This window comes from Nocardiopsis sp. NPDC055824 (assembly GCF_053616335.1).
On the sequence record NZ_JBSHDN010000005.1, the window covers coordinates 1 to 57,671 of the forward strand.

Annotated in this window: 49 protein-coding genes and 4 riboswitches (1 of these 53 running past the window's edge); of the genes, 21 read left to right on the forward strand and 28 right to left on the reverse strand. The window is 73.2% G+C overall.

The window, feature by feature from the left end; all coding sequences use genetic code 11:
- Positions 1 to 161: 161 nt before the first annotated feature.
- Positions 162 to 365: riboswitch (cobalamin riboswitch) on the forward strand.
- A 54-nt stretch (positions 366 to 419) separates the two neighbouring features.
- Genes ACWGL3_RS02510 through ACWGL3_RS02525 form a run of 4 tightly spaced genes read left to right on the forward strand, consistent with a single transcriptional unit; the run spans position 420 to position 4,289 of the window.
- Entirely contained in the window at positions 420 to 1,349 is a 930-nt protein-coding gene (locus ACWGL3_RS02510; RefSeq protein WP_452460699.1) for a nitrite reductase, read from the forward strand.
- On the forward strand, positions 1,346 to 2,011 hold the full coding sequence (locus ACWGL3_RS02515; protein WP_452460700.1) for a precorrin-8X methylmutase: 666 nt from the start codon (positions 1,346 to 1,348) through the stop codon (positions 2,009 to 2,011). The genes ACWGL3_RS02510 and ACWGL3_RS02515 overlap by 4 nt, the downstream gene beginning before the upstream one ends.
- The gene (locus tag ACWGL3_RS02520) at positions 2,008 to 3,522 is read left to right on the forward strand and encodes a precorrin-2 C(20)-methyltransferase (protein ID WP_267946760.1); all 1,515 of its coding nucleotides are present in this window, start codon (positions 2,008 to 2,010) and stop codon (positions 3,520 to 3,522) included. The genes ACWGL3_RS02515 and ACWGL3_RS02520 overlap by 4 nt, the downstream gene beginning before the upstream one ends.
- On the forward strand, positions 3,507 to 4,289 hold the full coding sequence (locus tag ACWGL3_RS02525) for a cobalt-precorrin-4/precorrin-4 C(11)-methyltransferase (RefSeq protein WP_267946761.1): 783 nt from the start codon (positions 3,507 to 3,509) through the stop codon (positions 4,287 to 4,289). Before ACWGL3_RS02520 ends, ACWGL3_RS02525 begins: the two co-directional genes overlap by 16 nt.
- Here the strand turns inward: ACWGL3_RS02525 and cbiE are convergent.
- The gene (cbiE, locus tag ACWGL3_RS02530) at positions 4,272 to 5,510 is read right to left on the reverse strand and encodes a precorrin-6y C5,15-methyltransferase (decarboxylating) subunit CbiE (protein ID WP_267946762.1); all 1,239 of its coding nucleotides are present in this window, start codon (positions 5,508 to 5,510) and stop codon (positions 4,272 to 4,274) included. The genes ACWGL3_RS02525 and cbiE overlap by 18 nt on opposite strands.
- 56 nt (positions 5,511 to 5,566) lie before the next feature.
- Positions 5,567 to 5,703, forward strand: a riboswitch (cobalamin riboswitch).
- A 33-nt stretch (positions 5,704 to 5,736) separates the two neighbouring features.
- Between cbiE and ACWGL3_RS02535 the strand changes: the two genes are divergently transcribed.
- The 6 genes from ACWGL3_RS02535 to ACWGL3_RS02560 all read left to right on the forward strand — a co-directional run bounded on the left by ACWGL3_RS02535 (position 5,737) and on the right by ACWGL3_RS02560 (position 13,577).
- On the forward strand, positions 5,737 to 7,845 hold the full coding sequence (locus ACWGL3_RS02535) for a VWA domain-containing protein (RefSeq protein WP_452460725.1): 2,109 nt from the start codon (positions 5,737 to 5,739) through the stop codon (positions 7,843 to 7,845).
- Entirely contained in the window at positions 7,845 to 8,459 is a 615-nt protein-coding gene (gene cobO / locus ACWGL3_RS02540) for a cob(I)yrinic acid a,c-diamide adenosyltransferase (protein ID WP_267946763.1), read from the forward strand. Before ACWGL3_RS02535 ends, cobO begins: the two co-directional genes overlap by 1 nt.
- A gap of 77 nt (positions 8,460 to 8,536) precedes the next feature.
- Positions 8,537 to 10,927 carry a cobyrinate a,c-diamide synthase gene (locus tag ACWGL3_RS02545; RefSeq protein ID WP_452460701.1) on the forward strand — a complete coding sequence of 797 codons (2,391 nt, stop codon included), beginning with the start codon at positions 8,537 to 8,539 and terminating at the stop codon, positions 10,925 to 10,927.
- 77 nt (positions 10,928 to 11,004) lie between these two features.
- On the forward strand, positions 11,005 to 12,144 hold the full coding sequence (locus ACWGL3_RS02550; RefSeq protein WP_267946767.1) for a sensor histidine kinase: 1,140 nt from the start codon (positions 11,005 to 11,007) through the stop codon (positions 12,142 to 12,144).
- A complete protein-coding gene (locus tag ACWGL3_RS02555; protein WP_267946768.1) occupies positions 12,141 to 12,809 on the forward strand; it encodes a response regulator transcription factor in 669 nt (222 codons plus the stop codon). The genes ACWGL3_RS02550 and ACWGL3_RS02555 overlap by 4 nt, the downstream gene beginning before the upstream one ends.
- Before the next feature lie 87 nt (positions 12,810 to 12,896).
- On the forward strand, positions 12,897 to 13,577 hold the full coding sequence (locus ACWGL3_RS02560; protein WP_267946769.1) for a DUF2306 domain-containing protein: 681 nt from the start codon (positions 12,897 to 12,899) through the stop codon (positions 13,575 to 13,577).
- A gap of 110 nt (positions 13,578 to 13,687) precedes the next feature.
- Here the strand turns inward: ACWGL3_RS02560 and ACWGL3_RS02565 are convergent, their stop codons facing one another.
- The 9 genes from ACWGL3_RS02565 to msrA all read right to left on the reverse strand — a co-directional run bounded on the left by ACWGL3_RS02565 (position 13,688) and on the right by msrA (position 25,697).
- Entirely contained in the window at positions 13,688 to 14,440 is a 753-nt protein-coding gene (locus tag ACWGL3_RS02565) for a cobalt-precorrin-6A reductase (RefSeq protein WP_452460702.1), read from the reverse strand.
- Entirely contained in the window at positions 14,437 to 15,918 is a 1,482-nt protein-coding gene (locus tag ACWGL3_RS02570) for a cobyric acid synthase (protein ID WP_452460703.1), read from the reverse strand. The genes ACWGL3_RS02565 and ACWGL3_RS02570 overlap by 4 nt, the downstream gene beginning before the upstream one ends.
- Positions 15,915 to 16,640 carry a precorrin-6A synthase (deacetylating) gene (cobF, locus tag ACWGL3_RS02575; RefSeq protein WP_267946772.1) on the reverse strand — a complete coding sequence of 242 codons (726 nt, stop codon included), beginning with the start codon at positions 16,638 to 16,640 and terminating at the stop codon, positions 15,915 to 15,917. The genes ACWGL3_RS02570 and cobF overlap by 4 nt, the downstream gene beginning before the upstream one ends.
- Entirely contained in the window at positions 16,637 to 20,227 is a 3,591-nt protein-coding gene (gene cobN / locus ACWGL3_RS02580) for a cobaltochelatase subunit CobN (protein ID WP_452460704.1), read from the reverse strand. Before cobN ends, cobF begins: the two co-directional genes overlap by 4 nt.
- A gap of 34 nt (positions 20,228 to 20,261) precedes the next feature.
- Positions 20,262 to 20,399: riboswitch (cobalamin riboswitch) on the reverse strand.
- A 14-nt stretch (positions 20,400 to 20,413) separates the two neighbouring features.
- Positions 20,414 to 21,232 (reverse strand): ABC transporter ATP-binding protein, encoded by an 819-nt coding sequence (locus ACWGL3_RS02585; RefSeq protein ID WP_267946774.1) that lies wholly within the window; start codon positions 21,230 to 21,232, stop codon positions 20,414 to 20,416.
- Entirely contained in the window at positions 21,229 to 22,245 is a 1,017-nt protein-coding gene (locus tag ACWGL3_RS02590) for a FecCD family ABC transporter permease (RefSeq protein WP_267946775.1), read from the reverse strand. The genes ACWGL3_RS02585 and ACWGL3_RS02590 overlap by 4 nt, the downstream gene beginning before the upstream one ends.
- Complete coding sequence (locus ACWGL3_RS02595; RefSeq protein ID WP_452460705.1) at positions 22,242 to 23,300, reverse strand: ABC transporter substrate-binding protein; 1,059 nt, start codon at positions 23,298 to 23,300, stop codon at positions 22,242 to 22,244. Before ACWGL3_RS02595 ends, ACWGL3_RS02590 begins: the two co-directional genes overlap by 4 nt.
- A 60-nt stretch (positions 23,301 to 23,360) precedes the next feature.
- A riboswitch (cobalamin riboswitch) is annotated at positions 23,361 to 23,570 on the reverse strand.
- A gap of 97 nt (positions 23,571 to 23,667) precedes the next feature.
- Positions 23,668 to 24,750: an alpha/beta fold hydrolase gene (locus ACWGL3_RS02600; RefSeq protein ID WP_452460706.1), complete on the reverse strand. Its 1,083-nt coding sequence runs from the start codon at positions 24,748 to 24,750 to the stop codon at positions 23,668 to 23,670.
- Between the two features lie 290 nt (positions 24,751 to 25,040).
- Positions 25,041 to 25,697: a peptide-methionine (S)-S-oxide reductase MsrA gene (gene msrA / locus ACWGL3_RS02605; RefSeq protein ID WP_344177210.1), complete on the reverse strand. Its 657-nt coding sequence runs from the start codon at positions 25,695 to 25,697 to the stop codon at positions 25,041 to 25,043.
- A gap of 336 nt (positions 25,698 to 26,033) precedes the next feature.
- Here msrA and rarD point away from each other — a divergent pair, with 336 nt between their 5' ends.
- The 3 genes from rarD (at position 26,034) to ACWGL3_RS02620 (ending at position 29,396) form a co-directional block, all read left to right on the forward strand.
- On the forward strand, positions 26,034 to 27,011 hold the full coding sequence (gene rarD / locus ACWGL3_RS02610) for an EamA family transporter RarD (RefSeq protein WP_267946779.1): 978 nt from the start codon (positions 26,034 to 26,036) through the stop codon (positions 27,009 to 27,011).
- Positions 27,012 to 27,133: 122 nt separating this feature from the next.
- Entirely contained in the window at positions 27,134 to 28,075 is a 942-nt protein-coding gene (locus ACWGL3_RS02615) for a flagellar associated protein (RefSeq protein ID WP_452460707.1), read from the forward strand.
- Positions 28,076 to 28,283: 208 nt separating this feature from the next.
- Positions 28,284 to 29,396 (forward strand): hypothetical protein, encoded by a 1,113-nt coding sequence (locus tag ACWGL3_RS02620; protein WP_452460708.1) that lies wholly within the window; start codon positions 28,284 to 28,286, stop codon positions 29,394 to 29,396.
- A 265-nt stretch (positions 29,397 to 29,661) separates the two neighbouring features.
- On the opposite strand, the gene ACWGL3_RS02625 is transcribed toward ACWGL3_RS02620, so the two are convergent.
- The 18 genes from ACWGL3_RS02625 to ACWGL3_RS02710 form a co-directional block, all read right to left on the reverse strand.
- Positions 29,662 to 30,666, reverse strand: a complete 1,005-nt coding sequence (locus ACWGL3_RS02625) for a polyprenyl synthetase family protein (protein WP_267946782.1) — start codon at positions 30,664 to 30,666, stop codon at positions 29,662 to 29,664.
- Between the two features lie 217 nt (positions 30,667 to 30,883).
- Complete coding sequence (nuoN, locus tag ACWGL3_RS02630; RefSeq protein ID WP_378553482.1) at positions 30,884 to 32,536, reverse strand: NADH-quinone oxidoreductase subunit NuoN; 1,653 nt, start codon at positions 32,534 to 32,536, stop codon at positions 30,884 to 30,886.
- On the reverse strand, positions 32,533 to 34,191 hold the full coding sequence (locus ACWGL3_RS02635; RefSeq protein ID WP_267946783.1) for an NADH-quinone oxidoreductase subunit M: 1,659 nt from the start codon (positions 34,189 to 34,191) through the stop codon (positions 32,533 to 32,535). Before ACWGL3_RS02635 ends, nuoN begins: the two co-directional genes overlap by 4 nt.
- A 3-nt stretch (positions 34,192 to 34,194) precedes the next feature.
- Complete coding sequence (nuoL, locus tag ACWGL3_RS02640; RefSeq protein ID WP_267950533.1) at positions 34,195 to 36,138, reverse strand: NADH-quinone oxidoreductase subunit L; 1,944 nt, start codon at positions 36,136 to 36,138, stop codon at positions 34,195 to 34,197.
- 14 nt (positions 36,139 to 36,152) lie between these two features.
- Entirely contained in the window at positions 36,153 to 36,452 is a 300-nt protein-coding gene (gene nuoK / locus ACWGL3_RS02645) for an NADH-quinone oxidoreductase subunit NuoK (protein WP_013156051.1), read from the reverse strand.
- Entirely contained in the window at positions 36,440 to 37,429 is a 990-nt protein-coding gene (locus ACWGL3_RS02650) for an NADH-quinone oxidoreductase subunit J (protein ID WP_431061458.1), read from the reverse strand. Before ACWGL3_RS02650 ends, nuoK begins: the two co-directional genes overlap by 13 nt.
- Positions 37,426 to 37,977 (reverse strand): NADH-quinone oxidoreductase subunit NuoI, encoded by a 552-nt coding sequence (gene nuoI / locus ACWGL3_RS02655; protein WP_267946784.1) that lies wholly within the window; start codon positions 37,975 to 37,977, stop codon positions 37,426 to 37,428. The genes ACWGL3_RS02650 and nuoI overlap by 4 nt, the downstream gene beginning before the upstream one ends.
- Positions 37,970 to 39,337 carry an NADH-quinone oxidoreductase subunit NuoH gene (gene nuoH / locus ACWGL3_RS02660; RefSeq protein ID WP_267946785.1) on the reverse strand — a complete coding sequence of 456 codons (1,368 nt, stop codon included), beginning with the start codon at positions 39,335 to 39,337 and terminating at the stop codon, positions 37,970 to 37,972. Before nuoH ends, nuoI begins: the two co-directional genes overlap by 8 nt.
- Positions 39,334 to 41,814, reverse strand: coding sequence for an NADH-quinone oxidoreductase subunit G (locus ACWGL3_RS02665; RefSeq protein WP_267946786.1), 2,481 nt, complete (start codon positions 41,812 to 41,814; stop codon positions 39,334 to 39,336). Before ACWGL3_RS02665 ends, nuoH begins: the two co-directional genes overlap by 4 nt.
- Positions 41,811 to 43,130, reverse strand: coding sequence for an NADH-quinone oxidoreductase subunit NuoF (gene nuoF, locus ACWGL3_RS02670; RefSeq protein WP_452460709.1), 1,320 nt, complete (start codon positions 43,128 to 43,130; stop codon positions 41,811 to 41,813). Before nuoF ends, ACWGL3_RS02665 begins: the two co-directional genes overlap by 4 nt.
- On the reverse strand, positions 43,127 to 43,879 hold the full coding sequence (nuoE, locus tag ACWGL3_RS02675) for an NADH-quinone oxidoreductase subunit NuoE (protein ID WP_267946788.1): 753 nt from the start codon (positions 43,877 to 43,879) through the stop codon (positions 43,127 to 43,129). Before nuoE ends, nuoF begins: the two co-directional genes overlap by 4 nt.
- Positions 43,876 to 45,171: an NADH-quinone oxidoreductase subunit D gene (locus tag ACWGL3_RS02680; RefSeq protein ID WP_267946789.1), complete on the reverse strand. Its 1,296-nt coding sequence runs from the start codon at positions 45,169 to 45,171 to the stop codon at positions 43,876 to 43,878. Before ACWGL3_RS02680 ends, nuoE begins: the two co-directional genes overlap by 4 nt.
- A gap of 43 nt (positions 45,172 to 45,214) precedes the next feature.
- Positions 45,215 to 45,946, reverse strand: coding sequence for an NADH-quinone oxidoreductase subunit C (locus ACWGL3_RS02685; protein WP_452460710.1), 732 nt, complete (start codon positions 45,944 to 45,946; stop codon positions 45,215 to 45,217).
- Between the two features lies 1 nt (position 45,947).
- Complete coding sequence (locus tag ACWGL3_RS02690) at positions 45,948 to 46,493, reverse strand: NuoB/complex I 20 kDa subunit family protein (protein ID WP_344177191.1); 546 nt, start codon at positions 46,491 to 46,493, stop codon at positions 45,948 to 45,950.
- A gap of 67 nt (positions 46,494 to 46,560) precedes the next feature.
- Complete coding sequence (locus tag ACWGL3_RS02695) at positions 46,561 to 46,920, reverse strand: NADH-quinone oxidoreductase subunit A (protein WP_267946792.1); 360 nt, start codon at positions 46,918 to 46,920, stop codon at positions 46,561 to 46,563.
- A gap of 201 nt (positions 46,921 to 47,121) precedes the next feature.
- Positions 47,122 to 48,426 carry a geranylgeranyl reductase family protein gene (locus ACWGL3_RS02700; RefSeq protein ID WP_267946793.1) on the reverse strand — a complete coding sequence of 435 codons (1,305 nt, stop codon included), beginning with the start codon at positions 48,424 to 48,426 and terminating at the stop codon, positions 47,122 to 47,124.
- A gap of 429 nt (positions 48,427 to 48,855) precedes the next feature.
- Entirely contained in the window at positions 48,856 to 49,566 is a 711-nt protein-coding gene (locus ACWGL3_RS02705) for a demethylmenaquinone methyltransferase (RefSeq protein WP_267946794.1), read from the reverse strand.
- A 127-nt stretch (positions 49,567 to 49,693) separates the two neighbouring features.
- On the reverse strand, positions 49,694 to 50,077 hold the full coding sequence (locus ACWGL3_RS02710) for a hypothetical protein (protein WP_452460711.1): 384 nt from the start codon (positions 50,075 to 50,077) through the stop codon (positions 49,694 to 49,696).
- 374 nt (positions 50,078 to 50,451) lie between these two features.
- Between ACWGL3_RS02710 and ACWGL3_RS02715 the strand changes: the two genes are divergently transcribed.
- The 8 genes from ACWGL3_RS02715 to ACWGL3_RS02750 all read left to right on the forward strand — a co-directional run.
- A complete protein-coding gene (locus ACWGL3_RS02715) occupies positions 50,452 to 50,751 on the forward strand; it encodes a hypothetical protein (RefSeq protein ID WP_267946796.1) in 300 nt (99 codons plus the stop codon).
- A 25-nt stretch (positions 50,752 to 50,776) separates the two neighbouring features.
- Entirely contained in the window at positions 50,777 to 51,148 is a 372-nt protein-coding gene (locus ACWGL3_RS02720; RefSeq protein ID WP_267946797.1) for a DUF6507 family protein, read from the forward strand.
- A 118-nt stretch (positions 51,149 to 51,266) separates the two neighbouring features.
- A complete protein-coding gene (locus ACWGL3_RS02725; RefSeq protein WP_452460726.1) occupies positions 51,267 to 54,503 on the forward strand; it encodes a hypothetical protein in 3,237 nt (1,078 codons plus the stop codon).
- On the forward strand, positions 54,500 to 55,384 hold the full coding sequence (locus ACWGL3_RS02730) for an immunity 49 family protein (protein WP_267946798.1): 885 nt from the start codon (positions 54,500 to 54,502) through the stop codon (positions 55,382 to 55,384). Before ACWGL3_RS02725 ends, ACWGL3_RS02730 begins: the two co-directional genes overlap by 4 nt.
- Positions 55,385 to 55,402: 18 nt before the next feature.
- A complete protein-coding gene (locus ACWGL3_RS02735) occupies positions 55,403 to 55,798 on the forward strand; it encodes a DNA/RNA non-specific endonuclease (protein ID WP_267946799.1) in 396 nt (131 codons plus the stop codon).
- 102 nt (positions 55,799 to 55,900) lie between these two features.
- Positions 55,901 to 56,350, forward strand: coding sequence for a hypothetical protein (locus ACWGL3_RS02740; RefSeq protein ID WP_267946800.1), 450 nt, complete (start codon positions 55,901 to 55,903; stop codon positions 56,348 to 56,350).
- 217 nt (positions 56,351 to 56,567) lie between these two features.
- Complete coding sequence (locus tag ACWGL3_RS02745; protein ID WP_267946801.1) at positions 56,568 to 57,269, forward strand: hypothetical protein; 702 nt, start codon at positions 56,568 to 56,570, stop codon at positions 57,267 to 57,269.
- A 213-nt stretch (positions 57,270 to 57,482) separates the two neighbouring features.
- Positions 57,483 to 57,671, forward strand: the 5' portion of a protein-coding gene (locus ACWGL3_RS02750) for a hypothetical protein (protein WP_267946802.1). The gene runs 6 nt beyond the window's last position; only the first 189 of its 195 coding nucleotides appear in the window; the start codon lies at positions 57,483 to 57,485; the stop codon falls past the right edge of the window.

Here is a 57,671-nt window from a genome sequence, read left to right on the forward strand (position 1 = left end):
CTCCTCGGAGGGCGGGGCCCCTTCATGTCGTCCGGTCATCCGGTCTGCGGGCCCGGGGACGGGGCCGGTCGCCCGGTCCGCCCCGGCCGGACCGCCCGGGGCCGCCGCCGGAGGCCGGCACGGCAAGGCGACGTCCCCCGGAGCAGGCAGGAGGGGGTCGGGGTACCCTCGTCGGGCCAGTCGAACTCCACTTGGTGGGGTCAGGGAACCCGGTGGGAATCCGGGACTGACGCGCAGCGGTGAGGATGACGGGCGGGCACGTCCGGGGAGCACTCCCCGGGACAGCCACTGGAGCACGGCTCCGGGAAGGCGCTCCGCACCGGTCGAATCCGAGTCCGAAGACCTGCTGGCACCGGCGGCCACGGTCCGCCGAGTCATCCGCGGGCTCCGCGAACGAGCCCCTGACCCGAAGGACGCGCATGTCCCCGCCCGGTTCTCCCCCCTCCACGCGCCGTACGCGCCGCGACCGCTGCCCCGGCGTGCTGAGACCCTGGCCCGCCGAGGACGGCCTGCTGGTCAGGCTCCGGCTCATCGGCGGCGGTGTCGGCGCCTCCTCGCTGCGCGCCCTCGCCGCGGTGGCCGACCGGTACGGCTCCGGCCGTGTCCACGTCACCGGCCGCGCGAACCTGCAACTGCGCGCGCTGCCGGGAAACGCGGGGCGGTTGGGGCCCGAGGTGGTCCGGGCCCTGGCGGAGACCGGCCTGCTGCCCTCCGTCAGCCACGAACTCGTCCGCAACGTGATGGTCTCCCCGGGCACGGGCGCGGCGGGCCCCGCCGGGACCGGACCGGGCGGAGGCCGGGCCGACCTGCGACCCGTCGCCTCGGACCTGGACACGATGCTGTGCTCCGTCCCGCGCCGCGCCGACCTGCCCGGCCGTTTCCTGTTCGTCCTGGACGACGGGCGCGGCGACCTGATCGGCCACCCGTGCGACCTGGGGCTCGTCGCCCTGGACGAGGGCGTCGCCCAGCTGAGGATCGGCGAGAGCTGGGGCCCGCTGGTGCCGGTCGACGAGGCGCCCGCCGCGCTCCTGCGCCTGGCGGACGCGTTCCTGGACCGTCGCGGGGAGGGGCCCACGGCGCCGTGGCACGTCGCCGAGCTCCCGGCGCCGCTGGCCGGGCCGGTGGAACCGGACCGGCGGCTCCCGCTTCCCGCCCCGCCGCTGCCGTACGGCCCGCTGCCCGGGGGCGCACGGCATGTGCGTGTGCCCGACGAGGGCCTGGACCGTCCGGCCGCCGAGGCCCTCGCCGAGGAGGCGCTCGCCGCCGGGTCCGGCGAACTCGTCGTCACACCCTGGCGCGGCGTCCTGGTGCCGGGAGAGTCCGTTTCCAGCCCCGGGGAGGCACGGTGACCGTCCCACGCCGGCCGGGCCGGCACTACGACTACATCGACGACGGGCCCGCGATCTACACGGACTCCTTCGCCGTCATCAGGAAGGAGGCCGAGCTCGGGCACCTGCCCGCCGACGCGGAGCGGCTCGCCGTGCGGATGATCCACGGCACCGGCCAGGTCGACCTCGCCGGGGACCTGGTGGTCCACCCCGGCCTGGTGTCCGCGGCGCGCTCCGCCCTGCGTGCCGGGGCGCCGATCCTGTGCGACGCGCGCATGGTGGCCAGCGGTGTGACCGCGAGCCGCCTTCCGTGTGACAACGAGGTGCTCTGCTTCCTGGGCGACGAACGCGTCCCCGGCCTCGCCGCCGAGTGGGGGACCACGCGCAGCGCCGCCGCGGTCTCCCTGTGGGAACCGTTCCTGGAGGGCGCCGTGGTCGCCGTGGGCAACGCGCCCACCGCCCTCTTCCACCTGTTGGAGATGCTGGCCGACGGGGCGCCGCGCCCGGCCGCGATCGTCGGCTGCCCCGTCGGTTTCGTGGGGGCCGCCGAGTCCAAGCAGGCGCTGACGGAGTTCGGCGACCGGTTCGGCGCCGACATCCCCTACGTGACCGCCCGCGGCCGCCGCGGAGGCTCCGCGATGACCTGTTCCGCTCTCAACGCACTCGCCAAGGAGGAGGAGTGACCGGACGTTTCCACGGGGTGGGCGTCGGCCCCGGCGACCCCGAGCTGATCACCCTCAAGGCCGCACGGCTCATCGCCGCGGCCGACGTCGTCGCCTACCACGCCGGGGTCGGCAAGGCGTCCAACGCCCGCCGCATCGCCGCGTCGCTGATCCCCGGGTCGGCGGTCGAGGAACAGCTCACCTACCCGGTCACCACCGGCGCGACCGACCACCCGGGCGGGTACACGGGGGTGCTGGCCGACTTCTACGAGGAGTCCGCCGCCCGGCTGGCCGCGCACCTGGACGCCGGCCGCGACGTCGTGCTCCTCTCCGAGGGCGACCCGCTGTTCTACGGCTCGTACATGTACATGCACGACCGGCTGGCCGAGCGGTACGAGACGGAGATCGTGCCCGGGGTCCCGGCGTTCGCCGCGGCCACGGCGGTGGCGGCGGCCCCCCTGGCCCGGCAGACCGACGTGCTCACCGTGCTGCCCGGAACCCTCCCCGAGCCGGAGCTGGCCCGCCGGCTGGCCGACACCGACGCCGCGGTGGTCATGAAGCTGGGCCGGACCTTCCCCGCCGTGCGCCGGGCGCTGGAGTCCGCGGGGCGGCTGGAGCACGCCGTGTACGTGGAGCGCGCCTCCATGGACGGGGAGCGGCGGCTGCCCGTGGCCGAGGTCGATCCGGCGACGGTGCCCTACTTCTCCCTGGTCCTGGTCACCGGGGACAGCCGCAACGGCAGGAGGTCGCGCGACCGGCCCCTGCCGGAACCCTCGGCCGTGGAGCCCGCCGGCCCTGCCGCCGAGCTGCTGGTCGTCGGCCTGGGGCCCGGTCCCGGCCGCTGGCTCACCCCCGAGGCCTCCGCGGCGCTGGCCGGGGTGGACCACGTGGTGGGTTACGGCCCCTACGTCGACCGCGTCCCGCAGCGGGCCGGCCTGACCCGGCACGCCTCCGGCAACACCGTCGAGATCGACCGCGCCCGCCTCGCCCTCGGGCTCGCCCGCGACGGTGAGAGCGTGGCGGTGGTCTCGGGCGGGGACGCCGGTGTGTTCGGCATGGCCACCGCCGTGTTCGAGGCGGCCGAGGACCCCGCCTACCGGGACGTCCCGGTCCGGGTGCTGCCGGGCGTCAGCGCCGTGCAGGCGGTCGCCGCCCGGGCGGGCGCCCCCGTCGGCGGTGACTTCGCGGTGATGAGCCTGTCGGACCGGCTCAAGCCCTGGGAGGTGATCGAACGGCGCCTGCGCGCCGTCGCCGAGGCCGACCTGGCGCTGGCGATCTACAACCCGGCCTCGCGCTCGCGGACCGGGCAGGTCGCCGCCGCCCGCGAGGTCCTGCTGGAGCACCGCAAGCCCGACACCGTGGTCGTCGTCGGACGGAGCGTCGGCAGGGAGGGCGAGTCCCTGGCGGTGACCACGCTCGGGGAGCTCGACCCCGCCGGAGTCGACATGCGCTGCCTGCTCATCGTCGGCGCCTCCGGCACCCGCGTCTCCGGGGCGGGCCGGGTCTGGACGCCGAGGTGGGTGCAGCCGTGACCGTGCACTTCGTGGGGGCGGGGCCCGGAGCCGCCGACCTGCTCACCGTCCGCGCCACGCGCATGCTCAACGCGGCCGACGTCGTCCTCTACCCCGGCACGTACCTGGACCCCGGGGTCCTCTCCCACTGCGCCCCCGGCGCGGAACTGGTCGACACCCAGGGTCTGGACCTGGACCGCATCACCGAACGCCTGGTCGCCGCGCACGCCGCGGACCGGGACGTCGTACGGCTGACCTCCGGGGACCCCTCGCTGTACTCGGCGCTGGCCGAGCAGACCCGGAGGCTCGACGCGCACGGGGTCCCGTGGGACGTCACGCCGGGGGTGCCCGCCTACGCGGCCGCCTCGGCGCTGGTGGGCCGAGAGCTGACCGTGCCGCTGGTGGCCCAGTCGGTGGTGCTGACCCGGACCGGCGCCCGGTCGACGGCGATGCCGGAGACCGAGGCGCTGGGCGCGTTCGCGGCGACGCGGGCCACGCTGGTGCTGCACCTGGCGATCCGGCGGGTGCGGGAGCTCATGGCCGAGATCGTCCCCGCCTACGGCGCGGACTGTCCCGCGGTGGTCGTGTACCGGGCCAGCCAGCCGGAGGAGGCGGTGCTGCGCGGGACGGTCTCCACCGTCGCCGGCCTGGTGGAGGAGGCGGGGCTCCGGCAGGCGGCGGTGATCCTGGTCGGGTGGGCGCTCGACCCCGAGGGGGGCGGTGAGTCCTACCTGTACGACCCCGCGCGGCCCAGGGGCGCCGCCCCCTCGTCAGGCGCTTCCGGGTGACGTGGCCAGGCTCCACTGGGTGACGGTGCGGGCGGGGGACCATCCGGTGAACGCGCCGATGGGCGCGGCGGTCTCCACGGCGGTGCGGGTCAGCTCCCCGCCGTGGCGCCGGTAGGCGTCCGCGAGCAGCCGCTCGGTCTCCAGTGTCACCCCGTGCACCACGAGTCGGCCGCCCGGTATCAGCGCCTCCAGGCAGGCGTCGAGCACGCCGGGCCGGGTCGCGCCGCCGCCGACGAACACCGCGTCGGGCGGGGCCAGCCCCTCCAGCGCGTCCGGCGCACGGCCGGCGACCACGCGCAGGCCCGGGACGCCGAGCCTGTCGGCGTTGCGGCCGATCCGCTCGGCGCGCCCGGCGTCGGCCTCCACCGCCGTGGCCGTGCACGAGGGGTGGGCGCGCATCCACTCGATGCCGACCGAGCCCGCGCCCGCGCCCACGTCCCACAGGTGCTGCCCCGGGGAGGGCGCCAGCCGGGCCAGCGCCGAGGCGCGCAGGTCCCGCTTGGTGAGCTGGCCGTCGTGCTCGAACGCGTCGTCGGGCAGCCCGGCGACCAGTCCGAGGCCCGTCGGCCCGGAGAGCTCCAGCGCCAGTACGTGCAGCCGGGGCACCTCCTCCGGAGGGGAGCCGAGCCAGTCGCGGGCCTTGCTCGCCGACCGCGACTCCCCGGCCGCCCCCAGGTCGCCGAGGACGGTCATCCGGCTGCCGCCGTAGCCCGCTCCGACCAGCAGGGCGGCGACCGTCCCGGGGGTGGCGGCGTCCGAGGAGAGCACCAGGACGCGGCGTCCCGGGGCCAGGTCGCGCATCAGCAGGTGCGGGTCTCGCCCCACCAGGGACAGCACCGTGCTCCCCTCCGCCGGCCACCCCATCCGGGCGCGGGCCAGGGCGACCGAGGAGACGGCCGGTTCCACGCGCACCGCGTCCGCTCCGAGCAGGTCGATCAGCGTGCTGCCGATGCCCGAGACCAGGGGGTCGCCGGAGGCCAGTGCGACGACGGCGCGGCCCTCCAGGGAGGCGAGCAGGTCCGGCAGGCCCTCGCGCAGCGGGGAGGGCCAGGCCCGGCGCCGCTGGCCCGGCGCCCGCGGCAGCATGGCGAGGTGCCTGGGCCCGCCCAGCACCGTGTCGGCCGCCAGGACCAGCCCGCGCAGCCTCTCGGGCACGCCCGGCCAGCCGTCGGCGCCGATGCCGACGACGGTGATTCGGGGAGGGGACATCTCGACCTTCATGGGCAGGACGCTATCGTGGCGGCCGAAGGTGCGAGGTGCCCCGGCTGCCCAGCCATCGGAAACGGTGGGGACGGCGTCCGGGGAGAATCTGGGAAGCCCGGTGAGAATCCGGCACAGGCCCGCTGCGGTGAGCCGAGCCTCCGTACAGGAGGACTCGGTGAGTCCGAAGACCGGCCCCGCACCCGCCCATGACCGATGGCGAAACGAGCGGGAGCCTCACATGCCATTGCGGACGTCCCACTATCCCTTCTCGGCGATCGTCGGCTGCGACGCCGAACCGCTCGACGACCTGGGCCTGGCCCTCGTCCTGGCCAGCGTCTCCCCCGAGATCGGCGGCGTCCTGGTCCGCGGCCAGAAGGGCACCGCCAAGTCCACCGCGGTGCGGGCCCTGGCCCCCCTCCTGCCCCCGGTCGAGGTCTACCGGGGCGACCGCTTCTCCGTCGACCCCGCCGACCCCGCGCAGGAGTCGCCGGATGGTCCCTTCCCTCCCGGCACGGCCGTGGAGCGCCGCCCGGTGCGCCTGGTCGAACTGCCGGTGGGCGCCACCGAGGACCGCGTCCTGGGCTCGCTGCACCTGGAACAGGCGCTCACGCACGGCCGGGTCGCCTACGAACCCGGGCTGCTGGCGCGCGGCCACCGCGGCCTCCTCTACGTGGACGAGGTCAACCTGCTCCACGACCACCTGGTCGACCTCCTCCTGGACGCCGCCGCGACCGGCCGGGTGACCGTGGAGCGCGACGGGTTCTCCGTGGAGCACGCCGCGCGCTTCCTGCTCATCGGGACGATGAACCCCGAGGAGGGCGAGCTGCGCCCGCAGCTCCTGGACCGGTTCGGGCTGACCGTCGAGGTCGCCGCACCCTCCGACCCCGCCGCACGCGTGGAGGTGGTCCGCAGGCGCATGGCCTACGACGCCGACGCCGCCGCCTTCTCCGAACGCTACGACCGGGCCGAGAAGGCCCTCGCCGAGCGCATCGCGGCGGCCCGGGAGACGGCCCGGCGCGCCCGGCTGTCCGACGCCGCGCTGCTGAAGATCGCGCAGGTGTGCGCGGCGTTCGAGGTCGACGGCCTGCGCGCCGACATCGTGACCGCGCGCACGGCCCTGGCGCACGCCGCCTGGGAGGGCCGGACCTCTGTCTCCCTGGCCGACATCCGCCGCGCGGCCCTGCTGGCCCTGCCGCACCGGCGCCGGCGCAACCCCTTCGACGCGCCGGGCCTCGACGAGGAGCTCCTCGACCGCGTCCTGGGGGACGAGGAGCCGCCGCCGGACGGCCCCGAGCCGCCGGGCGGCTCCGAAGGCCCCACCGGCTCCGACGACCCCGCTTCCCCCGCCGATGACGGCGGGGACGGCGGGGACGACGCCCCCGAGGACGCGGACGGGGCCCCCTCCCGGCCCCCGGAGGCCGGCGCCTGCGAACCGGACCGGTCCTCCGTCCCGCCCCGTGGGCCGGAGAACGCCCGGGAGGCGGAAGCCCCCCGGGACCGCGGGGACGCCGAGCGGGACGGGGCCGGGCCCGAGCCCACGGCCGGCACCACGGTCGGGGCGGGCGCCCCCTACCGCCCCCGGACGTTCACCGCGCGGGGCACGGGGACCGGCGCCGACGGCCGGCGCAGCCGCGCCCTCGGCTCCCGGGGCCGCCGGATCGGGGCCGCACCGCCCGGCGGGGGTTCCGGCGGCCCGCTCCACCTGGTCGAGACCGTCAGGGCGGCGGCCTCCCGCCCGCACGGCGGCGGCCGGATCGGCCTGCTCCCCGGCGACCTGCGCGTCGCGGTGCGCGAGGGCCAGGAGAGCAACCTGGTGCTGTTCTGCGTCGACGCCTCCGGCTCCATGGCGGCGCGCAAGCGCATGGGCGAGGTCAAGACCGCAATCCTGTCCCTGCTGTTGGACGCCTACCGGCGCCGCGACAAGGTCGGGCTCGTGACCTTCCGGGGGACGGCGGCCGACCTGGTGCTGCCCCCGACCCGTTCGGTGGACACCGCCGCCGCCCGCCTGGACGCACTGCCCGCCGGGGGGCGCACCCCGCTCGCCGAGGGCCTGCTGGAGGCCGCCCGGGTCCTGCGGCGCGAGCGCCTGCGCGACCCGAGGCAGCGCCCCCTGCTCGTCCTGGTGACCGACGGCCGGGCCACCGGCGGACGGGGTGCGGTCGGCCGGTCGCTGCAGGCCGCCGACCACGTCGCCGGCCTGGGCGTGGCCACCGTCGTCGTGGACGGCGAGTCCGGCCCGCTGCGCCTGGGCCTGGCCGCCGCCCTCGCCGCCCGCATGGGCGCCGAACACCTGCCCGTCGACGAGGTCAGCGCCGACACCTTGGGAAACGCCGTGAGAGAGAGGGCCGCCTGATGCCCCAGGGCAGACCGTCCGTCGTCCCCGACGACGGGCTCACCACCCGGCAGCGCCGCAACCAGCCCGTGCTCGCCGTCCACACCGGGGACGGCAAGGGCAAGTCGACCGCCGCGTTCGGGCTCGCGCTGCGCGGCTGGAACCAGGGCTGGCGGATCGGGGTGTTCCAGTTCGTGAAGTCGGCGAAGTGGCGCATCGGCGAGCAGACCGTGCTCGAACGCCTGGGGAGGCTGCACGAGGAGACCGGCGAGGGCGGCCCCGTGGAGTGGCACAAGATGGGCTCGGGCTGGTCCTGGAGCCGCCGCCGGGGCAGCGACGAGGACCACGCGGCGGACGCGGCCGAGGGATGGGCGGAGATCAAGCGCAGGCTCGCCGAGCAGACGCACGACCTGCTCATCCTCGACGAGTTCACCTACCCGATCCACTGGGGCTGGGTCGACGTCGAGGACGTCGTGACCGCCCTGCGCGACCGTCCGGGCCGCCAGCACGTGATCGTCACGGGCCGCCGCGCCGCCCCCGAGCTCCTGGAGGCGGCGGACCTGGTCACCGAGATGACCAAGGTCAAGCACCCGATGGACGCGGGCCGCAAGGGCCAGCGGGGGATCGAGTGGTGAGAACCCCGTCGGCCCCGGGGCCGACGGGGCCGTCCCGTTCGGCGCCCCCGGCACGGCCGGCGGCCCTGCCGAGGCTGATGGTCGCCGCTCCCATGACCGGGCAGGGCAAGACCACGGTCGCCGCCGGGCTGATGGCCGCGCTCCGCGACGCCGGGCTCGCCGTCAGCGGCCACAAGGTCGGCCCGGACTACATCGACCCCGGGTACCACGCCCTGGCCACCGGCCGCCCCGGCCGCAACCTCGACCCCCACCTGGTCGGGGAGGAGCGGGTGGCGCCGCTGCTCCTGCACGGGGCCCGGGGCGCGGACGCGGCCGTCGTCGAAGGGGTGATGGGGCTGCACGACGGGCGGATCGGCACCGACGGCTTCGCCTCCTCCGCGCACGTCGCGGCCCTGACCCGCACGCCCGTTGTCCTGGTCGTGGACGTGTCCCGCATGTCCCGGTCGGTGGGTGCTCTGGTGGCGGGCATGGCCGCCTACGACCCGGCGGTCGAGGTCGTCGGCGTGCTCCTCAACAAGGCCGGTTCTGCGCGCAACGTCGCCGAGATCACCCGCTCGGTCGGCCTGCCGGTCCTCGGCGTGGTCCCCCGCGACGAGCGGATCGCCAGTCCGTCCCGCCACCTCGGGCTCGTCCCGGCTTCGGAGCGGGAGGACTCGGCGCGGGTGGTCGAGCGGCTCGGCGAGCACATCGCGGGCCATGTCGACCTGGACGCGCTGCTGGATGCGGCCCGCTCCGCGCCCGCGCTGGACGCCCGCCCGTGGGACCCGGCCGCGGAGGTGGCGGCCCCGGGCGCGGGCCCGCGTCCGGTGGTCGCCGTGGCCGGGGGCCGGACCTTCACCTTCCGCTACACCGAGACCGAGGAGCTGCTCACCGCCGCCGGGTGCGAGGTCGTCGCGTTCGACCCCCTGGAGGACGCCGGCCTGCCGGCCGGTACCCGGGGCCTCTACCTGGGCGGCGGCTTCCCGGAGGTGTACGCGGGCGGGCTCGCCGCGAACCGGGGCCTGCTGGCCGAGCTGCGCGAGGCGGTCCGCGGCGGGGTCCCGACGGTCGCCGAGTGCGCCGGCCTGCTCTACCTCGCCGGCGCGCTCGACGGCCACGCCATGGCGGGTGCCGTCCCGGCCGTCGCCCGCATGACGGAGCGGCTCACCCTGCGCTACCCCGAGGCGGTCTCGCCGGGGGACACGCTGCTGACCCGGGCCGGGGAGCGGGTCACCGGCCACGAGTTCCACCGCACGGCGCTCACACCCGGGCACGGGGACCACCCGGCCTGGGTGGTCGACGGCGCGCCGGAGGGCTTCGCCTCCCCGACCCTGCACGCCTCCTACCTGCACGTGCACTGGGCCGGGCACCCGCAGCTCGCCGCGAGGTTCGCCGAGGCCGTGCACAGAGCACCGGCTCCGGTTCCGGCACCCGCCGTGCCCTCCCCCGCCGCCCGGACGGCGGCCGTCCCCGGCGCCGGACCGGTGGCCGACCCGCTGCGCCACCACGGCGACGTGGAGGCGCGCGGCGGCATGCTCGACTTCGCGGTCAACGTCTATCCGGGGGAACGGCCCGCCTGGCTCGACCGGGCCCTGCGCGAGAGCCTGGACCACGCGGACGTCTACCCCGACCCCGCGCCCGCGCGCGAGGCCGTCGCGCGCCGGCACGCGCGGCGGCCCGCCGAGGTCCTGCCGACGGCGGGCGCGGCAGAGGCGTTCACCCTGGTCGCCCGCTTGCGGCCGTGGCGTCGGCCCGTCGTCGTGCACCCCCAGTTCACCGAGCCGCACGCCGCCCTGGAGCAGGCCGGGCACACCGTCACCGCCGTGCTGTGCCCGGAGAGCCGGGGTTTCACCCTCGATCCCGCCGCCGTCCCCGAGGACGCGGACCTGGTGGTGATCGGCAACCCCACCAACCCCACCGGTGTCCTGCACCCGGCCGAGGCACTGCGCGGGCTGTGCCGGCCCGGCCGGCTGGTCGTGGTGGACGAGGCGTTCATGGACGCCCTTCCCGGGGAACCGGAGTCCTTGGCCGGTGAGCGGATCGGGGGCCTGGTGGTGCTGCGCAGTCTCACCAAGCACTGGTCGGTCCCGGGTATCCGCGCCGGGTACGCGGTCGGCGACGAGGCCGTCGTGCGCGGTCTGGCCCGGGTGCAGACGCCCTGGTCGGTGTCCGCGCCCGCCGTCGCCGCCACCGTCGCCTGCACGAGCGAGGAGGCGGGCGCGGAGGCGGAGCGCCGCGCGGAGGAGTTCGGTGACTGGCGCGCCGTCCTGGAGGCGGGGCTGCGCGGAGCAGGGATCGGGTTCGTGCCCTCCCGGGCGCCTTTCGTACTGGTGAAGGCGGGCGAGGGGGTCCACGCGCGGCTGCGCGAACAGGGCATCGCCGTACGCCGGGCCGACACCTTCCCGGGTCTGGACGCCGACTGGGTGCGCGTGGCCGTGCGCCCGCCCGAGACCACACGGAAGCTGCTCGCCGCCCTGGCGCGGGTGTAGCGGAACGTCCACCCGGGCGACCTCTCCTCCGACTTTCGGCCGATCCGCCGGAGGAGCGGTCCGGCTAGCCTGTAGCTGTGCACGGCTTACTCCGTTCCCTGTGGAACGAACCCCGCCCTCCCGGCGCTCGGGGGCCCACGTGGTGGGACGGGGCCCTCGTCGTGGTGTGCGCACTGGCGGCGCTGACCGAAGGCGCCCTGCGGCCGGACCTGCCCTGGCCGGTCCCGACCGTCGCGGTGGTCGCCGGCCTGGCCCCCGCCCTGCTGTGGCGGCGGACCCGCCCGCTGCTCGTGGTCGCGGCGGTCTTCGGCAGCGCGATCGTGCTCACCCTGGCGACCGGTGGAGGGGCCGGGCAGATGTACGCGACGGTGTACTTCCTGGCGCTGCCCTACGCTCTGGTGCGGTGGGGGTCCGGCAGGGAGGTCGCGGCGGGGGCCGCGATCGTCCTCCTGTCCTCCTCCGTCGACCTGTTCCTCGACGCGGCGCAGGCGGCGGACCTCCTGGGCGGTGCCGCCGTCCTGTTCGCCACCGGCGCCCTCGGCGCGGCGCTGCGGTACCGGGGCAGGGCCAGGGCGCGCGAGATCGACCGCGCCCGACTGCTCGAACGCGAAGACATCGCCCGTGAACTGCACGACACCATCGCCCACCACGTCTCGGCCATGGCGATCCGCGCCCAGGCCGGGCAGGCGGTCGCCCGGACCAGGCCGGAGGCCGCCGTCGAGGCCCTCGCGGTGATCGAGTCCGAGGCCTCGCGCGCCCTGGGCGAGATGCGCACCATGGTCCGCGCCCTGCGCCGGGGCGAACCCGCCGAACGGGCGCCCAGCCCTCACCTCGGTGACCTGGAGGAACTCGCCTGCCGGGCCGGACCCGGCCCGGCCGTGGAGGTGGAGATCAGCGGCGCTCTCCACGACCTCGCACCGGCGGTCACGGCCGCTCTCCACCGCCTGGCCCGGGAGTCGGTCACCAACGCCCGGCGCCACGCCCGCGACGCCGGCCTCGTCAGGGTCCGCGTCGACGCCGACGACGCCTCGGTGCGCCTGAGTGTGAGCGACGACGGTGACACCGGCCGCCTGCGACCGGCCGCTCCGCCGGGGTACGGGATCATCGGCATGGCGGAGCGCGCCGAACTGCTCGGAGGCACCTGCGAAGCGGCCCCGAACCCTGACGGGGGCTGGACCGTGACCGCCGTGCTGCCCCGTTCGGGGGCGCCCGCGTGAGTATCCGGGTGGTCGTGGCCGACGACCAGGAGATCGTGCGTACCGGCCTGTCCATGATCCTGGACGCCCAACCCGGCATCGAGGTGGTCGGCCGGGCCGCCGACGGGCGCGAGGCCGTGGAACTGGGGCGACGGCTGCGCCCGGACGTGTGCCTGTTCGACATCCGGATGCCCGTCCTCGACGGTGTGGAGGCGACCCGCGCCCTCGCCGGACCGGAGGTCGAGGATCCCCTCGCCGTGGTCGTCATCACCGTCTTCGATCTCGACGAGTACGTCTACGCCGCCCTCAGGGCGGGTGCCCGGGGGTTCCTGCTCAAGGACGCCGGTACCGACCTGCTCACCCGGGCCGTGCACGCCGCCGCGGCGGGTGAGGCGCTCATCGCCCCGAGCGTGACCGCCCGGCTGCTCGACGCGTTCGCCGGTTCCGGGCCGACCGGGCCCCCGGCCCAGCCCCTGCAGCCCCTGACCGGCCGGGAGGAGCAGGTCCTCGCCGCCGTGGCGCACGGTCGTACCAACACCGAGATCGGCGAGGAGTTCCACATCGCGCTGAGCACGGTGAAGACCCACATCACGAGCCTGATGGCCAAGCTCGGGGCCCGTAACCGCGTCGAGATCGCCATGTGGGCCTACGAGACCGGCCGCGTGCGGGGGCGCCGGGGCCGGTAGTACGGTGCGGCACCCGTACTTTCGGCCGAGCGGAACCGGGCCCCTCCTCCGATGTGCGGGCCCCCTCCCGACGGCCACGATCGGGGCATGACCACCACCGTGAAACCCCCGGCCCGGGCCGAGTGGACCGTGATCGCCCTCCTGATCGTGCTGAGCGTCGTCCCCCTCATCGCCGGGGCCTTCCGCCTCGGCGAGCTGGCCACCGGCGCGCCGGTCACCGCCGACAACGCCCGTTTCGCCGCCTCGCCCCTGCCCGTCGTGCTGCACATCCTCACCGCGAGCCCCTACTGCCTGTTGGGCGCCTTCCAGTTCTCCTCGACACTGCGCCGCCGACGTCCCCGCTGGCACAGGGCCTCCGGCCGGATACTCGTCCCCCTGGGGCTGATCGCCGCGCTGTCGGGAGTGTGGATGACGCTGTTCTACGCGGTTCCGGCGATCGACACGGGCTTCCTCACTGTGCAGCGGCTGGTGCTCGGGACGGCCATGGCCGCAGCCCTGGTCCTGGGCTTCGTGGCGGCGCGGCGCCGGGAGTTCGCCCGGCACGGCGCCTGGATGATCCGCGCCTACGCGATCGGACAGGGGGCCGGGACGCAGGTGCTGACCCACGTGCCCTGGACACTCCTGGTCGGTGAGTACGACGAGCTCAGCAGGGGTCTGCTCATGGGAGCGGGGTGGGCGATCAACATGGTGGTGGCCGAGTGGGTCATCCACAGGACCCTTCGTCGCCCCCGCGGCGTCCGGCGCGTTCCGGAGCGCTCACCGGGATGAAGGCGGTGGCCGGGTCGTCGGCGGGCACTCCCGGCGGTCCCGACGGGTGCCGGGAGCGCCGGGCCGGGGGAGAGGGGGTTGTCCGGCCGACGCCCGGGCACGCATCGCCCTCAGGGGTTTTCCCGGGGGGCTTCCCGCGGGGACCCGCCCAGGCCGGTCACCCAGTCGAAGGCGTCCGCCACGTCGTGGACGGTGGGCACGCCCCGGGGGCCGGGCGGGCGCCGCACCACCACGACCGGGGCGCCGAGCCGGGCGGCGGCTTCCATCTTCGGCCAGGTGTAGGTTCCCCCGGAGTCCTTCGTGACGAGCACGTCCGCCCGGTGCCCGGCCATCAGCTCCAGCTCACCGTCGAGGCGGTACGGCCCCCGGCTGGTCACCAGCCGCCAGGCGGAGGGGAGTTCGAGTCCGGGCACGTCCACCACCCGGGCCAGGACCGCGCGCCCGCTCAGGGCGGGCACGAGGCGGGCCAGCTCCTGGCGGCCGACCGTCACGAACGGCCGCTCGCCGAGCCCGGCCGCCAGCTCAGCCGCCTCCTCGTGGGTGTCGGCGTGGTGCCAGGCCGGGTCGGGCTCCCACCCCGGCCGCTCCAACCGCAGCAGCGGCAGGTCCGTGCAGGCGGCGGCCGCGTTGGCGGTCATGCCGAGTGCGAAGGGGTGGGTGGCGTCCACGACCGCGTCGTAGTCGGCCAGGGCGGCGCGCAGTCCGGGCACTCCGCCGAACCCGCCGATCCGCACCTTCCCCACCGGCAGGCGCGGCCGGGCCACCCGTCCGGCCAGCGACGTGGTCACGTCCACGCCCGCCCCGACCAGTAGCGCGGCCAGCTCACGGGCCTCGGAGGTGCCGCCCAGCAACAGGAGTCTCATCGCACGCCTTCCCGACCGAGCAGGGCGAGCCCGGCGGGCGCACCCTCGCGGGCCAGCTCCAGCAGCGCGTCGACGTCCAGGTACCGCTCCGCGAGGTCCGCGAGCAGGTCCATGCGCCGCTCGCGCGCGGCGGGGAAGTCCGTCCCGGACGGCCCGTACCCCAGTGTCCGGGCGAGGAAGGCCGCCCGGAAGGCGTCGCCCTCCAGGCTGCCGTGCCACATGGTCCCGAAGACGTTGCCCGAACGCGCCCCGCCCAGGAACTCCTCCGCGCCCCCGCCCACCGTGATCCGGCCGTGGTGGATCTCGTAACCGCTCGCGGGCGCGCCCAGGGCCTCCCCCTCCGGCAGGCGGAGGACCTTGTCGGCGGTGAACTCGGTGCGCACGTCGAGGAGGCCGAGCCCCTCGGCGGATGCCCCGGGGGCGGCCTCGACCCCTTCGGGGTCGGTGACGGTGTGCCCGAGCATCTGGAAGCCGCCGCAGACGCCGAGCAGCGGGCGTCCGCGGCGGACGTGTCCGGTGATCGCCGTGTCCAGTCCGCGCGAGCGCAGCCAGGCCAGGTCGGCGAGGGTGGAACGGGTGCCCGGCAGCACCACGAGGTCGGCGTCGGCGATGTCGCGCGGACCGGAGGCGAAGACCACGTCGAGCCCGGGTTCCAGGCCGAGCGCGTCCACGTCGGTGAAGTTGCTGATCCGGGGCAGGCGCACCACCGCCACCCGCAGCGCCGCCTCCCCGTCGGCCCGCCGTCCCTCCAGGTCGAGGGCGTCCTCGGAGTCCAGCCACAGCCCCGGGTCCCACGGCAGGGTCCCGAACACCCGGCGGCCGGTGATCCGTTCGAGGTCGTCCAGCCCCGGCCGGAGCAGGGCGTGGTCGCCACGGAACTTGTTGACCGCGAAACCGGCGATCAGGGCCTGGTCCTCGGGCTCCAGCAGCGCCACCGTCCCGTACATCGCGGCGAACACCCCGCCCCGGTCGATGTCGCCGACCACGACCACGGGCATCCCCGCGTGGCGGGCCAGGCCCATGTTCACGTAGTCGCCCGCGCGCAGGTTGATCTCGGCGGGGCTGCCCGCGCCCTCGGCGACGACGACGTCGTAGCGTGCGGACAGGTCGTCGAAGGCGGCGTGCGCGGCCTCGGCCAGGTGGCGCCGCCCCGCCTCCCAGTCGGAGGAGGACACCTCCCCGGCGGGGTGGCCGAGCAGGACGGCGTGGCTGCGCCGGTCGCTGCCCGGTTTGAGCAGCACCGGGTTCATCGCGGGTTCGGGGAGGGCGCGGGCGGCCAGCGCCTGCACCCACTGGGCGCGGCCGATCTCCGCCGGGCGCCCGTCCGGGCCGTGGCAGACCATCGAGTTGTTGGACATGTTCTGCGCCTTGTACGGCGCCACCCGCACGCCCCGGCGGGCGAAGGCCCGGCACAGGGCGGTGGTGACCACGCTCTTGCCCGCGTCGGAGGTGGTTCCGGCGACCAGGAGTCCTGTCACTCCGGCCTCCTCAGCAGCGCGGTGTCCATCACCCAGCCCGCCTTCTCCCTGGCCCGCCGCCGCGCCGCCCCGATCTCGGGCAGTACCTCGCCCACGCGTCCGGCGACCAGTTCCTCGGAGTCGGCGCCCAGGTTGGCCCCCCACCAGAGGGACCAGTCCTCCAGGCCCTCGAACCCGTGCCGACCGCCGAGCATGACGACGATGTTGTCCTGCCCCGCCTCGACGGCCTCGCCCAGCCGCCGCGCCGGGGTCACGTGCACCGGACGGCCGACCTCGTGCAGCACGATCCGGTGCCGGGCGGCCAGGACCTGGGGCGCGCTGATCCCGGGCAGCACGTCGTAGTCCACGCCGACGTTCCCGCGCTCGGCGATCCGCGCGACGATGCGCAGGGTGGAGTCGTACAGGGAGGGGTCCCCCCAGACCAGGAAGGCCGCGGTGCCGCCGAGCTCGCCGAGCACCCGCTCGAAGGCGGCCACGCGGGCCTCGTGCCAGTCGGCGACCGCCGCCGGGTAGTCGGCGGGGTCGTCGCGGTCGCGCTCGGGGTCGGGCACCGCCACCAGCGGCAGCCCGAAGGCGTCGCAGACCTCCTGCCGCAGGGCGAACAGGCCGTCGTCGTCCCCCTTGCGGACGGCGACGGCGTAGTCGCAGCCCCGCAGGGCCTCGGCGACCTCGCCGGTGACGTGGTGGGGGCCCATGCCGATCCCCAGGATCCGCACCCTCACTCGGACCGCTCCTCCAGATCCCCCTCGACCTCCAGGTAGACCTCGGTGAGGGCCTCCAGGGTGGCCGGGTCCGGCTCCGCCCACAGCCCGCGCCGTGCGGCCTCGTGCAGGCGCTCGACGATGCCGTGCAGCGCCCAGGGGTTGGAGCGGCGCAGGAACTCCTGGGTCTCGGCGTCCAGGACGTACTCGGCGGCGAGCTTCTCGTACATCCAGTCGTGCACGACCCCGGCCGTGGCGTCGAAGCCGAACAGGTAGTCGACGGTCGCGGCCAGCTCGAAGGCGCCCTTGTAGCCGTGCCGCCGCATGGCCGCGATCCAGCGGGGGTTGACCACCCGGGCCCGGAACACGCGGGCGGTCTCGTCCGCCAGGGGGCGTGTGCGCACCGCGTCGGGCGAGGTGGAGTCGCCGACGTAGGCCTTGGGGTCGGCCCCGCTGAGGGCGCGCACGGTGGCGATCATGCCGCCGTGGTACTGGAAGTAGTCGTCGGAGTCGGCGATGTCGTGCTCGGCGCTGTCGATGTTCTTCGCGGCGACCTTGATCCGGCGGTAGTTGGTCCGCATGTCGTCGGCCGCGGGCACGCCGGCGAGGTCGCGGCCGTACGCGAAACCGCCCCAGGCCGTGTAGACCTCGGCGAGGTCGCGGTCGTCGCGCCAGTTGCCGGACTCCACGACCTGGAGGATGCCCGCGCCGTAGGAGCCGGGGGCGGAGCCGAAGATCCGGGTGGTGGCGCGGCGCCGGTCGCCGTGCTCGGCCAGGTCGGCGTTGGTGTGGGCGCGCACGTAGTTCTGTTCGTCCGGCTCGTCGAGCCCGGCGACGAGGCCGACCGCGTCGTCCAGCATGGCGACCACGTGCGGGAAGGCGTCGCGGAAGAAGCCGGAGATGCGCACCGTGACGTCGATGCGCGGACGCCCCAGCTCCTCCAGCGGCACCACGTGGAGCCGGCCGACCCGCCGGGAGGCCTCGTCCCACTCGGGCCGGACCCCGAGCAGGGCCAGGACCTCGGCGATGTCGTCGCCGGAGGTGCGCATCGCGGAGGTGCCCCACACCGACAGGCCGACCGACTCCGGGTAGGCCCCGGTCTCGTCCAGGTGGCGGCGCAGCAGGGACTCCGCCATGGCCTGGCCGGTCTGCCAGGCGAGCCGGGAGGGGACCGCGCGCGGGTCGACCGTGTAGAAGTTGCGGCCGGTCGGCAGCACGTTGACCAGTCCGCGCAGCGGGGAGCCGGACGGGCCCGCCGGGACGAAACCGCCGTTCAGGGCGTGCAGGACGTGGTCGACCTCGTCGGTGGTGCGGGCCAGCCGGGGCACCACCTGCTCGGCGGCGAACTCCAGCACGCGGCGCACCCCGGGGTCGTCGTGCGCGCTCGCGGCGGCGGCCGGGTCCCACCCGGCGGCCTCCATGCGCTCGACCAGGCCCCGGGCCAGCGCCTCCACCGCGTCGACCTCCTGGGTGGGCGCGTCCTCCTTGAGGCCGAGGGCGGCCCGCAGGCCGGGCACCGCGCCGCCCACGCCTCCCCAGACCTGGGCGGCGCGGAGCACGGACAGGACCAGGTTCACCCGGGCCGTGCCCTCCGGCGCCGCCCCCAGCACGTGCAGGCCGTCGCGGATCTGGGTGTCCTTGATCTCGCACAGCCAGCCGTCGACGTGCAGCAGGAAGTCGTCGAACTCCTCGTCGCCGGGCCGCTCGTCCAGACCGAGGTCGCGGTGCATCTCGGCGGCGCGCATCAGGGCCCAGATCTCGCCGCGGACCGCGGGCAGCTTGGCCGGGTCCATCGCCGCGATGTTGGCGTGCTCGTCGAGGAGCTGTTCCAGGCGCGCGATGTCGCCGTAGCTCTCCGCCCGGGCCATCGGGGGGATGAGGTGGTCGACGACCGTGGCGTGGGCCCGGCGCTTGGCCTGGGCCCCCTCCCCCGGGTCGTTGACCAGGAACGGGTAGACCAGCGGGAGGTCGCCCAGGGCCGCGTCGGTGGCGCAGCCGGCGGAGAGCGCGGCGTTCTTCCCGGGCAGCCACTCCAGGGAGCCGTGCTTGCCCAGGTGCACGACGGCGTGCGCGCCGAACCCGTGCTCCAGCCAGCGGTAGGCCGCCAGGTAGTGGTGGCTGGGGGCCAGGTCGGGGTCGTGGTAGATCGCGATCGGGTTCTCGCCGAAACCGCGCGGGGGCTGGACCAGCACGACGACGTTGCCCGCCCGGAGGGCGGCCAGCACGAGTTCGCCCTGTTCGTTCACGTACAGCTTGCCGGGTGCGGCGCCCCACGCCTCGGTCATCGCCTCCTTCAGCGCCGGGTCCAGGTCCCGGGTCCAGGCGGCGTACTGCTCGGGGGTGATGCGCACGTGGGCCTCGGTGAGCTGGACGGAGGTCAGCCAGTCCTCGTCCTGGCCGCCCGCCGCGATCAGGGCGTGGATCAGGGCGTCGCCCGCCTCGGTCTCGTCGGGCAGGTCCAGGCCGGGAAGGGCGTCGGGCGCGCCCAGGTCGTAGCCCTCCCGGCGCAGGCGGCGCAGCAGGCGCACCAGGGAGCGGGGGGTGTCGAGCCCGACGGCGTTGCCGATGCGCGCGTGCTTGGTGGGATAGGCGGACAGGACCACGGCGATCCGCTTCTCGGCGGGCGGCACGTGCCGGAGCCGGGCGTGGGCGACGGCGGTCCCGGCCAGCCGCGTGCAGCGCTCGGGGTCGGCGACGTAGCGGGGCAGCCCGTCGCTGTCGATCTCCTTGAAGGAGAACGGCACCGTGATGATGCGGCCGTCGAACTCGGGGATGGCGATCTGGGTGGCCGAGTCGAGCGGGGTGACCCCGTCGTCGGAACCCTCCCAGTCCGCGCGTGAGCTGGTCAGGCACAGGCCCTGGAGGACGGGGACGTCCAGGGCGGCCATGCGCTCCACGTCCCAGGCCTCGTCGTCGCCGCCCGCGCTCGCGGACGCGGGCACGCTGCCGCCCGCCGCGAGGACCGTGACCACCAGGGCGTCGAAGCCGCCGAGCGCCTCGTAGAGGTCGTCGGGGGCCGAGCGCAGCGACCCGGCGAAGACGGGGACGCCCACGGCCCGGCCGGTCGCGTCGACGGCGTCGGCCAGGGCGTGCGCGAACGCCGTGTTGCCGCCCGCCTCGTGGGCCCGGTAGTAGAGGATGCCCACCTCGGGGAGTCCCTGGCCGTCCGGCCGCTCGCGCTCGGCGAAGCCCCACGGCGGGAGCGCCGACGGGGGCTCGAACCCCTCCCCGGTCAGCAGCACGGTGTCCGACAGGAAGGCGTGCAGGCGGCCGAGGTTGGCCGGACCGCCCTCGGCCAGGTAGCGGTGGGCCTCGGTCGCCACCCCGATGGGCACGGTGGAGTGCTCCATGAGCTCGGCGCTGGGCTGCTGCTCGCCGCTGAGGACCACCAGGGGCGTGCCCCGCTCGCGGACGGCGGCCAGACCGGGCCACAGGTCGTGCGAGGAGCCCAGCAGGCGCACCACCACGAGGTCGGCGCGCCCGACAGCGGCGGTGAGTTCGGCGTCGGAGGCGCGGGACGGGTTGGCCCACAGGTAGGCGGCGCCGCTGGCCCGCGCGGACAGCAGGTCGGTGTCGGACGTGGACAGCAGAGCGATCCGGACCGTCATGGCCGGGCTCCTCCCTCGGGGTTCTCGCCCCGTCGGCGGTCGGACTGCCCGGGCCAGTGTCTGGCTGCACCCCTCGTCGGGGTGTCACAGTGGCGGAACCGCCCCGGAATCTCACCGGGTTCCTGTACCGCGGGCAAAGGATTCACACTGTAGCCGGGAGCCCCTCCTCCGGTCCCGGCGGGGACGTCAGGAGCGGTCGGCCCGCCCCGGGGGGACGGCGCCCCGGCGCAGGAAGCGGACCACCGGGCCGTCGGCCCCCGGGGTGACCTCGGCCGGGACCCCGTACACCTCTCCGATGAGTTCGGAGGTCAGGACCTCGGAGGGCGTGCCCCCGGCGACCGCCCGGCCCTCCCGGAGCACGACCAGGCGGTCGCAGTACATCGCCGCCAGGTTGAGGTCGTGCAGGGCGATCACGGTGGTCACCGGCAGGCCCGTGACCAGCTCCATCAGGTCGAGCTGGTACTGGATGTCGAGGTGGTTGGTGGGTTCGTCGAGCAGGAGCTCACCGGGTTCCTGGGCCAGGGCCCGGGCGATCTGGGCGCGCTGGCGTTCGCCGCCGGACAGGGTGTGCCAGGACTGGTCGGCCCGGTCCGCCAGTCCGGTGCGCTCCAGCGCCCGCGCCACGGCCTCCAGGTCGGCCGGGGTCATGGGCGTCCAGGACCGGCGGTGCGGGATGCGTCCCAGGGCCACCACCTCGCGGACCGTCAGCTCGGTCTGGGTGTGCGCCTGCTGCTGGACGGTGGCCACCCGCCGTGCCACGGCCCGGCGGCCGACCCGGTCCAGCGGCCGGCCGTCCAGGGTGACCGCCCCGGCGGAGGGGGCGAGCACCCCGGCGAGCAGCCGCAGCAGGGTGGACTTGCCCGACCCGTTGGGTCCCAGCAGGCCGACGGTCTCACCGGGGCGGGTGGCGAGGGTGACGCCGTCGAGCACGAGACGGCCGCCGATCCCGAGGCTGACCCGGTCGGCGCGCAGCCCCTCCCCCGGGGCCCGGACCGGGTGGTTCACGTCTTCCTCCTCACTCGGTACAGCACGGCGACGAAGGCGGGCACCCCGATGAGGGAGGTGACCACCCCCACCGGGATCTCCTGCGGGTCCAGCGCGGTCCGGGCGACCGTGTCCACCCACACCAGGAAGACCGCCCCCGCCAGCGCGGTGACCGGCAGCAGTCGGGCGTGGGAGGAGCCGGTGAGGGCCCGTGCGGCGTGCGGCAGGACCAGGCCCACGAACCCGATCGCGCCCGTGGAGCTGACCAGCACCGCCGTGAGCAGCGCGGTGGCGCTCAGCAGCAGCACGCGGGCCCGCCCCACCCGGACGCCCAGGTTCGCCGCGGCCTCCTCGCCGAAGGCGAAGGCGTCCAGGGTGGTGGTGTGGGCGAGGCAGACGGCGAGCACGAGGCACAGCACCGCGGCGCACAGGAGCACGTCGGTCCATCCGGCGCCGCCGAGGGAGCCCAGCAGCCAGAACAGCACCGCGCGCGTGGTGTCGGCGTCCGCCGAGGTCAGCACGATGAACGAGGTCAGCGCGGAGAACAGCTGCATGGCCGCGACCCCGGACAGCACGACGCGGTCCATGCTCCCGCCGAGGCTGTGGCTGAGCAGCATCACCATGCCGAAGGAGAGCAGGGCGCCCGCGAAGGCCCCCGCCGGGAGCGAGACCGCTCCGGCGCCCCAGCCGAGCACGGTCACGAGGACCGCCCCGGTGGAGGCGCCGGAGGAGACCCCGAGCACGAAGGGGTCCGCCAGCGGGTTGCGGAGCAGGGACTGCATGACCGCGCCGCACACGGCCAGGCCGGCCCCGCAGACCGCGGCGAGCAGGGTGCGGGGCATGCGCAGGTTCCACACGATGCCCTCGCGCAACCGCGTCAGGGGGCTTTCGCCCCACCCGAACCGGGCGGCGGCCGACCTCCAGACCTCGGCGGGGGTGAGGTCGGCGGGCCCGATGGTGACGGCGACCGAGACCGACAGGCCGAGGAGCAGCAGGCCGGAGGTGACGAGCAGCGCCGGGCGCGCACCGCTCAACGGGCGTACCCGAGCTCGCGCAGGCCGTCGGCGACCAGTTCGATGCCCTCGACCGTGCGGATCGAGGGGTTCATCGCCTGGCCGCTGAGCAGGACGTACCGCTCCTCCCGCACGGCGGTGAGGTTGCGGGTGGCCGGGTTGTCCTCCAGGAACTCGATCTTGGCCGCCGCGCTCTCCGCGGTCTGGGAGTCGCGGGTCAGGTCGCCGAGCACGATGACGTCGGGGTCGCGGTCCGCGACGGTCTCCCAGTTGATCTGGGGCCATTCGCTGTGGGTGTCGTCGAAGGCGTTCTTCGCGCCGACGGCCCCGGTGATGGCGCCGGGGGCGCCGCAGCAGCCCGCGAGGTAGGGCGACTGCGCGTTGGCGAACCAGTACATGAGGGAGACGTCCTCGACCTCCAGGTCCTCGGTCGCGGCGTCCACCCGGTCCCGGAGCTCCCCGACGAGCTCCTCCCCGCGTTCCTCCACGCCGAAGATCTCGGCCAGGTCGTGGATCTCGCCGTAGACGGCGTCCAGGGTGAGCGGCTCGCTCCGGGAGCCGTCCCCGCCGCCCTCGTTGTCCTTGCCCGCGGCGCAGTCGGTCGGGGAGACGTACGAGGGCACGCCCAGCTCCTCGAACTGTTCGCGGGTGGCGACCCCGCCGGCGCCGAGTGTGGAGACGAAGGACGCGGTCACGAGGTCGGGCTCGGCCTCCAGGACCCGCTCGAAGGAGGGGTTGTTCTCGGCCAGCCGCGGGATGTCCCCGTTGGCCTCCTCCAATCCCTCCATGATCGGGTCGGTCCAGGTGGCGGTGCCGACCACCTGGTCCTCCAGGCCCAGGGAGAGGAGGATCTCGGTGGTGCCCTGGTTGAGGGAGACCGCCCGCTGCGGGGGCGCGTCGAGGGTGACCTCGTGGCCGCAGTTGTCGACGGTGCGGGGGTAGCCGGACCCGGCGGCCGCTTCGGTGCCGTCGCCGCCCCGGTCGTCCTGCGGGCCGCAGGCGGTGAGGGCGAGGACGGGGGCGAGCAGGAGGGCGAGGGAGGGGAGGGCGGAGGACAGGAGGGCGTGGCGCGACATGGGTATGCCTCAGGTGTCGGGACTCGAACGCGGAGCCTGGCATGGATGCGCCTCCGCGCACTCGACGCGGAGGGGCCAGCAGGTCTTCGGACTCGGGTTCCTCCGGACGGGGTGCCTTCCCAGGGCGGTGCGCGCGGGCGCTTCCGTCCGCGCGCGTGCCCCAGTGGCTCGTGTACCCCGCCCGTCCCCCACACCGCTGCGCGTCAGCTCCGGATTCGCACCGGATTCCCTGACCACCTAGGTGGTACGACTGGCCCCGGAAGGGTACCAAGGGCCCCGCGCGCCCTCCGGGGCGGGCGGGGCCCCGGGCGGCCGCACCGGGGCGGCCGCCCGGGCGACGTGCCGGAACGCCGCCCCCGGGGCCGGGTCACCCGTCGAGGAAGCGAAGCAGCTCCGCGGTGACGAACTCGGGGTTCTCCTCGACGAGCCAGTGCCCCGCGCCCGGCACCTCCACCGCGCGCACGATGTCGGTCATGCGCGTGTCCACGGTGGCCCGGACCGGGTCGAGCTGCCCCTGGGCGGTCATGACCAGGACCGGGACGTCGACCGGTTCCGCTTCCACGGTGTCGCGGACGTCCTCGTCGAGGGTGCGGTAGAGGTCGAAACCGCCGGTGAGGGCCTCGGGCCTGGCGTAGGTCCGCGCGTACTCGTCGATCTCGGCCTCGGTGAACGGGGACCGGTCCGAGGTGCCCCCGAACGCCGTCCCGTTGAAGGAGACCTGGGGGTAGAACAGCGCCAGGTAGTCGCGGACGTCGTCGCCGACCACCGTCTCGGGGATCTCGGGCTGGGAGTGGAAGGCGATGTGCCAGCTCATCGAGCGGTAGGCGGACGCGTCGATCCCGGGCCCGGGGAGCGGCAGGTCGAGGTAGCCGAGGCGTTCGGTGTCCTCGGGGAACCGGGCGGCGTACTGGAAGGCCACCGCGGCTCCGAGGTCGTGCCCGACGACGCCGGCGTCGACCACCCCGAGCTCGTCGGCGATCAGGGTGTGTACGTACCCGGCCAGAGTGGCTTTGTCGTAACCGGTCGGCGAACCGGCGCTGTCGCCCAGTCCGGGGAGGTCGACGGCGTAGACGGTGTGGTGCTCGGCGAGTTCCGGCATGATCGACCACCAGCCGTACCAGGTCTGCGGCCAGCCGTGGATCAGCACCAACGGCGTGCCGCTGCCGCCGGTCACGTAGTGCATGCGGACCCCGTCGACGTCGGCGAACTCGTGCCGGAACGTTCCCTCGAACTCGGGGTCGCCCCGGGTGGCGGCCGCGTAGGGGGGAACCTCCTCCTCGGGGGCCGGCGTGGCGCAGGCCGCGGCGCCGACCATGAGCAGGAGGGCGGCCAGGAGGGCCACCGTCGCCCGCGCGGATCGGAGGAGGCTGCGCGGGAACGGCCGCGGGGTGGTTGTCGGTCCGGGGGCGCGGACGCCGTCCCCGGACGTGGTCGCTTGGTCGGTGCTCACGGGGGCTCTTTCTGTCGAGGTGCGCCCAGTCTCGACAGGATCTCCACTTATGGCACTGAAAATTGCTGTTCCGGCAAGTTGCCCCGGGGCGTGGGCAGGGGCGTACTCCACACCGCGGAGAGGCGGACACAGGGGTCCGGCGGCTGTCGGACGGCGCTCCGGCACACCGGGACCCTGCCCGGTCGCGGGCCGAGGCGGGCACAGGGGCCCGGCCGTCGTCACACGACGGCCGGGCCCCGATCCCTCCGGCGCGGTCGGCCGCGCTCCTGCGGCCGGGCCCGTCCGGGCGGCTAGCCCACGACGCCGATGGGGCAGCTGGTGCCCGTACCGCCGATGCCGCAGTACCCGTTGGGGTTCTTGGCGTCGGACAGGTACTGCTGGTGGTACTCCTCGGCGAAGTAGAAGGCCTTGAGCGGCGCGATCTCGGTGGTGATCGGGCCGTACCCGGCGGCGGTCAGCACCGGCTGGAAGGCGTCGCGCGTGGCCTCGGCGACGGCCTTCTGGGCCTCGTCGTGGTAGTAGATCGCCGAGCGGTACTGGCTGCCGACGTCGTTGCCCTGGCGCAGCCCCTGGGTCGGGTCGTGGCCCTCCCAGAAGGCCTTGAGGACCTCCGGGTAGGTGATCCGACTGGGGTCGAACACCACCCGCACGACCTCGGTGTGCCCGGTCAGGCCGGAGCAGACCTCCTCGTAGGTGGGGTTGGGCGTGTAGCCGCCCGCGTAGCCGACCGCGGTGGTGACGATGCCGCGCTCGGCGCCGAGGCGCCAGAAGATCCGCTCGGCCCCCCAGAAGCAGCCCATCGCCACGTCGGCGATCTCGCTCCCCTCGGGGTAGGGCGGGGTGAGTGGCGTGCCGAGCACGGTGTGCACCGCGTGCACCGGCATCGGGGTGTCCCGGCCGGGCAGGGCACGCGCTGGGTCGACCATGGTCGCTTTTCTCCCGAACATGACCCCAGGCTATCCGCGGCGCGGGCGCGGCGCACGGCCCCGTTCCCGCCTGTGGACGACCCCGCCGCGACCGGGGCGGGCCCCTTCCGGCGGCGCGGAGGACTTCCCTGCGACCGGCCCCGCGCGGGCGCGCTCCCCTCCCCTCCCCGCCCGCGGCCCGGCGTCGAAGGTCTGCCCGGGCGGGCGGTCGATGGCGCCCCCCGACCACCCCGACCACCCCGACCACCCCGACCACCCCGACCACCCCGACCACTGGGAGCATGACCCGTCTCACGAGTCCGGGTATCGCCCGATATGAGGCAGACACGCCCGAGGATTCGTCCTACCATTGCGTACGTGCCGGAATCCAACCGCGGCGTCGCCCTCGGGGCAAGCGCCTTCCTCCTGTGGGGCTTCGCGGCCCTGTACTGGCCGTTCCTCTCCGCCTCCGAACCCAGCGAGATCCTCGCCCACCGCATGGTGTGGGCCCTGCTGGCGATGTGCGTCATCCTCCTGTTCGCCCGCCGGGGCTGGTCCTGGCTCCCCGCCGTGCTCCGCAGCCCCCGGCGCCTCCTGCCCGTCGCCGCCGCGGCCGTCCTGATCTCCCTCAACTGGTGGGGATTCATCTACTCCGTCTCCGTGGAGCAGACCCTCCAGGCCTCCCTGGCGTACTTCATCAACCCCCTGATGTCGGTGTGCCTGGGGGTGCTGCTGTTCTCCGAGCGGCTGCGCACGGCCCAGTGGGTGGCGGTCGGCCTGGGCGTCCTCGCCGTGGCCGTGATGACGGTCGGCTACGGCGTGACGCCGTGGCTCGCGCTGCTCATGGCCTCCTCGTTCGCCGCGTACGGCGCGGTCAAGAAGTACGTCGACCTCGACGGGATGCAGAGCCTGACCGTCGAGACGCTGGTGATGTTCCTGCCGGCGCTGGGCTTCGTGGTCTACCTGGAGGCCACGGGGGCCGGGACCGCGTTCTCGGTGTCGCCCGCCCACACGGCGCTGCTGGTCGGCGGCGGGTTCGTGACCGCCCTGCCCCTGCTGCTCTTCGGCGTGGCCGCCCGCCAGGTGCCCCTGAGCATCATCGGCATGCTCCAGTACATCGCCCCGACCATGATGTTCTTCATCGGCTGGCTCGTCCAGGGCGAGGAGATGCCGCTCGCCCGCTGGATCGGCTTCGCCCTGGTCTGGTCGGCGCTGTGCGTGTTCGCCCTCGACCAGCTGAGCGGCGTCCGCTCACGCTCCCGTGCACGGACCAGGGCCAGGCTGGACCTCATGGCACAGGAGGCCGAACGGGAGAGGGAGCCCGAGAAGCACGCCCGACCGGACAACGAGGAGTGACCCGGACGGATTTCCCCGTTTCGGAGAACACAAACTACCCTGCGTGACACTGTGCTAACGTCAGGTCGCGAACCGGTCACCGTACCGGTTCCGACCAGGCAGCACGTCCCGGAGGGTCCCTCATGCCCCGCACCAGCCAAACGGCCCGCGCCATGCGCGTCGCCTCGGCCGCGTGCTCCATGAGCCCCTCCCTGCTCGGCCTGCCGTTCCTCGTGGGGGCGTTCCTCACCACCCTGTGGCTCTTCGGGGCCTCACCCGTCCACGCGGACGCCCTCGGCGGCGCCCTCGACGGGACCGGGGCCCTCGCGCGGACCGGGACGGGCGCGCTCACCGGGACCGGCGCCGCCCTCGGCGGCACCGGCGCGGACGCGCTGGGGAACGCCGGCGCGCTCGGGCTCGACCGCCCCGGCTCCCTCGACGAGGTCGTCCCGGAGCGGGTCGCCGAACCGGTCTCCCGGACCCTCGGCACCGTCCACCAGGGCCTGGGCCGCCAGGACGGGGACGACGCGGCCGGGCTCCTGGACGACCCCGGCTGGCCGGTGGACGAGCTCCGCGAAGGGGCCCGCCGGGTGGTCGGGGACCTCGACCGGACCCGTCGGGACACCGCCCAGAACCTCCTCTCCCCCGCCGTCGACGCCGTGTCCGGCGTCCAGGAGGCCCCGGCCCCGGGTGGGGCCCGGGCCCGCGAGGGGGAGCCGGAATCCGCCGACCGCGCCCGTGGGCGGAACGGGCGCCATGACGCCCCGTCCGCCTCCGCCGGGACCCCCGGCGGGCACGGGCCCGTGTACGCCTTCGCACCGTCCGCCGCACCCGCCGTCGAGGTCCCCTCCGCCGAGGCGGACGGGGAGCCCGGCGACACCGGCGCCTCCTCCGCGACGGCGCCCTCCGCCCAGCTGGCCACCGGCTCCGCCGCGCCCGCGGGCGGCGCCGCCCCCGCGGTCGCCGGCTACCTGACGGCCCCGCCCGTCACCGCTCCCGCGGCCTCCGCCGTGCTCCTGGCCTCCCGCTCGCTGCACCCCGTGCCGAGCGGTCCCAGCGACGACCCCACCGTCTCCCCCGACTAGGGCGGTCCCACCGCGCGGTGTCCCTTTCCCGCGCGCGGACCGTTCCCAGCGCGGCGTCCCCGCCGCACCTCCTGGGAGCTGACCTGAGTCCCGTGCCGCCGTTCACGTGATTCATGTCAGCCGGTGGTCCACCTCCGGCCCAGGTCGTCGGCGCCCCGGGCGCACGGCTTCCACGAATGCACCGACCACAGCTTCCGGAAGGAATTCCATGACGCAGGCCAAGCGAATCTCAGCCAGGGCCGTCCTGCTCGCCGCGGGCACCGCGGGCTTCGTCGCCCTCGGCGCCGGGATCGCGGGCGCCGAGGGACTCGACTCCCCCGTCCGCGAGATCACGCCGCTCGTCGAGCGGGCCCTGGTGGAGGGCGTCGCCCCCACCGTGAACAGCCTGGCCCCCGGAGGGGTCGGCCCCATCGCGGGCACCGCCCTGTCCGAGCTCCAGGACAGCGCGCACAACCCGGACCGGCCCGCCCCCGACCTCTCCGCGCCGCTGCCCCGGGGCACGGACGTCGCCACCCCGGTCGGGACCGTCCCCAACCCCGTCCCCGCCCTGGCCGACACCGTGTCCGGCGCCCAGGACGCCACGGGGCTGGACGGGAACCCCCACGACACCGTCGGCCACACCGCGGGCGCCGTCGTGGAGGAGCGCGCCGTGGCGGCCGGGGGGGTGCTGGAGGACACCGCGCGGGGCGTCGGGTCCGAGGCCGAGGCGACCCTCGTCGAGGTGGTGCCGCACACCGTGGAGGCCACCTACGCCCTGCGCGACCGGATCGAGCTGCCGGGCACGCGCGAACTCACCACGCTGCCGCAGGCCGCCGAGCTGCCCGACCCCTCGGACCTGACCGCCCTGACCGGGAACGGGAGCATCGTCCTGGACGAGGTCGTGGCCCCGCTGGGCCGGGGCACCGTCCGGCAGAGCGCCCCCGTGGAGCCCCTGGCCGGCCTGACCGACACCGTGTTCTCCGCCCCCGAGGGCACGACCGTCCTGGGGCTGGGCGGCCCGCTGGCCGACGCCGGCGTGCCCCGCATCACGGGCACCGGCATCGCCCCGGTGGACGAGGCGCTGCCGCAGGCCGCCGAGGCCCTTCCGCAGGCCGCCGCCGACACGGGCCTGCCCACCCTGGTGGAGGGCGCGAACACGGAGACCGCGGAGGAGCTCGTGGCGAGCCTGGGCCGGGGCACCGACCTGCTGAACGACATCGACACCAGCGACATCGTGTCGATCGACGGGGGGACCAAGGAGCAGGAGGTCCCCGCGAACATGGTCCAGCACCCGACCTTCACCCAGCTGCCGGGCTCCGAGGCGCTTCCCGTCATCAGCTAGCGGGCCGTCCGGGACGGTGACCGGTGCGACCCGAGGGGGACCTGCCCCGACGGACCAGGACCTGCGGACGGGCTCGACGCCCTGCGGGCCGCGGGTACGGGGGACGTTGCCGAGAGGGGCGGGTCTGGGAACCCCTCGGGCCACCGCGCCGCCCGACCGGACCGCTCGACCGCCGGCGCCGTCCCCTCCCGGGGCGGCGCCGCGCCGCGTCCGGCCTCCGATGGGGCCGGGGTCACGGGGGGGGCGGCCGCCCGGCGTCCCGGTGTCAGCCGGAGCGCTCGACCACGTAGTCGCAGAGCGCCTCGAAGGCGTTCCTGGCCGGTCCCTCCGGGAGCGTGGCCAGCTCTCCGCGGGACTTGTCGGCCCAGCCCCTCAGGGTGGCCTCCGCCTCCGCCATGGCCGGGTGGACGCGCAGCAGCTTGAGCGCCTCCTCGGCCTCCTCGTCGCCCAGCGGGCGGCCGAGGAGCGACCGGAGCCGCGCGTCGGCGGGGTCCTGCGAGCGCAGCGCGTAGAACATCGGCAGTGTGAGCACGCCCTCGCGCAGGTCCGTGCCCGGCGTCTTGCCGGAGTCGGTGCTCTCGCTGGCGACGTCCAGGATGTCGTCGGAGAGCTGGAAGGCCATGCCGAGCGCGTCGCACGCCCGGGTGAGGGTCCCGATGGTCTCCGGGTCGACCTTGCCGAACATGCCGCCGAACTCCGCCGAGGAGGCGATGAGCGAGGCGGTCTTGTCGCTGATGACCCGCAGGTAGTGGTCCAGGGGGTCGGTGCCCTCGCTGGGTCCGGAGGTCTCCAGGATCTGGCCCTGGACGAGGCGGCCGAAGGTGACCGCCTGGAGCCGGACGGCCTCGGTGCCCAGGTCGGCGAGCATCTCGGAGGCCTTGGCGAACACGTAGTCGCCGGTGAGGATGGCGATGCTGTTGCCCCAGCGCTGGTTGGCGCTGGGCTCGCCCCGGCGCATCTCCGCCTCGTCCATGACGTCGTCGTGGTAGAGGGTGGCCACGTGGGTCAGCTCCACGACGGACGCGGCGGGGATGAGGTCGGGGACCGTGGGGTCGCCGAAGTGGGCCGCGAGGAGCACGAGGGTGGCCCGGAACCGCTTGCCGCCCGCGGCGAGCAGGTGGGACGCCGCCTCGGACAGCAGGGGGTCACTGGAGGCCACAGAGTCCCGGAGCAGGTCCTCGACCTTCTCGAGGTTGTCCTGGACCTCCCGGGCGAGGGTCGGGTCGACTCTCGGCAGAGCGAGAAACCCGCTCGGGACAGCACCGCTCACCGTAAAGCTCCACCTGTTGAACGGGCACGTCGGCGGCCTCTCGGGGAGACCCTCGGAAGGAGGCCCGGGGGCCGCCGCGTGCTCAGCACATGAACATGATCCGACTTGCCACGGTATCCGACCCGGAATGCTCAGCCAAAGCCACACCCGGGTACACGGCGGCCGGATCCGGATCACCCGGGTTTCACGGGCGATCCGGATCTCTGACCAGCGGTGTTCACCCGTCGGTGTCCGTGGAGGCCTGGTCCACCATGACGGCGACCGGTTCCGGGCCCGTCTCGGAGGACGGCAGCAGGTGGTCCAGCACCGGACCGGGGTACAGGCCGAGGAGCAGCGTGGCCGCCACCCCGATCGTGATGACCCCGCCGGTGGCCGCGCCCGCGCGCACCACGGTCGGGCCGTCGCCCTCCGGATCCCGGAAGAACATCACAACGATGATCCGCACGTAGAAGAACGCGGTCACCGCGCTGCTGAGCACGCCCACGACCACCAGGGGCGTGGCCCCGGCCGCGACCGCCGCCTCGAACACCGCGAACTTGCCGATGAAACCGCTGGTCAGCGGGATACCGGCGAAGGCCAGCAGGAACAGGGCGAGCGCACCGGCGAGCGCCGGGGAGCGGCGTCCGAGCCCGGCCCACCGCTCCAGGTCGCCGAGCTCCTGCCCGCCGTCCTTGGTGCGCACCAGGGTCACCACCGCGAACGCGCCCAGGGTCGTGAACCCGTAGGCCGCCAGGTAGAACATGGCGCCCGCGAGCCCGTCGGTGCTGTTGGCCACGACCGCCGTCAGGATGAACCCGGCGTGCACGACCGACGAGTACGCCAGCAGGCGCTTGATGTCCCGCTGGGTGACGGCGATGACCGCGGCGGCCACCATCGTCAGCACCGCGACCGCCCACAGCATCGGCTCCCAGCTGGCCGCCGAGGTGCCGAACGGCACGAAGAACACCCGCAGCAGGGCGCCGAACGCGGCGACCAGCGTGCAGGAGGCCATCAGCGCGGTGATGGGGGTCGGGGCGCCCTGGTAGACGTCGGGCTTCCAGTTGTGGAAGGGGACGGCGCCGACCTTGAACAGCAGTCCGATGGCGACGAGACCGATGCCCATCAGCAGGAGCGGTTCGCCGTCGCCCCCCTCGCCCTGGAAGATCTCGGCCCCGCCGGCCTCCACGGCCGCCCTGATCGTGCCGAAGTTCACCGATCCGGCGTACCCGTAGACGAGGGCGATGCCGAACAGGAAGAACGCCGACGAGAACGCGCCGAGCAGGAAGTACTTGACCGCGGCCTCCTGGGAGAACAGGCGCCGCCGCCTCGCGAGCCCGCACAGCAGGTACAGCGGGAGGCTCATGACCTCCAGGGCGATGAACATCGTCAGGAAGTCGTTCGAGGCGGGGAACATCAGCATCCCCAGCACGGCGAACATGACCAGCGGGTACACCTCGGTGTGCTGGGAGCCCGCCAGGATGTGCGCGCGCTCCTCCTCGCTGCCGGGGACGGTGGCGGCCTGGGCGGCGAACGCGTCCCGGCCGTCCCGGTTCTCGGCGATGAGCAGCAGGCTGATCAGCGCGAGCACGGTGATGGTGCCCTGGAAGAAGATCACCGTCCGGTCCACGGCGAGCACGCCGGCGGCGACGGTCACCCCGGCCTGGCCCTCGGGGAGGGTGCCGATCTGGAGCACGAGCAGCACGAACGCGGCCAGCAGCGCGAGCGCCGCCAGCCCGATCTGGAGGCGGCGCCTGCGCCTGGCCGGCACGAACGCCTCGAACAGCACGCCCAGGACGCCCGCCGCGAACAGCGTGAGCAGCGGGGCGAGCAGCCACCAGTTGATCTCCGGCGGTCCCTCGGTGACGACGGGGAGGTCCATGTGGGGGATCACTCCTCGCCTCCTTCCTCAGAGGCCCCGTCCGCCCCGGCGCCCGCGGTGTCGGCGGTCCCGACCTCCACGGTGCGCTCGACGGCGGGGTTGATCACGTTGAGCAGGGGCTGGGGGTAGAGGCCGAACGCGATGATGAGCGCGAGCAGCGGGGCGACCGCCCACATCTCGCGCCCGGACAGGTCCCGCAGTCCGGACAGCCGGGCCGGGGTCTCGCCGGTCATGGTGCGCTGGTACATCCACAGGATGTAGAGCGCGGCCAGGACGACGCCGGACGCGGCGATGACCGCGGGGGCGGGGTGGAACGCGTACACCCCGACGAACACGAGGAACTCGCTGACGAACGGGGCGAGGCCGGGCAGCGCCAGGCCCGCGAGGCCGGCGACCAGGAACACCCCGGCGAGCTTGGGCGCGACCTTCTGGACGCCGCCGTAGTCCTCGATGAGCGACGAGCCGCGCCGCGCGACGAGGAAGCCCACGACGAGGAACAGCGCGCCGGTCGCGAACCCGTGGTTGACCATGTAGAGGGCGGCTCCGGCCTGCGCCTGCGGCGTCAGGGCGAAGATGCCCAGGGTGATGAACCCGAAGTGGGACACGGACGTGTACGCCACCAGGCGCATCATGTCGCTCTGCCCGATGGCGAGGATCGCGCCGTAGACGATGCTCACCAGGCTCAGTGCGACCACCGGCCACACGAACCACGAGACCGCGGACGGGAACAGCTCCAGGCAGTAGCGGAGCATGCCGTAGGTGCCGACCTTGTCGAGCACGCCGACGAGCAGCACGGCGGTGCCGGGGCGCGAGGCCCCCGCCGCCGAGGGCAGCCAGGTGTGCACGGGCCACATCGGCGCCTTGATGGCGAAGGCGATGAAGAAGCCGAGGAAGAGCCACCGCGCGGTGCCCGGGTCGACCGCCGCGAGGGCGCTGCCCTCGCCCACGAGGTCGGTCCACAGGAAGGTCCCGCCGATGACGTACACGCCGATCACCGCGACCAGCATGATCAGCCCGCCGGCGAGGCTGTACAGCAGGAACTTGACGGCCGCCTTGGCCCTGTCCTCACCTCGCCCGTACCGGCCGATCATGAAGTAGACCGGGATGAGCATGGCCTCGAAGAACACGTAGAACAGGAACACGTCGGTGGCCGCGAAGACACCGATCATCATGGCTTCGAGCACCAGGATGAGCGCGAAGTAGCCGCGTCCGCCGTCCTCCCTGTCCTCGTTCTCGTTCCAGGCCGCGAGGATGACGAGCGGCACCAGGACCGCCGACATCAGGATCAGCGTCAGCGCGATCCCGTCGACGCCGAGCGCGAAGTGGACGCCGAAGCGCGGGATCCAGGGGTAGACCTCCTCGAACTGGAGGCCGCCCGCCGCGGACGTGTCGAACCTCAGCGCCATGGCGGCGAGGACGACGAGGGTGAGCACCGAGAAGCCGAGCGCGACCCGCTTGGCGGTCCCGGCGGGCGACCCGGCGGCCCCCGCGGCGGTGGCCGCCGGGGCCCTGGTGGCCGTGGCCGCAGCGGCCCCGGCCGTGGCCGCGGCGCCCGCGGAGGCCTCCGCGGGGGCGGCGGCCTGTGACGTCTTCACGCGCGGCAGCGCCCAGATGACGGCCGCGCCGATCACGGGGAGCGCGATCGCGATAGTGAGCCAGGGGATCATTGTCTAGAACCTCACAGCCAGCGTCGCGGCGACGATGACGGCGCCGAGGAGCATCGTGAGCGCGTACGTCCGGGCGAAGCCGGTCTGCGCCCTGCCCAGTCCGCGGGAGGAGTCGCGCACACCCGTGCCGAGCCCGTTGACCGCGCCGTCGATGATCTTGTCCTCGACCACGAGCAGGACCTTGGTCAGGACCTGTCCGGGCCGCATCAGCAGGCCTTCGTTGATCTGGTTTCCGTACAGCTCCTCACGCGCGAAGGCGGTGACGAGGTTGGCCTTGGGCGCGGTCCTCGCCACCGGCCTGCGCAGGTAGACCACCCAGGCGAGGGCCACACCGCCCGCCATCACGGCCAGGGCCGCGATCCCGTAGGGGGCGGTGAACGCGTGCGCCACGTCGAAGTGGTGCGGGTGGGCCCCGATGCTCGGGGCCAGGAAGTTCGCGAACCGGTCGCCGAGGGTCATGAACGCGCCCAGGGCGACGGAGCCGATCGCCAGCACCACCATGGGAGCGGTCATGCTGACCGGCGACTCGTGCGGGTGCACGCCCTCCTCCCAGCGCTTCTCGCCGAAGAAGGTCATGAAGACCATCCGCGACATGTAGAAGGCGGTGAGCGCGGCGCCGACGATGACGGCGGTGCCGAGGACCAGGCCCCGGGTGCCGCCGACGCCGAAGGCCGCGGAGATGATGCTCTCCTTGGTCCACCAGCCGGACAGCAGCGGGAACCCGATGATGGCGAGGTAGCCGAGGCCGAAGGTCGCGAACGTGACCGGCATGGCCTTGCGGAGCGCCCCGTACCGGCGCATGTCCACGCCGTCGTTCATGGCGTGCATGACCGATCCGGCGCCGAGGAACAGCCCGGCCTTGAAGAAGCCGTGCGTGACCAGGTGGGCGATGGCGGCCACGTAGCCGACGGGGCCGAGCCCGGCGGCGAGGACCATCATGCCGATCTGGCTCATCGTGGACCCGGCGAGGGACTTCTTGATGTCGTCCTTGGCCGAGGCGATGATCCCGCCCGCGATCATGGTCGCGGCGCCCACGACGGTGACGACCGTCTGGGCGACGGGCGCGGCCTCGAAGACCGGCCCGGCGCGCACGATGAGGTACACGCCCGCGGTGACCATGGTGGCCGCGTGGATGAGCGCGGACACCGGGGTGGGGCCCTCCATGGCGTCGAGGAGCCAGGCCTGGAGGGGGAGCTGCGCGGACTTGCCGCACGCGCCGAGGAGCAGCAGCAGCCCGACGGCGAGCAGGACGCCGTCGCCGGCCCCGGGGACGGCCGCGAACACGTCGCTGAAGCTGACCGCGCCCAGCGCCGTGAACATGATCATGATGGCGACCAGCAGGCCGATGTCGCCGACCCGGTTGATCAGGAACGCCTTCTTGGCGGCGGTGGCCGCGGTCGGCTTGTACTGCCAGAACCCGATGAGCAGGTAGGACGCGAGGCCGACGCCCTCCCAGCCGAGGAACAGCAGGACGAAGTTGTCCGCGAGCACCAGCACGAGCATGGCGGCGACGAACAGGTTGAGGTAGGCGAAGAACCGCCGTTTGCCGGGGTCCTCGGACATGTAGCCGAGGGAGTAGATGTGGATCAGGGAGCCGACGAAGGTGATCAGCAGGACGAAGCTGATCGAGAGCGGGTCGACCAGGAGGTCCACCCCGGCGGAGAAGTCGCCGACGGCGAACCACTGGTAGACGGGGACGGCGACGCTGCGGGCGTCGGCGCCCCGGCCCAGGAGGTCGAACAGGGCCAGGAGCGCCCAGGCGAAGGCGGCGACCGGGAGGGCCGTGGCCAGCCAGGGCCCCCACTTGTCGGTTCGCCTCCCCCCGAGCAGCAGGATCGCCGCGCCCGCGAGCGGCAGGGCGATCAGCAGCCAGGCGTTCGACAGCACCGCGCTGTCGGCGGCGGTCGCCACCGCGGGTTCGGCGGCGAGGTACGCGTGAGATGTCACTGCCACGTCGCCTTCTAGTGCTTGAGCAGGTTCGCGTCATCGAGCGACGCGGACCTGCGGGTTCGGAAGATCTGCATGATGATCGCGAGGCCGACCACCACCTCGGCGGCGGCGACGACCATCACGAAGAACGCGATGACCTGGCCCTCGATGTCCCCGTGCATCCGGGCGAACGCGACGAACGCCAGGTTGCAGGCGTTGAGCATGAGCTCCACGCACATGAAGACGATGATCGCGTTGCGCCGGACGAGTACGCCGACGGCGCCGATGGTGAACAGCAGCGCCGCGAGGACGATGTAGTTCATCGGGTCCACGAGGACTCGACCTCCTGCCCGTTGCCGTTGCTGTTCTCGGTGTCGCCGGTCCCGTCGGCGCCGTCGTCCGGGTCGCCGCCGGGGCCCTCGCCGGTGTCGGAGACGGGCTCGCCCTCCTTGGCGGAGGCCGGGTCCGAGGCCCCGCCGGGCAGCGCGGGGCTGCCGGTGCGGACGTCGGCGGGCACCCGCGACTGGTACTCGGGGTCGCGGGCGGTGAGCACCGGGTTGAGGGAGAGCTTGGAGACCGTGCCGTCCGGCAGCAGCGCGGGCATGTCGATCGCGTTGTGCCGGGCGTAGGTGCCCGGTCCGGGCAGCGGGGTCGGGTGGTCGCCGCGGATGCGGTCCTCGGAGATCTCCCGCTGGGTGCGCCGCTTCTTCGTGCGGGCGGTGTGCGCGAGCACCATGGCGCCGAGGACGGCGGTGATGAGCAGCGCGCCGGTGGCCTCGAAGGCGACCACGTAGCGCAGGAGCAGCTCGCCCGCGATCCACGGGATGGTGCCCCCGGCGGCCGCCGCCCCGGCGCCCAGCCCGACCGGGTCGCCCACGGAGATGCGGGTGATGCCGGTGGCCAGGGCGCCCACGAAGGCGAGCGCGACGACGGCGGTCATGATCCGCTGTCCGCTGAGCGTCTCCACGAGGGAGTCGGCCGAGCTGACGCCGATGAGCATCAGCACGAACAGGAACAGCATGAGGACGGCGCCGGTGTAGACGACGATCTGGACGACCATCAGGAACGGCGCCGCGTTGATGCCGTAGAAGATGGCCAGGCCGACCATGGTCAGCGCCATGGACATGGCCGAGTGGACGGCCTTGCGCGAGAAGACCACGCCGAGGGCGCCCAGGAGGACGACCGCGCCGAGGATCCAGAACGCGGTGGCCTCCCCGCCCGTGATGGGCGCGGCGAGGTACAGCGGGGCGTCCACGGGCGCGTCGAGCGGGACGTTGACGCCGTGGTGGGTCGTGGAGAGCGGGTTCAACGGACCCCCTCCGCGCTCTCCGCCGGGGCGCCCTGCGTCCCGTGCTGGCCGCGCCCGGTGGCGTAGTAGTCCTGCTCGGTGTCGCCGAGGCGCATCGGGTGGGGCGGCTGCTCCATGCCCTCCTTGAGGGGGGCGAGCAGCTGCTCCTTCGTCCAGATCAGGCTCTGCCTGCTGGTGTCGGCCAGCTCGTACTCGTTGGTCATCGTGAGGGCGCGCGTGGGGCACGCCTCCACGCACAGCCCGCACAGGATGCAGCGCAGGTAGTTGATCTGGTAGATGCGGCCGTAGCGCTCGCCGGGCGAGTACCTGTCGTCGTCGCTGTTGTCACCGGCCTCCACGTAGATGGCGTCGGCCGGGCAGGCCCAGGCGCACAGTTCGCACCCGATGCACTTCTCCAGGCCGTCGGCCCACCTGTTCAGCTGGTGTCGGCCGTGGAAGCGCGGCGCCGTGGGGCGCTTGACCTCCGGGTATTCGACCGTCGGCACCTTCTTGAACATGGTGTGGAAGGTGACGCCGAATCCTTTGACGGGGTTGAGCCACTCAAGCACCGGAAACCTCCTCACCCTTCTTGTTGCTCTCGGCGGCGACCGGGGCCGTCCGCGGCGGTTCGGCGAGCACGCTGCTGCCGTAGTGCGGGGCGGTGCTCGGCGGCACCGGGAACCCGCCGAAGGCGGGATCCTTGTGGGCGCGGCGCCGGCTCTCGGCCCGCAGGCGCGCCTCCTCGGCGCGTTCGCGGCGGGCGGAGCGCGCCCAGGCGGCGAACGCCCCGATCGTCGCGGCGGAGAACCCGGCGACCACGAGGCCGATGACGATCGGCGACGCGCCGTCCAGGACGAGCATCCGGACGACGGCGACGGCGGTGATCCACACCAGCTGGATGGGGATGAGCACCTTCCAGCCGAGCTTCATCAGCTGGTCGTAGCGCACCCGGGGGAGGCTGCCGCGCGCCCAGATGAACAGGAACATGACGCACAGGAACTTGAGCAGCCACCACAGGGCGGGCCACCAGCCCTCGTTGGCGCCGGGCAGGATCGCGCTGACCCCGGGCGGGGCGAGCCAGCCGCCGAGGAAGAGCGTGACGGACACGGCCGCGACCGTGCACATGTTCACGTACTCCGCGAGGAAGAACATCGTGAACTTCATGGACCCGTACTCGGTCATGAAGCCGCCGACGATCTCGCCCTCGCCCTCCGCGAGGTCGAAGGGCAGCCGGTTGGTCTCGCCGACCATCGTCACCAGGTAGATGAGGAAGGACGGCAGGAGCAGCACGGCGAACCAGAGCCCGCGCTGGGACTCGACGATCCCCGACGTGGTGAGGGTGCCGGACATGATGAAGACCGCGACGAAGGACAGGCCCATCGCGATCTCGTAGCTGATCACCTGGGCGGAGGCCCGCAGGCCGCCGAGCAGGGCGTACGGCGACTGGGACGCCCAGCCGCCGAGCACGAACCCGTACACGCCGAGCGCCGCGGTGGCCAGGACGACCAGGGCGGCGATGGGCAGGTCGGTGAGCTGGAGCGGGGTGGTGACCCCGAACATGTTCACCTCGGGCCCGATCGGGATGACCGAGAACGCGATGAACGCGGGCACGGCCGCGATCATCGGCGCGGCGATGTAGACGAACCGGTCCACCCCGCGCGGGATCAGGTCCTCCTTGAGGGAGAGCTTGATGCCGTCGAACAGGGACTGGAGGAGGCCGAAGGGGCCCATCCGGTTGGGTCCGTGGCGCTGCTGCATGCGGCCCATGACCTTGCGGTCGGCCATGATCATCATCAGCACGCAGAGCATGAGGAAGACGAAGATCGCCAGGGCCTTGATCGTGGTGATCCACCACGGGTCGTTGCCGAAGGCGCCCAGGGTCTCCTCCGAGGCGAGCTGGAGGACGCCCGTGTGGACGGCGGGGCTCACTGCTGCCTCCCGGCGGTGTGGTGGGACGCGCCCGCGGATTCGGGCGCGGACAGGATGACCGTGTCCCCGGCGCCGCTGCCGAGGTCGCGTCGGACGACGCAGCCGCGGGCGTTGGCCGGGAGCCAGACGACGCGGTCGGCGATGTCGGCGACGACGACCGGGACGGTGACGGAGCCGTGGGCGCCGGTGACGCCGAGCATCCCGCCGTCGGGGACCCCGACCTCGTCCGCGGTGGTCCTGGACAGGTAGGCGCGGGGCGGCCTGGCGGTGCCGGCGAGGAACGGCTCGCCGTCCTCCATGCGCCCGGTGCCGAGCAGCTGCCGCCAGGTGGACAGGACGGCCTGCCCGGCCTCCGGCTCGGGGACGGCGACCGGCCGGGTGGAGGGGCCGGAGGGCCGGTTCCCCGTCCACAGGCCCAGTTCGAGCAGTTCGCGGTAGGCGGACGCGGCGTCGGGCAGGCCGAGGTGCACGTCCATGCCGTCCGCGACGGCGGAGAGGACCCGCAGGTCGGAGAGGGCTCCGGGGACCTTGAGCGCGTCACCGAAGGGCCGGTGGCGGCCCTCCCAGTTGACGAAGGTGCCGGACTTCTCCGCGACGGCGGCGACGGGGAGGACCACGTCGGCGCGGTCGGTGACCTCGCTCGCGCGCAGTTCGAGGCTGACGATGAACGGCACCCTGGCCAGGGCCGCGCGGGCGGCGTCGGGGTCGGGCAGGTCGTCCAGCTCGACCCCGGCGACGACCAGGGCGTCGAGCTCCCCGGCCGCGGCGGCGGCGATGATCGCGGCGGTGTCGCGGCCCGGGCGCTCGGGCAGGGACCCGACGTTCCAGGCGCGGGCGACCTCGGCGCGTGCGGCGGGGTCGGCCACGGGGCGTCCGCCGGGCAGCAGGCCCGGCAGCGCTCCGGCGTCGACGGCGCCGCGCTCCCCGGCCCGGCGCGGCACCCAGACGAGCCGGGCCCCGGTGCGGCGGGACAGGGCGGCGGCGGCGGTGAGCGCTCCGGGGACGGCGGCGAGCCGCTCCCCGACGGCGATGACCGCGCCCTCCTGACCGATGGCCTCCACGACCTCGGGGTGGTCGACGTCGAGGGCGTTGAGGACGCGGCCCTCGTCGCCGGGCACGGCGCGGACGAGCGTGCCGTCGGTCTTGGTCAGGCCCAGGCTGGCGTGCGAGGCGACCGAGAAGACCTTCAGCTTGCGCTTGCGGGCGCCCTTGCGCAGGCGCAGGAACGTGGAGGGCGACTCGTCCTCCGGCTCGAACCCGGCCAGGAGCACGGCGGGCGCCTTCTCCAGGGCGGTGAAGTCCACGCCGACGGGGGTTCCCGCGACGTGGGCGGCCAGGAACGCGGCCTCCTCCTCGGAGTGGTCGCGCGCGCGCATGTCCACGTCGTTGGTGCCGAGGGCGACCCGCGCGAACTTGGCGTAGGCGTAGGCGTCCTCGTAGGTGAGGCGGCCCCCGGTGAGCACGCCGACCCGGCCGCGCGCGGCGGCCAGGCCCTGCCCGGCGAGGGTGATCGCCTCGGACCAGGACGCGAACTCCAGGGCCTTGGTCTCCTCGTCGCGGACGAGGGGGCGGGTGAGGCGGTCGGGCTGGGTGGCGTAGGTGAACGCCCACCGGCCCTTGTCGCAGTTCCACTCCTCGTTGACCTGCGGGTCGTCCCCGGCCAGGCGGCGGGTGACCTTGCCCCGGCGGTGGTCGGTGCGCTGGGCGCAGCCCCCGGCGCAGTGCTCGCACACGCTGGGGGTGGAGACCAGGTCGAAGGGCCGTGACCGGAACCGGTAGGCGGAGCCGGTCAGGGCGCCCACCGGGCAGATCTGCACGGTGTTGCCGCTGAAGTAGGAGTTGAAGGCCTCGCCGTCGGCGATGCCGACCTGCTCCTGGGCCCCGCGCTCCATCAGCTCGATGAGCGGGTCCCCGGCGATCTGCGCGGCGAACCGGGTGCAGCGGGCGCACTGGATGCAGCGCTCCCGGTCGAGCAGCACCCCGGTGGACAGCGGGATCGGCTTGGGGAAGGTGCGCTTGACGTCGACGAAGCGCGTCTCGCCCCGCCCCGTGGACACGGCCTGGTTCTGGAGGGGGCACTCGCCGCCCTTGTCGCAGACCGGGCAGTCCAGCGGGTGGTTGATGAGCAGGAACTCCATGATCCCGCGCTGGGCCTTCTCCGCCACCGGGGAGGTGAGGTGGGTGTTGACCACCATCCCCTCCATGACGGTGATGGTGCAGGAGGCCTGCGGCTTGGGCATGCCGCGGCCGTTGCCCATGTCGGGGATCTCGACCAGGCACTGGCGGCAGGCGCCGACCGGGTCGAGGAGCGGGTGGTCGCAGAACCTCGGGATCTGGATGCCGAGGAGTTCGGCGGCCCGGATCAGGAGGGTGCCCTTGGGCACCTGGATCCGGAACCCGTCGATGGTGACGGTGATCAGGTCCTCGGGCGGCGGCGCCGGCGCCGATCCGCCGGAGGAGTTGGAGGTGACGGTCACTGGTTTCCTCCCGTCGCGGCCGGGCGGTCGCCCCACAGGGTGGACTTGGCGTGGTCGAACGGGCAGCCGCCCTGTTCGACGTGGTCGATGTACTCCTGGCGGAAGTGCTTGATGGAGGACATGACCGGGCTGGTCGCTCCGTCGCCGAGGGCGCAGAACGAGCGGCCGAGCAGGTTGTCGCAGATGTCGAGGAGCTTGTCGAGGTCGGCCTCGGTGCCCTCGCCGCGCTCGATGCGGTCCAGGACCTGGACCATCCAGTAGTTGCCCTCGCGGCAGGGCGTGCACTTGCCGCAGGACTCGTGCGCGTAGAAGGCGATCCACCGGCCGACGGCGCGGACCACGCAGGTGGTCTCGTCGAAGACCTGGAGCGCGCGGGTGCCGAGCATGGACCCGGCCGCCCCGACCGACTCGAAGTCGAGCGGGGTGTCCAGGTGCTGGTCGGTGAAGATGGGCGTGGAGGAGCCGCCGGGGGTCCAGAACTTGAGGCTGTGCCCGGCCCGCACCCCTCCGGCCATGTCGAGGAGCTCGCGCAGGGTGATCCCGAGCGGCGCCTCGTACTGGCCGGGCCGGGTGACGTGCCCGGACAGGGAGAAGAAGCCGAAGCCGGCGGACTTCTCGGTGCCCATGGACGTGAACCACTCGGCGCCGTTGGCGACGATGCCGGGGACGCTGGCGATGGACTCGACGTTGTTGACCACGGTGGGCGAGGCGTAGAGCCCGGCCACGGCGGGGAACGGCGGCTTGAGCCGGGGCTGGCCCCGGTAGCCCTCCAGGGAGTCCAGGAGGGCGGTCTCCTCGCCGCAGATGTAGGCGCCCGCCCCGGCGTGGACGACGACGTCGAGGTCGAAGCCGCTGCCGAGGATGTCCCGGCCGAGCAGTCCGGCCTCGTAGGCGTCGGCGACGGCCTTGCGCAGGCGGCGGATGACGTGGACGACCTCGCCGCGCACGTAGATGAAGGCCTGGTTGGACTTGATCGCGTACGACGCGATCGCCACGCCCTCCACCAGCACGTGCGGGTTGGCGAGCATGAGCGGGATGTCCTTGCAGGTGCCCGGCTCGGACTCGTCGGCGTTGACGACGAGGTAGCGCGGGTTGGGGTTGTCCTTGGGCAGGAACCCCCACTTCATCCCGGTGGGGAACCCGGCGCCGCCGCGGCCGCGCAGGCCGGACTGCTTGACCAGGTCCACGATGGCGTCGGGTTCCATGGCCAGGGCCTTGCGCAGCGCGTCGTAGCCGCCGGTGGCCTGGTACCCGTCGAGGGTGAAGGAGTCGGCGCGGTCCCAGTTGCGGGACAGGATCGGGGTCAGGGTGGTCATTTGGCGCCCTCCTCACCCTGGTCGCGGGTGGGAAGGTTCGCGGGGTCGGGCGCGGTCCAGCCGTTGCGCCGGGCCACGTCGAGTCCGGCGAGCGAGGCGCCCGCCGCCTGGACGCCCTCGCCGGCGCGGCCGTCGTCGAACCCGGCGAGCACGCGGGAGGCCTGCTTCCAGGTGCACAGGCTCGCGGGGCCGCGCGTGGGGGCGACGTCGTTGCCGAGCCGCAGGTCGTCGACCAGCCGCTTGGCGGTGTCGGGCGTCTGGTTGTCGAAGAACTCCCAGTTGACCATCACGACGGGGGCGAAGTCGCAGGCCGCGTTGCACTCCAGGTGCTCCAGCGTGACCTTGCCGTCCTCGGTGGTCCCGTTGTGGCCGACCCCGAGGTGGTCCTTGAGGGACGCGAAGATCTCGTCGCCCCCCATGACGGCGCACAGGGTGTTGGTGCACACGCCCACCTGGTAGTCGCCGCCGGGGCGGCGGCGGTACATGGTGTAGAACGTGGCGACCGCGTTGACCTCGGCGAGGGTGATGCCGAGCTGGTCGGCGCAGAAGCGCATCCCGGCCGTGCTCACGTGCCCCTCCTCGGACTGCACCAGGTGCAGCAGGGGGAGCAGGGCGGAGCGCTGCCGGGGGTAGCGGGCGATGATCTCCTTGGCGTCCGGTTCCAGACGGGCCGTGACCTCGTCGGGGAACCTCTCGCGCACGACCTGCGCGCTGTCCGCGCTGTCGGGTGTGGTGTCGTTCTGGTTCACCGGTCCACGCCTCCCATCACCGGGTCGATACTGGCCACGGCCGCGATCACGTCCGCCACCGTGCCGCCCTCGCACATGGCGGCGACGGCCTGGAGGTGCGTGAACGAGGGGTCGCGGAAGTGCACGCGGTGGGGGCGGGTGCCCCCGTCGCTGACGGCGTAGCAGCCGAGTTCGCCCTTGGCGCTCTCGACGGCCGCGTAGGCCTGGCCGGCGGGCACCCGGAAGCCCTCGGTGACCAGCTTGAAGTGGTGGATCAGGGCTTCCATGGAGCTGCTCATGATGTGCGCGATGTGGTCGGGCGAGTTGCCCAGCCCGTCGGGGCCGAGGGCCAGCTTGGCGGGCCAGCCGATCTTGGCGTCCTGGATCATCACCGGGCCGGGACCGAGCTTGTCCAGGCACTGCTCGATGATCTTCAGGCTCTCCTCCATCTCGGCGATGCGCACCCGGTAGCGGGCGTACACGTCGCCGCCGTCGGAGACGGGGACGTCGAACTCGTAGCCCTCGTAGCCGCAGTAGGGCTTGGACTTGCGCAGGTCGAACGCGAGTCCGGAGGCGCGCAGCAGCGGCCCGGTGACGCCGAGCGCCATGCAGCCGGGCAGGTTGAGGTAGGCGACGTCCTTGGTGCGGGCGAGGTAGACGGGGTTCTCGTCCAGGAGCTTGCGCATGATCTGGATGCGCTTGGGCATCTCCTTGAGCAGCTCCCGGACCTGGCCGACCGCGCCGGGCGGCAGGTCCTGCGCCACGCCGCCGGGGCGGACGTAGGCGTGGTTCATCCTCAGGCCGGTGACCAGCTCGAAGATGTCCAGGATCATCTCGCGCTCACGGAACCCGTTGGTCATGACCGTGGTCGCGCCGAGTTCCATGCCGAACGTCGCCATCGCCACGAAGTGGGAGGCCATCCGGTTGAGCTCCATCATCATCACGCGGATGACGCTGGCGCGCTCGGGGACGCGCTCGGTGATGCCGAGCAGCTTCTCGACCGCCAGGCAGTACGCCGTCTCGTTGAAGAGCGGCGTCAGGTAGTCCATGCGGGTGACGAACGTGGTGCCCTGCGTCCACGTCCGGTACTCCATGTTCTTCTCGATACCGGTGTGCAGGTAGCCGATGGCGACGCGTGCCTCGGTGCAGGTCTCACCGTCCAGGGTGAGGATCAGGCGGAGGACGCCGTGGGTGGACGGGTGCTGGGGGCCCATGTTGACGACGAGGCGTTCGGCGCTGGTGGCCTGCGCCTTCTCGATGACGTCGTCCCAGTCCCCGCCGGAGGCGTCGATGTAGTCCTCGGTGACGGTCATGCCGTGCCTCCCTTCGTGGCTGAGTGGCTGTGGGTGCTGGCGGTCACGTGTAGGACCTCCGCTCGTCCGGCGGGGGCACGGTGGCTCCCCGGTACTCGACGGGGATGCCGCCCAGCGGGTAGTCCTTGCGCTGCGGGTGGCCGCGCCAGTCGTCGGGCATCTGGATGCGGGTCAGCGCGGGGTGGCCGTCGAAGACGATGCCGAAGAAGTCCCAGGCCTCGCGCTCGTGCCAGTCGTTGGTCGGGTAGACCGACACGATCGACGGCACGTGCGGGTCGGCGTCGGGGCAGGTGGTGACGACGCGGATCTCGCTGTTGTGGCTGATGGAGCGGAAGTGGTAGACCGCGCGCAGTTCCCGGCCGGTGTCGTCGGGGAAGTGCACGCCTGTCACCCCCGTGCACAGCTCGTAGCGCAGGGCCGGGTCGTCGCGCAGCACGCGCGCCAGTTCCAGGAGCGCCTCGCGGCGCACGTGGAAGGTGAGTTCCCCGAGGGCGACCTCGACGCGCTCCACCGCTCCGGCGTCCTCGCCCAGGGCGGCCTCCAGGTCGTCGGCCACCCTGTCGAAGTCCGCGGTGCGCGGGTCGTCGGGGTCGGTGTAGGGGCGCGGGCTGTTCGCGGGAGCGCTCCCCCTGACCTGGAGGCCCCCGAAGCCGGAGGTGTCGCCCCCGGTGGAGCCGCCGAACATGCCGGTCCGCCTGACCGGGGCGGCCAGCCGCTCGCGTCCCTGCTTCTCGGGCAGGTCGGCGGCTTCCTCGTTGCGCTCTTTCTCGCTCATGTCAGTCCCTCGTCACCACGGGCAGCGACCGGCGGAGCATCCGCTCCTCGATCTCGGTGATCTCCAGCTCCCGGTGGGCGCCGAGCTTGGTGTTCTGGACCTTGTCGTGCAGCTTGAGCACGGCGTCGAGGAACATCTCCGGCCTGGGCGGGCAGCCCGGCAGGTAGATGTCGACCGGGACGACGTGGTCCACGCCCTGCACGATCGCGTAGTTGTTGAACATGCCGCCGCTGGAGGCGCACACGCCCATCGCGATGACCCACTTGGGCTCGGGCATCTGGTCGTAGATCTGGCGCAGGACGGGGGCCATCTTCTGGCTGACCCGTCCGGCGACGACCATGAGGTCGGCCTGGCGCGGGGTGGCGCCGAACTTCTCCATGCCGAACCGGGCCAGGTCGTAGTGGGGGCCGCCGACGGCCATCATCTCGATGGCGCAGCAGGCGAGCCCGAACGTGGCGGGCCACATGGAGCTCTTGCGGGCCAGGCCCACGACCTGCTCGACGGTCGTGAGCGCGATTCCGCTGGGGAGTTTCTCTTCGAGTCCCATCAGCTGCGGACCTCCTCCGGGCTGGGCTGGGCGGGCTGCCGGGTCTGGGCGGGGCGCGCGGTGGTCGTCAGTCCCATTCGAGGCCTCCGCGGCGCCACTCGTAGGCGTAGGCGATGGAGACGTTCACCAGGAAGAGGACGATCGCGACCAGTCCGAACCAGCCGAGGGCGTCGAAGTGGACGGCCCAGGGGATGAGGAAGATGATCTCGATGTCGAAGATGATGAACATCATGGCCGTCATGTAGTACTTGACGGTGAAGCGGCCGCCGCCCGCGGGCTGCGGGGTCGGCTCGATGCCGCATTCGTAGGCCTGCATCTTGGCCCGGTTGTAGCGCTTGGGGCCCATGACCGCCCCGGCCACCATCGACACCACCACGAACGCGGCGCCGATCCCGCCGAGCACGAATATCGGTGTGTAGAGCTCCACGGGTCACCCTCCTTCTGGCTGGTCGGCACGCTCGCGCATGCTTGTGATTGCTTTCACTAGCTCATCTCTTCGGTCGTCCCGTGCTGTCCTGTTGTGGCGCCGGACCCGACCGCCCGGCCGTGTTGTCCCAGTGCTCCGCGCCCGGTTCCCCGGGGCGGGCGGGCGGCTCCGGGGATCGGGGCCGCCCGGCCCGCGGAGCGGCTAGGCCGCGGGGGCGATCCTGGTCAGGCCGTTGATGACCCTGTCCATGGCGTCGCCCTGCGTGGGATCGGTGAGGTTGGCGAGCATCTTCAGCGCGAACTTCATGAGCGTGCGCTGGCGCAGGCCGTACTTGGTCGCGTACTTCATGAACTCGGGCTGGCCGATGACCTTCACGAAGTAGCGCCCGAGCGTGTAGTAGCCGCCGTAGGTGTCGGCGAGCACGTCGGGGTAGCTCAGCAGGGTCCGCTCGCGGGTCTGCTGGGTGGGCCGCCCGTGCGCCTGCACGATGACGTCGGCGGCGATGTTCCCGGCCTCCATGGCGTAGGCGATGCCCTCGCCGTTGAAGGGGTTGACCATGCCGCCGGCGTCGCCGACGAGCATGAGCCCGCGCGAGTAGTGCGGGACGCGGTTGAAGCCCATGGGAAGGGCGGCGCCGCGGATGGCGCCCTTCTGGTTGTCCTCGGTGAAGCCCCACTCCTCGGGCATGGACTCGGTCCAGCGGCGCAGGAGCTTGCGGTAGTCCACGTCCTGGAAGGAGGCGGTGGAGTTGAGGATGCCCAGGCCGACGTTGCTGGTGCCGTCGCCGACGCCGAAGACCCAGCCGTAGCCGGGCAGGAGGACGTCCTTGTCGCCGCTCCTGTCCCACAGCTCCAGCCAGGACTCCAGGTAGTCGTCCTTGTGGCGGGGGCTCTCGAAGTAGGTGCGCACGGCCACGCCCATGGGGCGGTCGTCGCGCTTGCGGATGCCCATGGCGACGGACAGCCGGGAGGAGTTGCCGTCGGCGGCCACGACCAGCGGGGCCCGGAAGGTCACGGGCTCGCGGTCGGCGTCCTTGGCGTGGACCCCGACGATGCGGTTGCTGCGCTCGTCCATGAGGGGGCCGGTGACGTTGGTCCGCTCCAGGAGTTTGGCGCCGGCGGACACCGCGCGGTCGACCAGGATCTGGTCGAAGTCGAGCCGGGTGCGGACGAGTCCGAAACCGGGGTAGGCGGCCAGGTCGGGCCAGGGGAGTTCGAGGCGGACGCCGGCGCCGACGATGCGCAGGCCGTGGTTCTTGATCCACCCCTCGTCCTCGAAGGTGATCCCCATGGCGGTGAGCTGCTTCACCGCCCTGGGGGTCAGTCCGTCGCCGCAGACCTTCTCCCGGGGGAAGGCGGTCTTCTCCAGGAGCAGGACGTCGAGTCCCGCCTGGGCGAGGTAGTAGGCGGTGGTTGAGCCGGAGGGGCCGGCGCCGACGACGATGACGTCGGCGTCGTACTCGGTCCGCTCCCGGCCTCTGGGAGAGGAGGTAGCTGTCTCGCTCACGGGTGGGTCCTCGACTGCTCGCGCGGTGCACCGTGGCGGGCCAGTGCGGGGACGACCCGCTCACGGGGGATGGTATGGGTGTTGTGGGACTTCCAACATGTCCGGTATGTGGCCATGTGTCCTGCGCCTCGTGGCCTTGTGAAGCACTTCACAAGGCTCTTTTCCGCAGTCTAGACCCTTACGCACCGCGAGGCGACCCCCGGGGGGCGCGCTAGACGTGTTATCCCCAAACGGGATATTGCTCCCAGATAGCCCCACTGGACACCTAAAGGCATCACCTTCTGACAAAGGTGCAGCTCATGATTGTTTCCGACACCCCAGGGGACCCAGTGGCAACACAAAAAACCCGGAGAACGCCCTGTTCTCCGGGTTTTGCGTGCTTATTAGCTATAAAAGAAGTATCGAGCTTCCTGGGCGCTATGTCGGTTTCTACTTGTCCCGGAAACCGCGGTGCAGGGCGACGATGCCCGTCGACAGGTTGCGCCAGGCGACCCTGGACCAGCCCGCGTCCTGGAGGTCGCGGGCGAGGTCGGCCTGCTTGGGCCAGGCCATGATCGACTCCGACAGGTAGTCGTAGGACTCGCCCCGGCCGGACACCGCGCCCGCGATCTTGGGCAGGGCGGCCATGAGGTAGGTGGAGTAGAGCTTGTCCACGAACTCCACCGGGATGTGGCTGAACTCGCAGATGACCAGCCGGCCGCCGACCTTGGTCACCCGCAGCAGCTCCCGCAGTGCCTGGTCCACGTCGCTGACGTTGCGCAGGCCGAAGGAGATCGTGACCGCGTCGAAGGTCTCGTCGGCGAAGGGGAGGCTGAGGGCGTCGCCCGCCACGAAGGTCACGCCGCCGGTGGAGGCGCCGCCCCGGCGCTTGGCGCCCGTGGTGAGCATGCCCAGGGAGAAGTCGCACGCGATGACGCGCGCGCCCTTCTTCACGAAGGACTCCGAGGAGGTGCCGGTGCCCGCGGCGAGGTCGAGGACCAGCTCTCCGCTGTAGGCCTCGACGGCGTTGACGACGGCCTTCCGCCAGATCCTGTCCTGTCCCAGCGAGATGACGTCGTTGACGAGGTCGTAGTTTTCGGCGATGCCATCGAACATCGCCGCGACGTCCTGGGGCTTCTTGTCGAGCTTCGCGCGGGTCATGGCACAAGACTAAGGGTGCGCTCCGTGCGGCCGTACCGCTCCCCCGCCCCGCCCGCGCCGTGCCTCCCGCCGCCGCGCCCCGGCCCCTTCCGCCGGCCCCCGGCCCGGCGCCCGCGGCCCGGCTCCGTCAGCCGTCCGGCCGGATCCGCCCGAACCTCTCGGCCATGACCGGGCCGAGGTGCCCGACCAGGGCGTATCCGGGCTGCCCCGGCCACGGAAGGGAGTAGAGGAACGACGTGCCGATCACCACGTCCACCTCGGGGACCCCGCGCGCGCTCTGCTCCTCCAGGAAGCCGAGGACCCCCTCCCAGTCCAGGCCGTGGCTCCCGTCGGAGAGGAACGACGCGACCACCGCCCGGGTGACGTCCCAGAAGAAGACGTGGGGGAGCGGGCCGCCGTCGAGATCGACGTGGCACTCGTAGTCCTCCTCCAGCCAGGGGACCGCGGCCACGAGGTCGGTGACGAGCTTCTGCGACTCCTCGTCCACGAACAGTCTCCCGGTGTCGTCCATAGGTGAACCGTGCTCCGTCCGCGAGGGTCTCGGACGGAACACCCTGCCGTGGCCCGGCGGTGCGCGCCACCGATTATCCGGCGCGGGCGGGCCGTCGCGTCACGGCCGCGCGGCGGGGTCCCGGGGCCGGACCCCGGTATCGGCTCGGTGGAATTCGGCCGTACTTCCAAGCGCATTCCGGAAGGCCATTTCTGCCCCCGTCCGAGAGGCGGCGGGGAGAAGGACGTACCCGCGGGTAGGAATCCCCCGACCTCGCATCCTTTCCGGCGCCACCGGGGAGGACAAGGACGCGCGACGGGGATGATTCCCGAACCGCACGCGGCTAACGTGCGTCCTATCCCCCGGAGGAGGACTCCGGAGAAGGAGGGGTGGAAGTGAAGTTCGACGTGGTCGACCCGAGCGACGAACAGGCCATCCTCGACGAGGAGGCGGCCCCCGGCGAGCAGGGGGCCGAGGACGAGCCCCTGCCCCCGGGCGTCCATCCCCGGCTGGACCGGGCCGCCCGTCAGATGCACACCCGGATCAGCGCCGACCTCGGTACCCTCGGCGAGAGCCTGAACCGCCTGCACGCGCACATCGAGACCGCGCGGAGCCGCGAGACCGAGGACGCCCCGCAGGCCCCGCCGCCCACGAACTTCCGGGCGGGCGCCTTCTCGCGCCCCCCGTCCCCCTGATCCCCGTCCTGGTGAGGAGAACCCCGTGTCAGCCTGGAACATCCTGCCGTCCGAGGTCGGCGGCGTCCTGACCACCGTCGCCGGACACATCGGCGAGGAGGGCGGCAGCGAGGGCCTGGTCGGCTCCATGACCTCGACCGAGACCCTGCTCACGAGCATCAGCGGCGAGGCGAACAGCGCCCCCGTCAGCATGGCCCTGGGCGAGTTCGCCGAGCACAACTTCGGCCTCATGGGCGACATGGCCGGGGTGACGGTCAGCGCCGTCACCGGGGCCAGCGAGGCCACCACGCACTACGTCAACGGCAACCTGGAGATGGCGGCCGAGGCCCAGCAGAACGCCGGCGTGCTCCCGGAGCCGGAGCCCGAGCGTCCGGTGTACGGCCCCCACGTCCCCTAGGCGCCGCCGTACCCCCGGCCCCTGATCCCGGCCCTGTTCCATCTCCCCGGTTCCCTGCCCCGGAGACCCCTACCCCGACTCGCTCCGGATCCCAGATGGAGACGTCCACGTGACCGAGATGTGCACGCCCACCGGCGGCCTGATCAACCCCTCGATGTTCCCCGTTCCCACCGCCGACCCCGCCGAGCTGGAGACCCTGGCGGGGCAGCTCCGCACGGCCGGGACGACGGTGTCCGGGATCGGGGCCGACATCAAGAGCGCGTGGTCGGGCCTCTCCGGCTGCTACACCGCGCCCGAGTCCGGGACCCTGCTCGCGGCGGTCGACTCCGTCGCGACCGACGGGGACTCGGTGGAGACCTCGACGGGCAAGGCTGCCACGGCCCTGGAGACCTTCGCCGAGGCCGTGCGCGACATCAAGGGCAGGTGGGCGACCCTCACGACCGACTCGAACGCCTTCCTCAACTCCATCGACACCAGCAACGACGACTGGAAGCAGGCCGACGGCTTCTGGAACCGGCTCGTCGGCAACGAGAGCGACAAGGTCGGGGAGCACCAGGCCCTCCTCGACCGCGCCGACGCCCTGCGCCAGGAGTACGAGCAGGCGGAGCGGGACTGCGCGAACGCCATCAACGCCGACATCCCCGGCCGCACGAGCTTCGTCTCCGCGAACGCGGACGGCAGCCCGCCCGGGGCGAACGAGTACCAGCACGGGTTCGACGGGTACCTGGGCGACGTCGACATGGCGTGGGGCGGCTCCCAGGAGACCGACCACGGCTGGTGGGTGGACGCGGGGTCCGCGGTCAAGGACTTCGGGGTGGGCATCGCCGAGGACGTCGGCGGGTTCGTCGGCATCCACAACTCCGACGGCTGGTTCCAGGGCAGCTGGGGCGACAACCTGTGGGAGTACCACGAGGGCAACCTCCAGTCGGCGGCGTCGCTGGTGGGCATGTACGACGCCGAGAACGACAGCTGGGGCTTCCAGGGCTGGGAGCGCACCGGCGAGATCGCGGGCGGGGCGTGGAAGGACGCCGCGCACGCGGTGGTGCCGTGGGAGGAGTGGGGCGAGCGGCCCGGCTACGTGATCGGCACGGCCCTGCTCAACATCGGCGCGACGGTGGCCGGCGTGGCCCTGTCCGCCACCGGCGTGGGCGCGGTCGTGGGCGCGCCGCTCCTGGCGTGGCGCGGTTCGGCGATGCTCAACCGGATGGGCGGCGACGGCCCGAGCGTGAACACGCCGGACATACCGGAGTTCGACGTGAACAACCTCAACCTCGGCATCCCCGGCCGGTTCGGCGGCAGTGGCTCGCCCACGTTCGACTTCGACATGAGCGACCTCGACACCGGCTCCTTCAGCCCGTCGCAGCTCGGCGAGATGCGGGCGGCGCTGGACCGGATCAACGGCGGCAGCACCGGCGGGACCGACCCCGTCCCGGACGGGACGCCGGACAACCGCCGGGTCACCCCGGTCAACAACAACGGCGACGACGGCGCGGACAACCCGTCCCGGAACCGCGACGCCACCGCGGACCAGCTCCAGGCCACGGACGACTTCCTGGACATCGTCAACAACCCGGAGAACGCCGACTTCGGACGCGAGGTCACCCAGCGCAACCAGGCCGAGATCGACGAGGTCGACCGCAACGCCAAGACCGGCCCGAACCGCGAGGGCTCGTGGGAGGGCAACGACATCGAGCCCGACCGGCCCGACCTGGAGAACGACCCGGCCCGGGTCCCGGTCACGCCGCGCGGCGACACGATGGAGGCCGACCGGCCCCGCGACACCTCGGCGGAGGACGTGTACCGGCTCACCGGCACGGGGCCGCAGGACTTCGACACGCGGGCGGACACGGGTGACACGGGCAACGGCCCCGAGATGCGGGACCGCACGCCCACGGTCACCAACAGCGTCGACAACGGCAATGGCAACGGCACGCCGGGGAACGGGGACACCGGCAGCACCGGCAACACCGGGCCCGTCTCCAACGACTCGTCCGGCGGCGAGGGCGGCTCGGGCGGTGACCGTCCCGGGATCCCGGGCTCCCCCGACTTCCACGGGGGTTCCGAGGGGAACTCGGGCGGCGGCTCGGACTCGGACGGCCCGGACGGCTCCCGGGGCGACGGGAGCGGCGACGGCGAGCGCCCGTCGAGCCCGACCACTCTGGAGGAGTTCCAGGAGCACACCTGGGGGGACAAGGACGACCCCGCCAATCAGCAGGCCTTCCGCGACGACCTGCGCAGGCTCCTCAACGAGGACCAGGACGGCCGCGCGTACAACGACTTCTACAAGGAGTACTACAAGGAGGGCAACGGCCACCGGAAGCACGCCGACACCACGATCGGCCCGGACGAGTGGCAGCTCCCGCAGATCAGCCGTGCGGACAGCAGCAGCGACTGGGTCCCGTTGGAGGCCGCCGAGCAGCCCCGGTTCCTCGGGGAGAAGACGGAGCTCCGCCTCGACGGTGACGAGTTCAGGCGGACCGACCTGGCGCCCGAGGAGCTCGCACGGCGCAACCAGCTCAGGAACGACCTGGGCGGCCTCGACCACCTCGCCCACGACAGGCGTGTCTCCATCAACGCCTCCATGCGGGCCCGGGACCACCTCGCGGCGATGGAGGAACTGCACGGCGAGTACAAGGACAAGGGGCCGAACCACCCCCTCGTCGAAGAGGCGAAGCAGAAGTACCGGGAGGCGCACAAGTACGCCACGGACGTCGCCGAGGACTTCGGCGAGGAGACCGCCAGGATCGGCGCCCGGCACGAGTTCGACGGCAGCACGATCCACGACGGAAACGGCGATCCGGTGATGCGCCACGTCGTCGACGAGGACGGCGACACCGTCTACGGAGACGACGGCAAGCCCGAGCTGACGGAGCTGCGGCCGAACCTGGACGGCGCGGAGGAGATCAGCCCTTCGCCGTTCGCGCCGAAGAACGGCAACGACCAGTTCGACCAGGTCTACCGCACCGTGGACGGCGACATCGTCATCGTCGAGGCCAAGAGCAGCACCAAGACCGATCTCGGGGAACGCAACGTCACTCCTGCGGGCGAGGACCCCAGGCGGGTGAGCCAGGGTACGCGCGCGTATGTGGAGGACATTCTCAGGGTGATGCGCGAACGCGGCGGCCAGGCGGGCAACGCCGCGGAACGCCGCCTCGCCGAGGAGATCCTGGACAAGCTGGACCAGGGCCGGGTGACCTACGCGGTGTTCAAGGGCGACCCGGTCGACGTCTACCGCCAGGACTCCAACGGGCAGTACGTCACGGACGCGGACGGCCGGAGGGAATGGACCGGTGATTCCCGCGCCAACGGCTACGATCACCAGATCTTCGACCTCTCCAACAAGGAGGCTTCATGACCGCTTACGTCTCCCGGCACGAGATGGACCACGGGATCGATGAGGAGGAGATCGCCTACCAGGTGAAGCGCCGGGCGAAGATGGTCCAGAAGACGGTCCGGAACGCCGCGAACATCGGACTGTGGCTGGGTCCCGTGCTCCAGACCGCGGAGGAATCCCTCCTGGTGGATCCTCCGGCCCGCGATCTGGAGACCTGGGAGGCCTGGACCGTCGCGATGCAGTTCCACAACGCGGTCTTCGCCCTCTCCGAGGCCGAGAAGGGCAGCACGGTCGAATACCTGATCGACCAGCAGGTCCGCACCCTGGAGTCCCCGGGCCTGATCCACACCGCCAACGTCGGCACCTGGCAGACCGCGTTCTTCCTCGCGGTCACCTGCCGCGCCAACACCCACGCCGAAGCCCTGTGCCGCATCCCCACCGAACGCCTGCGTCGAGCAGGAGAGGCCGGGGGCATCACCCACAACGAGTTCAGCTTCCACTGGACCGCCGCGCTACAGGCCTACGTCAACGGCACCGACGACCTGGCGGCCGAACTCCGCCGGGCCATGGAACTCTCCGACCCACGCCGGGGCGCGTTCGGCGGCGAATACCTGGACCTGGTCACCTTCCCCCAGATGGACGTCTTCCGCCTGCTGCTCATGGGAGACGCGGCGGCCTTCAACCAGGTACTCGCCGAGGCACTGGAATCCTTCAAGCGCTACCAGACACGCGAGGACGCCCCCGCAGGCGTCCACGGCGTCGTCCCCCTGGGACTCCTTGCCATCGCCTGCCTGGCCCACGACAAGGCCCAGATCGATCCGGACTTCTCCCTCGACGTGGAATCGGAGTACCTGCCCGAACACATCGTGAAACGATCCTGGTACGGCGAGTTCCCCGTCTGACCCAGGAGGCCGTACGCGGTGGGCCACCTCGTCGAGCACACTCGGTCGAACAACGGCCGGAGGTGCCCGGACCAGGGGAGGACCGGTAACGAAGGGGCCGAGGAACACCTCGACCTCAACGACGACAACGACGCTTCCCCGGGCGCTCCCCAGAACCCCGAATTCCGTGCGGAGAATTCCGACGGGAACGGCGGGCACCTCATCGAAACGCAGTTCTTCGAAGCTGGCGAGCGCCTGAACCCGGCGCCCATGCTGGAGAACCCGAACCAGTCGAAATCGGCGACGGACACGCACAGGGACAACTACTACAAGCTTGAGGAGGAATGGGCTCGGCTGACCCAGAAAGACCCTGCCACCGGACTTCCTAAAGCACAGGTCAGCGCTAGGATCAGGGTAAGTACGCAGCCGACATGACAACTCCGAACAGGATTCGGACAGACCACTCGATCAACGGGGTGCCACAGAAACCGGTCCGGATCTCCAATATCCCGGAAATGAACCGAGGAAAAGGAATCCATGGCCACGCAGGCACTCACAACCGAAGAGCAGCAGGAGATCCTCCGCAGGATCGGAGGCATTCTTCTGGGCCTCGCCCCTGACGGCTGGACGGAGATCCGGTGCCACTACAGCGGGCTGGTCGGGATCTCCACGATTCACACGGAGGCCGCCGTCAGGGACGGCGCGATCCACAGGATCGACCCGCCCGACTCGGTGTGGGACGAGATGGACAGGCTCCGGCCCGGCATGTACAGCGAGGGCAAGGGGACCTGGTTCTCCGCGGTCTACACCATCGAGCGCCCGGCCCGTTTCCACGTCACCTATGACTACGACAACCCGCCGGAGTTCGACGTGCCGCCCTCCGACGGCTCGTTCGTGCTCGAACAGCGGCACTTCCCCAGGTCCGAGGAGAACATCCCCGAGTGGATGCGGGAGAGGATCCGCAGCGCCGGCGAGATGTCCGAGTAGGCGGGTACGGGCGCCGTCCCGGAACCCCGCGACGGGGTCCGGGCCCGGGGCTCCGTGGACCGCGCGGTTCCCGCCGCCCGGACGGCGGGTCGGCTGCCAGAACCCCTGCCGCACCGGAACTTCCGTGAACCGGACGGGAGAAGTACGGATCGTAACCGGCGAACAGGAAGCGTCGGCCCGCCCCGGGCCGCGTCCGCCGACACCAGGGAGTGACAGCATGGCCGAGGTCCGGTTGGAGATGGGCGAGCACCCGCTGTCCCCGGAGACGCGCCGACGCTTCCCCTGGGCGCGGAGGCAGCCCCCGTACACCCGCGCCGAACTCAACCAGGTCGTGGCGGAGGCCGATGCCATGAAGCGGGAGTGGCTCTCCGCCCGCGCCGAGCTCAGCGGCCTGGTGCCGCGCCTGGAGGAGTCCGAGCGGGCCGCACGGGCGTCGGCCCCGGATTCCCGGGGGACGGCCGGGGAGGTCGCGGGCTTCCTCGCCCGGGGCAGGACGCTGCTCGCGGCGGGGGACGATCCCGAGCAGGTGGCCGGATACGCCGACGCGGGGAGGAGGTCCTTCGGCGAGCTGGTCCGCCTCCTGGCGCGCGGCGTCCGGCCCGCGGAGATGAGGGCGCTCAACGCCGTCGGCCGCATGCGTGCGGGCACCGAGACCCTGCGCACGTCGCTCACCCGCATGCGGGTCCTGTGCGACCGGGTCGAACAGGCCGGGGCCCGGTGGCCGGGAGGGGCGTCCGGGGGCGGGGCCTCGGTGTCGGCCACCCCGCCCGGCGCCGTGCGCGGAGTCCTCGCGGACCGGCCGGTCGCGCGCGCCGGTGGCGGACGCGGGGCCGGGGCCGCCGCTCCGGCGGCGCCCTCACTCCGCGGGCGCGTCCCGTCGAACGGCTCCGGGGAGCACCGGGTCCCCCGGTCCCGCTGACCGCCCCGCCTCCTCCGACGCGGGTCCGCCCCGGCTGATCCGACGCCTCGGCGCGTCGGTGCGGAGCGACCTCCCCGGGTGCGCGCGAGCCCCGTGACGGGACCGTGCACGGGTCGGCGGGGCGGACAGGAGGCGTTCCCGGGGCGCGACCGTCCCATCGCGACTACTCTTGGTCGTTCAACGAATCCTCCGAGTGATCGACCGTGGAGAGACATGCGCCTGCGAACCCTTCTGGCCGCCACCGCCCTCACCGCCGCCGCACTGGCGGTCGGCGCCGGCACGGCCGTCGCCGACGAGACCCTCGACCAGGCCTGTGCGGCCGTGGGCGGGGTGCTCGACCACCCCCTCTCCCCCGTCTCGCTCAACACCACCACGAGCCTCCCCGTGGACTGCCTCGTGGCG

What these genes read in the sequence shown, in the direction of transcription:
- ACWGL3_RS02510 (WP_452460699.1), top strand. Translation starts at nt 420, where the DNA reads ATGTCCCCGCCCGGTTCTCCCCCCTCCACGCGCCGTACGCGCCGCGAC.
- cbiE (WP_267946762.1), bottom strand. Translation starts at nt 5,510, where the DNA reads ATGAAGGTCGAGATGTCCCCTCCCCGAATCACCGTCGTCGGCATCGGC.
- cobO (WP_267946763.1), top strand. Translation starts at nt 7,845, where the DNA reads ATGCCCCAGGGCAGACCGTCCGTCGTCCCCGACGACGGGCTCACCACC.
- ACWGL3_RS02545 (WP_452460701.1), top strand. Translation starts at nt 8,537, where the DNA reads ATGGTCGCCGCTCCCATGACCGGGCAGGGCAAGACCACGGTCGCCGCC.
- ACWGL3_RS02560 (WP_267946769.1), top strand. Translation starts at nt 12,897, where the DNA reads ATGACCACCACCGTGAAACCCCCGGCCCGGGCCGAGTGGACCGTGATC.
- ACWGL3_RS02565 (WP_452460702.1), bottom strand. Translation starts at nt 14,440, where the DNA reads ATGAGACTCCTGTTGCTGGGCGGCACCTCCGAGGCCCGTGAGCTGGCC.
- cobN (WP_452460704.1), bottom strand. Translation starts at nt 20,227, where the DNA reads ATGACGGTCCGGATCGCTCTGCTGTCCACGTCCGACACCGACCTGCTG.
- ACWGL3_RS02595 (WP_452460705.1), bottom strand. Translation starts at nt 23,300, where the DNA reads ATGTCGCGCCACGCCCTCCTGTCCTCCGCCCTCCCCTCCCTCGCCCTC.
- msrA (WP_344177210.1), bottom strand. Translation starts at nt 25,697, where the DNA reads ATGTTCGGGAGAAAAGCGACCATGGTCGACCCAGCGCGTGCCCTGCCC.
- ACWGL3_RS02615 (WP_452460707.1), top strand. Translation starts at nt 27,134, where the DNA reads ATGCCCCGCACCAGCCAAACGGCCCGCGCCATGCGCGTCGCCTCGGCC.
- ACWGL3_RS02620 (WP_452460708.1), top strand. Translation starts at nt 28,284, where the DNA reads ATGACGCAGGCCAAGCGAATCTCAGCCAGGGCCGTCCTGCTCGCCGCG.
- ACWGL3_RS02635 (WP_267946783.1), bottom strand. Translation starts at nt 34,191, where the DNA reads ATGATCCCCTGGCTCACTATCGCGATCGCGCTCCCCGTGATCGGCGCG.
- nuoF (WP_452460709.1), bottom strand. Translation starts at nt 43,130, where the DNA reads ATGACCACCCTGACCCCGATCCTGTCCCGCAACTGGGACCGCGCCGAC.
- ACWGL3_RS02680 (WP_267946789.1), bottom strand. Translation starts at nt 45,171, where the DNA reads ATGACCGTCACCGAGGACTACATCGACGCCTCCGGCGGGGACTGGGAC.
- ACWGL3_RS02685 (WP_452460710.1), bottom strand. Translation starts at nt 45,946, where the DNA reads ATGAGCGAGAAAGAGCGCAACGAGGAAGCCGCCGACCTGCCCGAGAAG.
- ACWGL3_RS02690 (WP_344177191.1), bottom strand. Translation starts at nt 46,493, where the DNA reads ATGGGACTCGAAGAGAAACTCCCCAGCGGAATCGCGCTCACGACCGTC.
- ACWGL3_RS02705 (WP_267946794.1), bottom strand. Translation starts at nt 49,566, where the DNA reads ATGACCCGCGCGAAGCTCGACAAGAAGCCCCAGGACGTCGCGGCGATG.
- ACWGL3_RS02710 (WP_452460711.1), bottom strand. Translation starts at nt 50,077, where the DNA reads ATGGACGACACCGGGAGACTGTTCGTGGACGAGGAGTCGCAGAAGCTC.
- ACWGL3_RS02725 (WP_452460726.1), top strand. Translation starts at nt 51,267, where the DNA reads ATGTGCACGCCCACCGGCGGCCTGATCAACCCCTCGATGTTCCCCGTT.
- ACWGL3_RS02730 (WP_267946798.1), top strand. Translation starts at nt 54,500, where the DNA reads ATGACCGCTTACGTCTCCCGGCACGAGATGGACCACGGGATCGATGAG.
- ACWGL3_RS02740 (WP_267946800.1), top strand. Translation starts at nt 55,901, where the DNA reads ATGGCCACGCAGGCACTCACAACCGAAGAGCAGCAGGAGATCCTCCGC.
- ACWGL3_RS02745 (WP_267946801.1), top strand. Translation starts at nt 56,568, where the DNA reads ATGGCCGAGGTCCGGTTGGAGATGGGCGAGCACCCGCTGTCCCCGGAG.